The sequence below is a fragment of the Actinomadura kijaniata genome (assembly GCF_014138665.1).
Taxonomy (GTDB): Bacteria; Actinomycetota; Actinomycetes; order Streptosporangiales; family Streptosporangiaceae; genus Spirillospora; species Spirillospora kijaniata.
This window is the reverse complement of the sequence record NZ_JACJIA010000010.1, coordinates 56,733-108,772: the sequence shown is the minus strand read 5'-3', so window position 1 is coordinate 108,772 and position 52,040 is coordinate 56,733. Positions and strand designations below refer to the sequence as shown.

Annotated in this window: 52 protein-coding genes (1 of these 52 only partly in view); 23 read left to right on the top strand and 29 right to left on the bottom strand. The window is 73.6% G+C overall.

Annotation, left to right across the window (positions count from 1 at the left end):
• Positions 1-423 precede the first annotated feature (423 nt).
• Complete coding sequence (locus tag HNR61_RS32020; protein WP_182846891.1) at positions 424-1,326, bottom strand: LysR family transcriptional regulator; 903 nt, start codon at positions 1,324-1,326, stop codon at positions 424-426.
• A gap of 129 nt (positions 1,327-1,455) precedes the next feature.
• On the opposite strand from HNR61_RS32020, the gene HNR61_RS32015 reads away from it, so the two are divergent.
• Together HNR61_RS32015 and HNR61_RS32010 are read left to right on the top strand one after the other, a co-directional pair.
• Complete coding sequence (locus HNR61_RS32015) at positions 1,456-1,902, top strand: carboxymuconolactone decarboxylase family protein (RefSeq protein ID WP_067828855.1); 447 nt, start codon at positions 1,456-1,458, stop codon at positions 1,900-1,902.
• Between the two features lie 147 nt (positions 1,903-2,049).
• A complete protein-coding gene (locus tag HNR61_RS32010; protein WP_182846890.1) occupies positions 2,050-3,537 on the top strand; it encodes an MFS transporter in 1,488 nt (495 codons plus the stop codon).
• Positions 3,538-3,627: 90 nt separating this feature from the next.
• Here the strand turns inward: HNR61_RS32010 and HNR61_RS32005 are convergent, their stop codons facing one another.
• From HNR61_RS32005 to HNR61_RS31990, 4 genes are all read right to left on the bottom strand, one after another.
• Entirely contained in the window at positions 3,628-4,500 is an 873-nt protein-coding gene (locus HNR61_RS32005) for a diacylglycerol/lipid kinase family protein (protein ID WP_182846889.1), read from the bottom strand.
• 58 nt (positions 4,501-4,558) lie between these two features.
• Positions 4,559-5,767, bottom strand: coding sequence for a phospholipase D-like domain-containing protein (locus HNR61_RS32000; RefSeq protein ID WP_182846888.1), 1,209 nt, complete (start codon positions 5,765-5,767; stop codon positions 4,559-4,561).
• 186 nt (positions 5,768-5,953) lie between these two features.
• Positions 5,954-6,406: a DUF5959 family protein gene (locus tag HNR61_RS31995; RefSeq protein ID WP_182846887.1), complete on the bottom strand. Its 453-nt coding sequence runs from the start codon at positions 6,404-6,406 to the stop codon at positions 5,954-5,956.
• Positions 6,407-6,510: 104 nt separating this feature from the next.
• Positions 6,511-6,705, bottom strand: a complete 195-nt coding sequence (locus HNR61_RS31990) for a hypothetical protein (protein WP_182846886.1) — start codon at positions 6,703-6,705, stop codon at positions 6,511-6,513.
• A gap of 414 nt (positions 6,706-7,119) precedes the next feature.
• Between HNR61_RS31990 and HNR61_RS31985 the strand changes: the two genes are divergently transcribed.
• The 4 genes from HNR61_RS31985 to HNR61_RS31970 are packed head-to-tail and all read left to right on the top strand — an operon-like array spanning position 7,120 to position 10,574.
• A complete protein-coding gene (locus HNR61_RS31985; RefSeq protein ID WP_182846885.1) occupies positions 7,120-8,052 on the top strand; it encodes an ABC transporter substrate-binding protein in 933 nt (310 codons plus the stop codon).
• A 10-nt stretch (positions 8,053-8,062) separates the two neighbouring features.
• Positions 8,063-9,112, top strand: a complete 1,050-nt coding sequence (locus HNR61_RS31980; protein ID WP_182846884.1) for a FecCD family ABC transporter permease — start codon at positions 8,063-8,065, stop codon at positions 9,110-9,112.
• Positions 9,109-9,879, top strand: coding sequence for an ABC transporter ATP-binding protein (locus HNR61_RS31975; protein WP_182846883.1), 771 nt, complete (start codon positions 9,109-9,111; stop codon positions 9,877-9,879). The genes HNR61_RS31980 and HNR61_RS31975 overlap by 4 nt, the downstream gene beginning before the upstream one ends.
• Positions 9,876-10,574 (top strand): adenosylcobinamide amidohydrolase, encoded by a 699-nt coding sequence (locus tag HNR61_RS31970; RefSeq protein ID WP_312898197.1) that lies wholly within the window; start codon positions 9,876-9,878, stop codon positions 10,572-10,574. Before HNR61_RS31975 ends, HNR61_RS31970 begins: the two co-directional genes overlap by 4 nt.
• 105 nt (positions 10,575-10,679) lie before the next feature.
• Here HNR61_RS31970 and HNR61_RS31965 read toward each other — a convergent pair whose 3' ends face one another.
• A complete protein-coding gene (locus tag HNR61_RS31965) occupies positions 10,680-11,792 on the bottom strand; it encodes a coiled-coil domain-containing protein (RefSeq protein ID WP_182846882.1) in 1,113 nt (370 codons plus the stop codon).
• Between the two features lie 51 nt (positions 11,793-11,843).
• Positions 11,844-13,403 carry an AMP-binding protein gene (locus tag HNR61_RS31960; RefSeq protein ID WP_182846881.1) on the bottom strand — a complete coding sequence of 520 codons (1,560 nt, stop codon included), beginning with the start codon at positions 13,401-13,403 and terminating at the stop codon, positions 11,844-11,846.
• A 194-nt stretch (positions 13,404-13,597) separates the two neighbouring features.
• On the opposite strand from HNR61_RS31960, the gene HNR61_RS31955 reads away from it, so the two are divergent.
• Positions 13,598-15,643 (top strand): VWA domain-containing protein, encoded by a 2,046-nt coding sequence (locus HNR61_RS31955; protein WP_182846880.1) that lies wholly within the window; start codon positions 13,598-13,600, stop codon positions 15,641-15,643.
• Positions 15,640-16,992 (top strand): extracellular solute-binding protein, encoded by a 1,353-nt coding sequence (locus HNR61_RS31950; protein WP_182846879.1) that lies wholly within the window; start codon positions 15,640-15,642, stop codon positions 16,990-16,992. Before HNR61_RS31955 ends, HNR61_RS31950 begins: the two co-directional genes overlap by 4 nt.
• A gap of 39 nt (positions 16,993-17,031) precedes the next feature.
• Here the strand turns inward: HNR61_RS31950 and HNR61_RS31945 are convergent, their stop codons facing one another.
• Positions 17,032-17,598, bottom strand: coding sequence for an SACE_7040 family transcriptional regulator (locus HNR61_RS31945; RefSeq protein WP_182846878.1), 567 nt, complete (start codon positions 17,596-17,598; stop codon positions 17,032-17,034).
• A gap of 82 nt (positions 17,599-17,680) precedes the next feature.
• Here HNR61_RS31945 and HNR61_RS31940 point away from each other — a divergent pair, with 82 nt between their 5' ends.
• The 6 genes from HNR61_RS31940 (at position 17,681) to HNR61_RS31915 (ending at position 24,727) form a co-directional block, all read left to right on the top strand.
• Positions 17,681-19,285, top strand: a complete 1,605-nt coding sequence (locus HNR61_RS31940) for a carboxyl transferase domain-containing protein (protein ID WP_182846877.1) — start codon at positions 17,681-17,683, stop codon at positions 19,283-19,285.
• 8 nt (positions 19,286-19,293) lie between these two features.
• A complete protein-coding gene (locus HNR61_RS31935; protein WP_182846876.1) occupies positions 19,294-21,264 on the top strand; it encodes an acetyl/propionyl/methylcrotonyl-CoA carboxylase subunit alpha in 1,971 nt (656 codons plus the stop codon).
• A complete protein-coding gene (locus tag HNR61_RS31930) occupies positions 21,264-22,181 on the top strand; it encodes a hydroxymethylglutaryl-CoA lyase (protein ID WP_182846875.1) in 918 nt (305 codons plus the stop codon). The genes HNR61_RS31935 and HNR61_RS31930 overlap by 1 nt, the downstream gene beginning before the upstream one ends.
• Positions 22,182-22,185: 4 nt before the next feature.
• On the top strand, positions 22,186-23,334 hold the full coding sequence (locus HNR61_RS31925; protein WP_182846874.1) for an acyl-CoA dehydrogenase family protein: 1,149 nt from the start codon (positions 22,186-22,188) through the stop codon (positions 23,332-23,334).
• A 198-nt stretch (positions 23,335-23,532) separates the two neighbouring features.
• Positions 23,533-23,775, top strand: a complete 243-nt coding sequence (atpE, locus tag HNR61_RS31920; protein WP_182846873.1) for an ATP synthase F0 subunit C — start codon at positions 23,533-23,535, stop codon at positions 23,773-23,775.
• Between the two features lie 148 nt (positions 23,776-23,923).
• Positions 23,924-24,727, top strand: coding sequence for an SAM-dependent methyltransferase (locus HNR61_RS31915; RefSeq protein ID WP_182846872.1), 804 nt, complete (start codon positions 23,924-23,926; stop codon positions 24,725-24,727).
• A 199-nt stretch (positions 24,728-24,926) separates the two neighbouring features.
• On the opposite strand, the gene HNR61_RS31910 is transcribed toward HNR61_RS31915, so the two are convergent.
• Together HNR61_RS31910 and HNR61_RS31905 are read right to left on the bottom strand one after the other, a co-directional pair.
• A complete protein-coding gene (locus HNR61_RS31910) occupies positions 24,927-25,874 on the bottom strand; it encodes a hypothetical protein (protein ID WP_182846871.1) in 948 nt (315 codons plus the stop codon).
• Between the two features lie 60 nt (positions 25,875-25,934).
• Positions 25,935-26,729, bottom strand: coding sequence for an alpha/beta fold hydrolase (locus HNR61_RS31905; protein WP_182846870.1), 795 nt, complete (start codon positions 26,727-26,729; stop codon positions 25,935-25,937).
• Between the two features lie 106 nt (positions 26,730-26,835).
• Here HNR61_RS31905 and HNR61_RS31900 point away from each other — a divergent pair, with 106 nt between their 5' ends.
• The 3 genes from HNR61_RS31900 (at position 26,836) to HNR61_RS31890 (ending at position 30,453) form a co-directional block, all read left to right on the top strand.
• Positions 26,836-27,654 carry a DeoR/GlpR family DNA-binding transcription regulator gene (locus HNR61_RS31900; protein ID WP_312898196.1) on the top strand — a complete coding sequence of 273 codons (819 nt, stop codon included), beginning with the start codon at positions 26,836-26,838 and terminating at the stop codon, positions 27,652-27,654.
• On the top strand, positions 27,651-28,652 hold the full coding sequence (gene galT, locus HNR61_RS31895) for a galactose-1-phosphate uridylyltransferase (RefSeq protein ID WP_182846869.1): 1,002 nt from the start codon (positions 27,651-27,653) through the stop codon (positions 28,650-28,652). Before HNR61_RS31900 ends, galT begins: the two co-directional genes overlap by 4 nt.
• 250 nt (positions 28,653-28,902) lie before the next feature.
• A complete protein-coding gene (locus tag HNR61_RS31890; RefSeq protein WP_182846868.1) occupies positions 28,903-30,453 on the top strand; it encodes a DHA2 family efflux MFS transporter permease subunit in 1,551 nt (516 codons plus the stop codon).
• A 67-nt stretch (positions 30,454-30,520) separates the two neighbouring features.
• Here HNR61_RS31890 and HNR61_RS31885 read toward each other — a convergent pair whose 3' ends face one another.
• Positions 30,521-32,062: an acyl-CoA synthetase gene (locus HNR61_RS31885; RefSeq protein WP_182846867.1), complete on the bottom strand. Its 1,542-nt coding sequence runs from the start codon at positions 32,060-32,062 to the stop codon at positions 30,521-30,523.
• A 58-nt stretch (positions 32,063-32,120) separates the two neighbouring features.
• Entirely contained in the window at positions 32,121-32,351 is a 231-nt protein-coding gene (locus HNR61_RS31880; protein ID WP_182846866.1) for a DUF397 domain-containing protein, read from the bottom strand.
• A 140-nt stretch (positions 32,352-32,491) separates the two neighbouring features.
• Between HNR61_RS31880 and HNR61_RS31875 the strand changes: the two genes are divergently transcribed.
• A complete protein-coding gene (locus HNR61_RS31875) occupies positions 32,492-33,118 on the top strand; it encodes an ATP-binding protein (RefSeq protein ID WP_182846865.1) in 627 nt (208 codons plus the stop codon).
• 30 nt (positions 33,119-33,148) lie between these two features.
• On the opposite strand, the gene HNR61_RS31870 is transcribed toward HNR61_RS31875, so the two are convergent.
• Both HNR61_RS31870 and HNR61_RS31865 read right to left on the bottom strand, forming a co-directional pair.
• Positions 33,149-34,567, bottom strand: coding sequence for an alpha,alpha-trehalose-phosphate synthase (UDP-forming) (locus tag HNR61_RS31870; protein ID WP_312898195.1), 1,419 nt, complete (start codon positions 34,565-34,567; stop codon positions 33,149-33,151).
• A gap of 302 nt (positions 34,568-34,869) precedes the next feature.
• Positions 34,870-35,331: a DoxX family protein gene (locus tag HNR61_RS31865; protein ID WP_182846863.1), complete on the bottom strand. Its 462-nt coding sequence runs from the start codon at positions 35,329-35,331 to the stop codon at positions 34,870-34,872.
• Positions 35,332-35,418: 87 nt separating this feature from the next.
• Between HNR61_RS31865 and HNR61_RS31860 the strand changes: the two genes are divergently transcribed.
• From HNR61_RS31860 to HNR61_RS31845, 4 genes are all read left to right on the top strand, one after another.
• Positions 35,419-35,874, top strand: coding sequence for a MarR family winged helix-turn-helix transcriptional regulator (locus HNR61_RS31860; protein ID WP_067824043.1), 456 nt, complete (start codon positions 35,419-35,421; stop codon positions 35,872-35,874).
• Position 35,875: 1 nt separating this feature from the next.
• Positions 35,876-36,943, top strand: a complete 1,068-nt coding sequence (locus HNR61_RS31855) for an FAD-binding protein (protein WP_182846862.1) — start codon at positions 35,876-35,878, stop codon at positions 36,941-36,943.
• A 77-nt stretch (positions 36,944-37,020) separates the two neighbouring features.
• Complete coding sequence (locus HNR61_RS31850) at positions 37,021-37,581, top strand: ArsR/SmtB family transcription factor (RefSeq protein WP_182846861.1); 561 nt, start codon at positions 37,021-37,023, stop codon at positions 37,579-37,581.
• A complete protein-coding gene (locus tag HNR61_RS31845; protein WP_182846860.1) occupies positions 37,574-38,455 on the top strand; it encodes an SRPBCC family protein in 882 nt (293 codons plus the stop codon). The genes HNR61_RS31850 and HNR61_RS31845 overlap by 8 nt, the downstream gene beginning before the upstream one ends.
• Here HNR61_RS31845 and HNR61_RS31840 read toward each other — a convergent pair.
• The 9 genes from HNR61_RS31840 to HNR61_RS31800 all read right to left on the bottom strand — a co-directional run bounded on the left by HNR61_RS31840 (position 38,446) and on the right by HNR61_RS31800 (position 47,129).
• Entirely contained in the window at positions 38,446-39,009 is a 564-nt protein-coding gene (locus HNR61_RS31840) for an HD domain-containing protein (RefSeq protein ID WP_182846859.1), read from the bottom strand. The genes HNR61_RS31845 and HNR61_RS31840 overlap by 10 nt on opposite strands.
• Entirely contained in the window at positions 39,006-39,527 is a 522-nt protein-coding gene (locus HNR61_RS31835; RefSeq protein ID WP_182846858.1) for a YbaK/EbsC family protein, read from the bottom strand. The genes HNR61_RS31840 and HNR61_RS31835 overlap by 4 nt, the downstream gene beginning before the upstream one ends.
• A 55-nt stretch (positions 39,528-39,582) precedes the next feature.
• The gene (locus tag HNR61_RS31830; protein WP_182846857.1) at positions 39,583-42,825 is read right to left on the bottom strand and encodes a S41 family peptidase; all 3,243 of its coding nucleotides are present in this window, start codon (positions 42,823-42,825) and stop codon (positions 39,583-39,585) included.
• Between the two features lie 31 nt (positions 42,826-42,856).
• Complete coding sequence (locus HNR61_RS31825; protein WP_182846856.1) at positions 42,857-43,012, bottom strand: hypothetical protein; 156 nt, start codon at positions 43,010-43,012, stop codon at positions 42,857-42,859.
• Positions 43,013-43,131: 119 nt separating this feature from the next.
• Positions 43,132-43,776, bottom strand: a complete 645-nt coding sequence (locus HNR61_RS31820) for a response regulator (RefSeq protein WP_182846855.1) — start codon at positions 43,774-43,776, stop codon at positions 43,132-43,134.
• Positions 43,767-44,957, bottom strand: a complete 1,191-nt coding sequence (locus HNR61_RS31815; RefSeq protein WP_312898193.1) for a sensor histidine kinase — start codon at positions 44,955-44,957, stop codon at positions 43,767-43,769. The genes HNR61_RS31820 and HNR61_RS31815 overlap by 10 nt, the downstream gene beginning before the upstream one ends.
• Positions 44,938-45,654, bottom strand: coding sequence for a DedA family protein (locus HNR61_RS31810; RefSeq protein WP_182846854.1), 717 nt, complete (start codon positions 45,652-45,654; stop codon positions 44,938-44,940). The genes HNR61_RS31815 and HNR61_RS31810 overlap by 20 nt, the downstream gene beginning before the upstream one ends.
• 121 nt (positions 45,655-45,775) lie before the next feature.
• A complete protein-coding gene (locus tag HNR61_RS31805) occupies positions 45,776-46,453 on the bottom strand; it encodes a DedA family protein (RefSeq protein ID WP_246444137.1) in 678 nt (225 codons plus the stop codon).
• 109 nt (positions 46,454-46,562) lie between these two features.
• Positions 46,563-47,129 carry an AAA family ATPase gene (locus HNR61_RS31800; protein WP_182846852.1) on the bottom strand — a complete coding sequence of 189 codons (567 nt, stop codon included), beginning with the start codon at positions 47,127-47,129 and terminating at the stop codon, positions 46,563-46,565.
• Between the two features lie 216 nt (positions 47,130-47,345).
• Here HNR61_RS31800 and HNR61_RS31795 point away from each other — a divergent pair, with 216 nt between their 5' ends.
• On the top strand, positions 47,346-48,056 hold the full coding sequence (locus HNR61_RS31795; RefSeq protein WP_182847148.1) for a hypothetical protein: 711 nt from the start codon (positions 47,346-47,348) through the stop codon (positions 48,054-48,056).
• A gap of 160 nt (positions 48,057-48,216) precedes the next feature.
• On the opposite strand, the gene HNR61_RS31790 is transcribed toward HNR61_RS31795, so the two are convergent.
• The 6 genes from HNR61_RS31790 to HNR61_RS31765 form a co-directional block, all read right to left on the bottom strand.
• The gene (locus HNR61_RS31790) at positions 48,217-48,411 is read right to left on the bottom strand and encodes a hypothetical protein (RefSeq protein ID WP_182846851.1); all 195 of its coding nucleotides are present in this window, start codon (positions 48,409-48,411) and stop codon (positions 48,217-48,219) included.
• A 34-nt stretch (positions 48,412-48,445) separates the two neighbouring features.
• Positions 48,446-48,703, bottom strand: coding sequence for a hypothetical protein (locus tag HNR61_RS31785; protein WP_067824083.1), 258 nt, complete (start codon positions 48,701-48,703; stop codon positions 48,446-48,448).
• A 61-nt stretch (positions 48,704-48,764) separates the two neighbouring features.
• Positions 48,765-49,673: an isocitrate lyase/PEP mutase family protein gene (locus HNR61_RS31780; RefSeq protein ID WP_182846850.1), complete on the bottom strand. Its 909-nt coding sequence runs from the start codon at positions 49,671-49,673 to the stop codon at positions 48,765-48,767.
• A 152-nt stretch (positions 49,674-49,825) separates the two neighbouring features.
• On the bottom strand, positions 49,826-50,626 hold the full coding sequence (gene phnE / locus HNR61_RS31775; protein ID WP_182846849.1) for a phosphonate ABC transporter, permease protein PhnE: 801 nt from the start codon (positions 50,624-50,626) through the stop codon (positions 49,826-49,828).
• Positions 50,623-51,339: a phosphonate ABC transporter ATP-binding protein gene (locus HNR61_RS31770; RefSeq protein ID WP_182846848.1), complete on the bottom strand. Its 717-nt coding sequence runs from the start codon at positions 51,337-51,339 to the stop codon at positions 50,623-50,625. Before HNR61_RS31770 ends, phnE begins: the two co-directional genes overlap by 4 nt.
• Positions 51,340-51,344: 5 nt before the next feature.
• Positions 51,345-52,040: the 3' portion of a phosphate/phosphite/phosphonate ABC transporter substrate-binding protein gene (locus HNR61_RS31765; protein ID WP_182846847.1), read on the bottom strand. 210 nt of this gene lie beyond the right edge of the window; only the last 696 of its 906 coding nucleotides appear in the window; its start codon lies beyond the right edge, outside the window; the stop codon is at positions 51,345-51,347.

The window sequence follows — 52,040 nt, the reverse complement described above, 5'->3', positions numbered from 1 at the left end:
AGCGCTGTGGGCCAGCGCTGTGGGCCAGCGCTGTGGGCCAGCGCTGTGGGCCAGCGCTGTGGGCCAGCGCTGTGGGCCAGCGCTGTGGGCCAGCGCTGTGGGCCAGCGCCGTGGGCCAGCGCCGTGGGCCAGCGCCGTGGGCCAGCGCTGTGGGCCAGCGCTGTGGGCCAGGCTTGGAAATACGGTCTAACGCCCACGCCAGCGCGGTACCGGGCCACCGCCGCGGTGACGTGACTCACGTGCCGGCTTTGGTGGCGGTGATCCCGCCGCTCCGGGGCGAGCCGGGCGCACGGGCGCAAGCCGTCGGTGATGTATGTCGACCGGCGCTGTGACCACGACACGTCTCGGTGTCGGTTGTGGGTCGGCGGGATCAGGCCGCAGATCGCCCGGTGGGCGGCGTTAACGCAGGGAACCGCCCGAGTGCTAGAGCGGCCCCGATCTGGTGGCGGTGGACGCCTCCAGCGCTGTTCGGACGAACGCCAGGCCCTTCGCGGAGACGCCGGCCGTACGCCACAGCAGCGCGTACTCAAGGGGATCGGCGTCCTTGATCGGGATGTAGACCAGGTGGGGGCGGGGGTAGTAGCGGGTGCCCTGGGCGGCGGCGATGGTGACGCCCTCGCCGGCGGCGACGATCGCCAGCAACTCCTGCCAGTACCGGGTGGTCGCCAGGTGGCGGATGGGTCTGCCGCTCGGGGTCCGATCCGGGATCAGCCGGGCCTTGAAACAGTCATCCATGCCGTCGATGACCAGCACCGTCTCGTCGGTCAGGTCCTCCAGCGAGACCGCCGCGCGGTCGGCCAGGCGGTGGGTGCCGGACACCGCGAGAACGAGCGGGTCACGGACCAGGACCGGGCCGACGGTCACATCGGGCTCGTCCACGGGCACCTCGATGAGCTGGAGATCGAGTTCGCCCTTGCGCAGGAGGCCGAAACGGTCCGACAGGTGGACCTCACGGATCTGCACCTCGCACCTGGGGTGATCCTTGCGGAACGCCTCGATGATGGTCATCAGCTGCTCGCTGGCCAGCGGGCTGGAGAACCCCACGCGCAGGACGCCGCCGGTGCCGCGTGCGGTGTCGGACGCCCTGGCCAGGGCCTCGACGACGCCGTGGTGGTGCGGTTCGAGATCGTCCAGCAGTTGCCGCCCGAGCGGGGTCAGCGTCACCTGGCGGCTGGTGCGCTCGAACAGCGGGCCCCCGACGCGCCGTTCCAGCGCCTTGGTCATCTGGCTCACCCGAGCCCGCGACACGTGCAGCCGCTCGGCCGCCCGGCCGAAGTGCAGCTCCTCGGCCAGCGTCAAGAACGTCTCCAGCTCCTGCCAGTTCATCAGCACCCTTCTTCGGTAAGAGGACCTTACCGAAGGGTGAGAACTTCACTGTTGTTCCCGGTCGTCCCTCGAATTCACACTGTTCTCCGGCAGAAGACCGCAGGAGCGACGAAAAGGAGGTGAAGCCCGATGACCAGGCAGCGGATCGAACTGGCCGCCGTGTCGCCGCGCTCCGTCGGCCTGGTGTCCGAGTTGGAGGAGGTCCTCCGGCGCGAAGGGCTGACCGATGACCGGTTGAGAGAACTGGCGCGGATCCGTGTGGCCCAGCTCAACGGCTGCGCGTACTTCCTGGCCCAGCGGATCAGGGAGGCGCTGCACCTGGGTGAGAAGCAGGAGCGGCTCAACGAGCTGGCGGGCTGGCGCGACTCGGAGCGGTTCACCGAGTCGGAGCGGGCGGCGCTGGCCCTCACCGAGGTCATGACCCGGCTTCCGGCCGGCGGAGTGCCGGACGACGAGTACGGCGAGGCCGAACGGCTGCTCGGCCCCTACAACCTCGCCAATCTGATCATGGCGGTCTCCGTCGCGAACGCGCTGGACCGCATGTGCCTGGCCGCGAGGGTCCCCCCTCGGCCCTAGGCACCATCCCCTTCGGGCATCACAGCCCCCCACGACACGACCACCGCGGAACCCGCGTGGTGGCTTCGTGCTGCCCCGACGTGCCGTCGGCACCCCGCCGGACGTCGGGAACGACAGCCCGTCCAAGGAAAGGAAACGAGGACTCCCATGTCCCAGACACGCCCTGACCGGCGTACGACGCAGGAAGCCGCCCCCGACCGGCGGAGATGGCTGGCGCTCACCCTGCTGGTGGCGTCGTTCTTCATGGTCATCGTCGACTCGCAGATCGTCATGCTGGCGCTGCCCTCGATCGAGCAGGAGCTCGGCTTCGCGCCCGGCGGCGTCCAGTGGGTGATGAGCGCCTACCTGCTGAGCTTCGGCGGCCTGCTCATGTTCGGCGGCCGCACCGCCGACCTGCTCGGCGGCCGCAGGATGTTCCTGTTCGGCACCGCCCTGTTCGGCGTCGCCTCGGTGCTGTGCGGGCTGGCCTGGACCGACACCGTGCTGGTCGCGGCCCGGGTCGTGCAGGGCGTGGCCGCCGCGGTGATGACCCCGACCGCGATGGCGGTGCTGATGCACACCTTCGCCGAGGGACCCGAACGCAACAAGGCCCTGGGGATCTGGACGGGCGTCGGCGCGTTCGGCGCCACCGCCGCGCTGCTCATCGGCGGTCCGATCACCGACGGCCTCGGCTGGGAGTGGATCTTCTACATCAACGTCCCGGTCGTCGCCGTGGTGCTGCTGTTCGGCCCGCGCCTGCTCAAGCAGACCCCCGTCCGGGAGGGGCGCCGCCGGTTCGACCCCGCCGGCGCGGTGACCGTCACCGCCGCCATCGCCATGCTGGTCTACGCCGTCTCCGAGGCCCCGCTGGTCGGCTGGGGCAGCGGCCAGACGATCGGCCTGCTGGTCGCCGCCGTCGTCCTGTTCGTGGTCTTCACCGTGATCGAGCATCGGTCGCAGGCGCCGCTGGTCCCGCTGCGGATCTTCCGTTCGCCCACCGTGGTCGGCGGCAACGTCCTGATGCTGATCGTCGCGATGGCCGTGTACGGCGGGGCTCTGATCACCTCCCTCTACGCCCAGCAGGTCCTCGGCTACAGCGCCGTGAGGTTCGGGCTCAGCACCGCGGTCTACGCCGTCATGTCGATCATCGGCGCCAACGTGAGCGCCCGGCTGGTCGCCAGGGTCGGCTACAAGCCGATCGCGATCGTCGGCATGTCGCTGCTGTTCGGGGGACTGCTGCTGCTGACCCGGATCGACCCGGACGGCGGATACTGGAGCGACCTGTTCTTCGGCCTGGTGGTCTTCGGCTCCGGCATCGGCAGCACCAACGTCGCGGCCTCCATCGCGTCGCTGACGGGCGCCAAGGCCGAGGAGTCCGGCCTGGTGTCGGGCATCAACAACGCGGTCTTCCAGATCGGCGCGGCGCTCGGCATCGCGATCGCCTCCTCGGTCGCCTTCGCCTACACCACGGGCACGAGCCCCGAGGCGCTGAACGACGGCTTCCAGGCCGGGTTCGCCGCCACCGCGGTCTTCGCGCTGGCGGGCCTGGCCACGGCGCTGCTCCTGCTGCTCAACCGTGATTCCGGCCGTCCCGCCGGGCCGGCCGACCCGGCCGGCGACGAGGAGGCGGCCAAGCCCGTGCTGGTCGGCCACTGACGGCAGGCCACCAGAGGGAACGGTCCCGCCCGGCACGCCGGGCGGGACCGTTCCGCCGTCGGAGGCCGCGGTGTGGTGAGCCGGGTGGGGTCAGGGGATCAGCAGGCGCCAGGCTCTGGGGACCACGGTCCAGGTGCGGCTGGTCACCGGTTCGGAGACCTCGCCGTCGGTGTTGACGCGGAACGGCTCCCCGCTCACCGACACCTCCTTGGCGATCGTGCGCACGACGTCGTCGCGGCGCAGGTGCCGTCCGGAACGCAGGTGCAGGGCGTAGCCGACGCGGGCCAGCGGTCCGGTGGCCGCGGAGACCACCAGGTCGAGGCGGCCGTCGCTCGGGGAGGCGCCCGGCGCGAGATCGGCGTTGCCCCCGGCGATGCCGGAGGAGTTGCCGAGCGCGACCATCAGCACCGTGCCGTCGGTGACCAGGTCGCCGTCGGCCTCCACGCGCAGCCGCCAGCCGGTGTGCCGCAGCCCCGCCAGCAGGCTGCCCAGCGGGAACGCGGCCGTTTTGAACAGCGGTTTGAAGCGCGTCGCGGCCTCGGCGGCCTCGGCGCCGATACCGACGTGCGCGGCGTTCACCACGACGCCGCCGGCGTCGTCCACGAAGAGGTCGAGGGCGCGTGGCCGCCCCTCCCCGGCGACCAGCCGGGCGGCGGCCGTCGCCTCCAGCGGGATGCCCAGGTTGCGGGCCAGGTCGTTGCCGGTGCCCAGGGGCAGCAGCCCGACCACCCGGCCCTCCAGCTCCCCGCGCCGGTGCAGGGCCTGGACCAGGGTGTGGATGGAGCCGTCGCCGCCGGCCGCCACGACCGTCCCGTCGTCGTGCCGGGCCAGCGCGCGGTCCAGGTCCTCCGGTTCCGAGCAGGCGATACGGGTGACCGGGCCCGCCTCGCGCAGGATCGCCTCGGCCCGGCCGATCGTCTCGGCGTCGGAGGTCCCGGCCCTGGCGTTGGTGATGAGCAGCATCCGCTCGCCTCCTCGCGTCCGGAGCGGTTGTAGCCGCGAATCGGGGCGTGAAACCCCGCTACAGGAAGCGGCGCAGCGGAGTGATCGACATCTCCTTGGCCCGCTGGGCCAGGGACCGCCGCGCCCAGCGCGCGTGGTCGACCCGTTCGCTGCGGCCCAGGTCCTCGTCGAAGTGGGCGTCCAGCGTGGCGGTCAGGTCGTCGTCGATGACGGCGAGCATGACCTCCTCGTCGTGGTCGAGCGAGCGGCGGTTGAAGTTGGTCGAGCCCACCAGCGAGACCATCCGGTCCATCGTGATGATCTTGGCGTGCAGCATCGACGGCTGGAACTGGTGGATGCGGACCCCGCACTCCAGCAGCGTCTCGTAGTGCCGCTGGCTCGCCAGGCGGCTGACCCGCTTGTCGGCGTGCGGGCCCGGCAGCAGGATCTCCACCTCGACGCCGCGGCGGGCGGTCGCGCACAGCAGCTCGGTGAAGTAGTCGTCGGGGGCGAAGTACGCCGAGGCCAGCCGGATCCGGTCGGTCGCGGACTCCAGCACCACGCGGATCAGGGTCTGCATGTCCTGCCAGCCGAAGCTGGCCGAGCCCCGCACCACCTGCACCACCGCGTCGCCGGCCGCCGGCTGGGCGGTGAAGCGGTCCCGGTCGTCGTACAGCTCGTCGTGGCACTCGGCCCAGCTCTGCGCGAACGCGGCGGCGATCCCGTCCACCGCGGGTCCCCGGACCCGTACGTGGGTGTCGCGCCACTCCCGCTCGTCGCGGGCGTCGCCGCACCATTCCTCGGCGATGCCGACGCCCCCGGTGTACGCGGTGTGCTCGTCGACCACCAGGACCTTGCGGTGGCAGCGGTGGTTCTGCTTGAGCGGCGACAGATGGTGCGGCTTGCGGAACCAGGCCACGGTCACCCCGGACTCGCTCATCCGGTTCAGCAGGCGCCCCTCGATCTGCCAGCTGCCGATGGCGTCCAGCAGCAGCCGCACCCGGAGGCCCGCGCTGGCCCGCTCGCACAGCGCCTCGGCGAACTCCTCGGCGATGGCGCCGCGCCAGTAGACGTACGTCATCATGTCGACCGTCTGCCGCGCGGACCGGATCGACTCCAGCATCGCCGGGAAGATCTCGTCTCCGTTGCGCAGCGCCACCAGCTCGTTGCCCTCGGTCGCCGCGATCCCGATCAGCCGCTCCAGGCGGCGGCGGATCTGGTGGCGCCGGTCCCCCCGCTCCTCATCGGGGCCGGACTCCTGGGAGGACGGGATCGAACGCGTGCTCACCGAGGACGCTCCTTCCGACGGGGACGACGACGCGGGGACATACCCAAAAATCCGGTGATCCCTAGAAGTCTCCGCAAAATGCGCTCGTAGCGTGATGTTCGTGGTGCGTCGGGGGTGGTGTGGGGACGGTGCGCAAGGGCGGGCGACCTTAAGGCCTCGGATCCGGGATGAGGTGACGGCAGCGCCTCAGCGCCGCCACTCGTAGACGCCCGGCGATGATCTGAGGACCTCACTCGGCCACTTCTCCCTCACCTGCGCGAGCAATCTCCGTTGCGCGTCGATCCAGCCCTCCGGGAGATCCAGGGGAAGCACCACCCGGACGCATGAGGCACCCGGATCCTCCACATGGACGACGGGCGTCCCGTGCTCCTCGTCGTGCGGCCGGATCCTGATCTCAGGGCTGTGGTCGTCGTCCCTCCAGCAGGCGTCCCGGCCGGCGGCCAGCAGATCCAGGGCACGCGACCAGCTCTCCAGGTCGGCCGGCCACAGGGACATGGCCAGCCGGCCGCTGACGAAGCCGCTCGTGACCAGGACCTCCGCGTCGAGCACGTCGTGAAGGGACGGCACGCCGGGCGACCGGCGCCCGAGCACGCGCACCCGGAAGCCGTTGTCGCCGTCCGAAAGGTTGATCAGTTCCACTGTGCGCCCTCTGCTCGCAGGCCGATCCGCGTCTCGGGCGCAACCATAGTGGCGAGCCTCGGCCGTCGGATTCCAGCCGTTCCCGGTCCGGGGGCGGCGGGTTCTCAAGGCCGGCGGATGAGGCGGGCGGCGGCCCAGACCGTGAGCGCGGCGGGAAGCAGCAGGCAGAGGACGCCCGCCCGGGTCTCCCCCGCCAGCAGCAGCACCGCGGCGGGCACTCCGGACCACAGGGCGATGAGCAGGTGGCCCAGCAGGGCGGATCCGAACGTCGCGGAGGCGGTGTGTTCCGTGTTGTCCATGAGGCGGCTCCAGGGTCGGTCGCTCCGACCTTTGGGCCGGACCCGGGAAACGGACAAGGCCCGCCAGATGAACGGTTCGCGTCCTCGCCCCGGGGACGCGTTTTCCGGCGGTCCCACCCGGTGCGGCCGGACCATCCCGCGGGTCCCGTGATCAGCGGGTTCGCGGCGCCGGGCCGCGGTGGGACGGGCCCGCACCGGGCCGCACCGAACCTGCTGGTAACGTTGCAGGTCAAGCGCGTCACGGAGCGAAGTCCGGTGCGAATCCGGCGCTGTCCCGCAACTGTGATGCCGTCCCCTCCCCGGTGACGGACGTAGCCAGGTCGCCTCCCGCGCGCCGACGACTCTCGACCTCGCGGAAGGCCGAACCCGTCACCGGCGGGCCGCGCGCCTTCCCGGCAGCCTTGGAGGCTTCTCGTGCGACCCCTTCGCGCCCTCGGCGCGGCCCTGACGGGCGGCGCCCTGACGCTGGCGGCGGCCTGCGGCGGCGGCTCCGCCGACAGGGACACCTCCGCCCCGGCCCGGACGGTGACCGTCGAGGCCGCCAACGGCGCGGTGGCCATCCCCGCGACGCCCAGGCGCATCGTGTCGCTGTCCCCCACCCACACCGAGACGCTGTTCGCGATCGGCGCGGGCTCGCAGGTCGTCGCGGTCGACGACCAGTCCGACCACCCCGCGCAGGCGCCCCGGACCAAGCTGTCGGGCTTCAAGCCGAACGCCGAGGCGATCATCGGCTACAAGCCGGACCTGGTGGTGCTGTCCAACGACCAGGACGGCATCGTCGCGGCGTTGCAGAAGGTGAAGGTGCCGGTGCTGGTGGAGCCCGCCGCCACCAAGCTCGACGAGGCCTACGACCAGATCCTCGACCTGGGCAGGGCCACCGGGCGGGACGCCGACGCCAAGCGCGTCACCGACGACATGCGCAACCGCATCCAGCAGGAGGTCGCGGCGGCGAAGCCTCCCAGGAGCGGGCGGCTGAGCTACTACCACGAGCTGGACCAGCAGTTCCACACGGTGACGTCCAAGACGTTCATCGGGCAGCTGTACGGGCTGTTCGGGCTGCGCAACATCGCCGACGACGCCGACAAGCAGGGCAGCGGCTACCCGCAGCTGTCCCGGGAGTCGCTGCTCCAGGACGACCCGGACCTGGTCTTCCTGGCCGACACCCAGTGCTGCCAGCAGTCGCCGGAGACGGTCGCGAAGCGGCCGGGCTGGAAGGACCTGAAGGCCGTCCGGAACGAGAACGTCGTCGCGCTCGACGACGACGTCGCCTCCCGCTGGGGCCCGCGCCTGCCCGAGTTCGTCAAGGCGATCGGCGGCGCGGTCCGCGAGGCGTCGGAAGGTAAGTGACCCGCACAGCGTGAAGACACAGGTGAGGGCGGCGGCGCGGCTGCGCCCGGCGCAGCTGGCCGTCGCGTCCGCCGTGCTCGCCGCCGCGCTGCTGGCGGGGCTGCTGTCGGGCGCGGCGGACCTGCCGGTCGGCGGGGTGCTGAAGGCCCTGGCCGACCGGCTGCCGCTGGTCGAGGTGGACTCGGGGCTGAGCGCCGTCGAGTGGAACGTGCTGTTCGAGCTGCGCCTGCCCCGGGTCCTGATGGCGGCGCTGGTCGGCGGGCTGCTGGCCGTCGCCGGGGCCGGGTACCAGGGGGTGTTCCGCAACCCGCTCGCCGACCCCTACCTGCTGGGCGCGGCCTCCGGGGCGGGCCTCGGCGCGACGCTCACGATCGCGCTGCTGCCCGGCGACCCCGGGCTGACGGTGCCGCTGGCCGCGTTCGTCGGGGCGCTCGGCGGGGTGGCGCTGGCCTACCTGCTGGGCAACGCCGCCGGGCAGGGCGCGTCGCACTCGGCCACGCTGATGCTGGCCGGGATCGCGGTGTCGTCGTTCCTCGGCGCGATGCAGACGTTCGTGTTGCAGTACCGGTCGGAGGAGCTGCAGCGGATCTACGCGTGGGTGCTGGGCGGCGTCGGGTCGGCCGACTGGCACCAGCTCGCGGTCGTCGCGCCGTACGCGCTGGTGTCCAGCGTGGTCCTGGTCCTGCACGGGCGGCTGCTGGACGTGCTGGCCGTCGGCGACGAGGAGGCCACCGCGCTCGGCCTGTCGGCGGCGCGGATCCGGCTGCTGGTGCTGGCGGCGGCGTCGCTGGCGACCGCGTGCGCGGTGGCGATGAGCGGGCTGATCGGGTTCGTCGGGATCGTGGTGCCGCACGTGGTGCGGCGGCTGGCGGGCGGCTCCTACCGGATCGTGCTGCCGCTGTCGCTGCTGGCCGGCGCGGCGTTCCTGGAGCTGGTCGACCTGGTGGCGCGCCTGGCCGTCGCGCCGGGCGAGCTGCCGCTGGGCGTGGTGACCGCGTTCGTCGGCGGCCCGTTCTTCGTGGTCGTGCTGCGCGCGGCCCGCAGGCAGGTGAGCACGTGACGATCGAGGTCCGCGACCTGGACGTCGCGCTCGACGGCCGCCCGGTGCTGGCGGGCGTGTCGCTGACGGTCCCCGCCGGGTCGTGGACGGCGGTGATCGGCCCCAACGGCGCGGGCAAGTCGACGCTGCTGCGCGCGGTCCTCGGGCTGCTCCCCTGCCGGGGCGGGATCACCGTCGGGGGCGTCGACCCGCGCGCGCTCAAGCCCCGGCACCGCGCCCGCCTGGTCGCCTACGCCCCGCAGGCCCCGAACCTGCCCGCCGGGATGACGGTGTTCGACTACACCCTGCTGGGCCGCTCCCCCTACATCCCCCACCTGGGCCGCGAGAGCGCCCGCGACCGGGCGGTGGTCGCCGAGGTCCTGGAACGCCTCGACCTGGCCGGGCTGGCCGACCGCGAGCTGGACCACCTGTCGGGCGGGGAACGCCAGCGCGTCGTCCTCGCCCGCGCCCTGGCCCAGCAGACCTCGGCGCTGCTGCTCGACGAGCCCACCACCGCCCTGGACATCGGCCACCAGCAGCAGGTGATGGAGCTGATCGACCGGCTGCGCCGGGACGACGGGCTGACGGTCGTCACCACCATCCACGACCTGACGCTGGCCGGGCAGTACGCCGACGACCTGGTGCTGGTCTCCGGCGGCCGGGTCGCGGCGGCGGGCCCGCCGCGGCGGGTCCTCACCCGGGAGACGGTCGCCGAGCACTTCGACGCCCGCGTCCACGTCACCTCCGGTCCGGGCGGCCGCCCGATCCTGTCCCTGGAGCGCCCGTGAACCTGGAGACGGCGCGGCGCGAGGAGGACGGCGCCGTCCTGACCACCACCGTGTGGCGCGCCGGCCCCGGCATGCGGGCGGTCTCGTCGGCGCTGCTCGGCGGCGGCATCGGCCCCGTCGCCTGGGTGATGAACGCGCAGGTCCCCGGCGCGTACTCGCGGACCGACCCGGTCGAGCACCTGCGGGAGATGGCCGCCGGCCTCGGCCTGGCCGGGCCCGGCGTCGGGATGCTGACGGCCGCGTCGGTGGACCGCACCGTCCGCCGCGAGGACGGCGGCGTCGCCGTCGCCGCGACCGTCGGCCTGCGCGTCCCGACCTGGGCCGCCGCCCCCGAGGGCGCCGCCGACCCCGAGCTCGCCCCGATCCGCCTGGACGGCGCGCCGCGTCCCGGAACGGTCAACATCACCGTGCGCGTCCCCGCCGCCCTCACCGACGCGGCCCTGGTCAACGCCGTCGTCACCGCCACCGAGGCCAAGACGCAGGCGCTGCTGGAGGCCGGCTACCCCTGCACCGGGACCGCCTCCGACGCGATCTGCGTGGTCGCGCCCGAGGGCGGGGAGCCCGAGCCGTTCGCCGGTCCGCGTTCGCGGTGGGGCGCGCGGATCGCCCGCGCGGTGCACGCGGCCGTGCACGCGGGGGCGCTGGACTACACCGCCGTGCTGCGCGCCCGCGCCGGGAACGGCCCCGGACGCTGAGCGCCGGCCGCCCGCGGACCCCGGAACGCACCGCGGGCGGCCGGCACGGGCCAGTGCTGTGTGGGGCCTGGCGCACCTCCCTTCCCCGCCCGTTCGGAGGGCGGCTCAGCCGGCGTGCGGAAGCCGGAAGTCGTTGACGGAGTGCAGGCCGGTCGGCGGTTCGAGATCGACGTCGGGGCGCGGGGCGTTCGCCGGGACGCTCCGGGTGAGCAGGTCGACGCTGCGGCGGGCGCGTTCGGCCTCGGCGCGGGCGGCGTCGCGTTCGGCGGTGAGGGCGGCCAGGGCGCCGCGCAGCTCGTCGTTGGCGCGGCCGAGCTGCCAGTTGAGCTGCTCGGCCTCCTGGAGCCGGGCGTGGGTCTGGTCGCGTTCGGCGACCGCGCGGCCCCGCTCGGCCTCGGCCCCCCGCACGGTGGCGCGCAGGTCCTCGGCGGACTGGCGGGCGGCGGCGGCCTCGATGCGCTGCCCCTCGGCGATCGTCTCGCTCTCCGACAGCCGGGCGTGCAGGGTGACCAGTTCGGAGCGGGCGGCCTCCAGCGCGGCCAGCAGCTCGTTCTCGCGTTCGCCGATCCGGTCGCGTTCGGCCTCGGCGGCCATCCGCGCGGCGGTGGCCTGCTCGGCGGCGTCGCGGGCCTCCCGGCGCTCGGCGCGCGCGGTGTCCCGCTCGGCGGCGGCCTCCTCCGCGGCCGCGCGGGCCTCGGCGGCCTCCTGGGCCGCGGCGTCGGCGCGGGCGCGGGCGGCGGCGACCTCCCGCCAGGCGGCCTCGGCCTGCCGCTGGGAGGCGTCGCGCTCCTGCTGGGCGACCGCGACCTCGGCGCTGAGCTCGGCGCGCAGGTCGGCCAGGCGGCGCTCCACCCCGGCGACGCTGAGGTCGGTGGCCAGCGAGGTCGCCAGCCGGTCGGCGACCTCCTCCAGCCGCTCCACCATCTCCCAGGTCAGGGCGACCTGCCCGGTCAGGCCGGGCGCCTGGCGCCCCTGCTCGCGGCGGGCGCGCGCCGCCTGCTCGCAGATCCCTCCGCCGTCCTGGCAGTACCGCACGGTCCGCGCGCCGCGCACCGGCTGGGGGACCGGGCGCCCGCACCCCGCGCACGGCCACATCGCCACCGGATCGCCCGCGCGGGCCGGGTCACCGGCCCGGACCTCCCCCGCCCCCGCCGGATCCGCCGTGGTCACGCCGCGGGGGACGACCCGCCCTTCCTCGTCGACTGGAGCGACCTTCACATCCGCCTGGTCCGTCATGTGCGGTGGTACGCACCGCGCCGCCCGGCCCGTTCAACGCCCCGGCGGCCGATTCCGCCCGCGCAGGTACTCCTCGCGGACCCGGCCGCGGCTGAGCTTGCCCGACGGGGTGCGCGGCAGGGCGTCGCGGAACTCCACCCGCTCGGGGTGCTTCAGCTTCGCCAGCCGGGGCGCGCAGTGCTCCAGCAGGTCGGCGGCGAGCCGGGGGCCGGGGGCGGCCCCGGCGGCGGGCTCGACCAGCGCCACCGGGCGCTGCCCCCACTCGGCGTCGGGAACGCCGATCACCACGACGTCCCCCACGGCCGGGTGCTGGAGCAGCACCGACTCGATCTCGGCCGGGTAGACGTTCACCCCGCCCGAGATGATCAGGTCGGTGCGGCGGTCGCTGAGGTAGAGCCATCCGTCCTCGTCGAGGTATCCCAGGTCGCCGGGGGTGTAGAGGGCGCCGTGCCGGGAGGCGGCGGTCTTGTCGGGGTCGCCGTGGTACGCGAACCCGGCGTGCCCGCCGACGTAGATCAGGCCGGTCTCGCCCGGCGGCAGCTCCCGCCCCTCGGGGTCCAGGATCCTGATCTCGGCGCCGTCCACGGCCCGCCCGACGGTGCCGGGCCGCTCCAGCCACTCGCGCGGCCGGGCGACCACGACCGCGCCGGACTCGGTCGAGCCGTAGTACTCGTAGAGGACCGGGCCCCACCAGTCCATCATCCGCTTCTTGGTCTCGACCGGGATCGGCGCGGCGCTGTGGAACACCTGCCGCAGCGACGACACGTCGTGGCGTCCGCGGACGGCCTCGGGCAGCGCCAGCATCCGGTGGAACATCGTCGGCACCATGAACGTGTTGGTCACCCGGTGCCGCTGGATCAGCGCGAGGGTCTCCTCCGGCTCGAAGCGGGGGCTCACCACCACCGCGTGCCCCAGGTTGAGCGCCGTCATCGCGTGGACGCAGGGCGCGGAGTGGTACAGCGGCCCGACCGCCAGGTGCACCTCGTCGCCGGGCTCCAGCTCCAGGTGCCGGACGAGGGTGGCGCGCAGGACGGCGAACACGACCTCCGGCGGGACCTCCAGGAGGGGGCGCTCGACGCCCTTGGGCCGCCCGGTGGTGCCGGAGGTGTAGAGCATGATCGAGCCCATGCGGCGGTCCGGCGGCGGCGCGTCGTCGGCGCCGTCGCACAGGTCCGCCAGCGCGGTGAACCCCTCGGCCCGGTCGACCGCGATCCGGGCTTCGGTCCCGATCCCCGCCTCGTCGGCGGCGGCCGTCACCGCCCCGGCGAACGCGGCCTCGCCCACCACCGCGCGGGCCCCGGAGTCGGCCAGGACGTAGGCGATCTCGGGGACGGTCAGGTGGCGGTTGACCGGCACCAGGTACAGGCCGGTCTGCATCGCGGCGAACAGCACGGTCAGGAACTCGCGCCGGTTGCCGAGCACGGTCGCGACCGCGTCGCCCTCGCGCAGCCCGAGCGAGCGCAGCGCGGACGACAGCCGGTTCGCCTCGGCGTGCAGTTCCCCGAACGTCACCGTCCCGCCGGGGTCGAGCACCGCCGGACGGGCGGGATCGTTCCGTGCGATCTCGTAGAAACCGTTGCCCTCGACGCCCACGCGCTGCTCCTCGCACCCGGCGGTTCCCTCTCCCCATGGGACATGCCCCGCGACGCACCGGCAACCCGTCGCGCGGGCCGGAAACCGTCCGGCCCCGGACAGGGGAACGCCCTGCCCGAAACACGGCTGATACGTATGATGAACCTTGATCCGGGGGGATGGGCGGGACGACCTGTAGCGGCGATAGGGCGTGCATGACCGGTCCGGACGAGGACGGATCCGAGAGACGGCGGCGGGAGCCGGGCCCCCGGCCCGGTCCCGTCCGGCAGTGGGCCGAGCGGTTCGCCCTGCTGCTGTTCATCGAGATCTCCGTCGCCGTGGTCGTCACGGTGCTGGGCCGGCTGATCGACCGGCCGTTCCTGCGGCACATCGCGCTGCCGCTGCTGGGCGTCGTGCTGGTCTCCGGCGCGCTGGTGGCGGCGTACGTGCTGCTGCGGCGCCGGCACGAGCTGCCCGACCGGGTCGCGGCGGCGCTGCGCTGGGCCGGTGACGCGCTGGCGTGGGTGTTCGGTGGCGCGGCGGTGACGGGCCTGGTCCTGCTGCTGGTGCTGGGCGGGCGGATCGTGTACGCGACGTTCCGGCCCTGCGATCCGGCGCTGGGGCTGCGCGTGACGACCACGCCCGAGCTGCTGGCGGCGGTGCGGGACGCGGCCGACGCGTTCTCCGCCGACCGTCGCGACAACGGCTGCCGCCGCCACACCTTCAGCGTCACCGCCGAGCCCGGCGTGGTGCCGCTGGCCGAGGGGTTCCGGCAGGGGTGGCGGCGGACCGCGCCGACCGGCGCGGCCGGCGGCGACGTCAGCGAACGCCTCCTCGGCCCGCAGCCCGACGTCTGGATCCCCTCCTCCACCGCCGAGCTCGCCTACGTGCGGGGGCAGCAGACCGGGAGCGTGCGGCTGGAGGACACCGGCTCGGTCGGCCGCACCCCCATGGTGCTGGGCCTGTTCGCCCGGGAGCGCCAGGCCGCCGCCACCCCCGCCGGCCCGGTGTACGAGCGGACCTCCGACCTGCTGCGGACGCTGGAGCGCAACGGGCTGCCGCTGCGCGGCGTCGTGCGCCCCGTCCCCGAGACCTCCGCCGCCGCCCTGGCCGTCACGCCCGCGCTGCACGCCGCCGACCCGACCGAGTACGACGAGACCGACGGGCTGCTGGCCGCCGTGCCGGACGGGCTGCTGGCCACCGACGCGGTGTCGCTGCTGTGCCGGTTCCGGATGATGGCCGACCCGCGCAGGACCCCGCCCGAGGGCGTCGCCGTCGCGGTGCCCGAACAGGCCCTCGCCGACTACGGCACCGGCCGTCCGCTCGGCGAGGGCTGCTCCGGCGGCCCCCTGCCGGAGAACTGGCGGCTCTACCCGCACTACGCGGCCGACCTGCCGATGCTGGACCACCCGTTCGTGCACGTGCGGTGGCCCGGCGAGGACACCCTCGCGCGGTCCGAGGCGGTCACCGACTTCCGCGCGTGGCTGCGCGACCACCCGCTGGCGCTGCGGGGGCTGCGCGACGGCGGCGGTACGGCGCCGCCCGCCGACGCCGCGCACCCGCTGTCGGAGCTGCGGCGCGCGCTGGGCGGCGCGGTGCCGGTCCACGCCCGGGGCACGCCGGTCAGCGAGGTGACGACGGCGCTGCAGCTGGTCGGGGCGACGCGGGTGAAGGTGTCGGTGTCGCTGCTGGTGGACGTGTCGGGGTCGATGGGCGGTGGCACCGGCGGGAGCGGCGGCGGGTCGCGGCTGGCACGCGCCGGGGCGTTCGCGCAGGCGCTGGTGGCGCAGCTGCACCGGACCGACAGCGTGGGGCTCCAGGTGTTCTCCCGGCCCGCGCCGGCCACGCCGCGCGTCCCGTCGCAGCTGGCCGAGGACCCGCACCGGAACCTGGTGACCGGGCGCGTCCAGGCGCTGGCCGTCGAGGGCGGCGACCTGCCGCTGGCCGACGCGCTCGGCCAGGCCGAGGTCGCGCCCGCGCGCACCGACATCGTCCTGGTCACCGACGGTCAGAACCCCGGCGGCAACCCCGGCGCGGGCGACCGGGCCGAGCGGGTCGCCGCGCGGTTCCGCGACGCCCGCGGCACCGCGCGCCTGACCGTGGCGCTGACCGGCCCGGTCCGCTGCGGCGACGCCCCGGTGCGGGAGGTCGTGGCGGCGTTCGGCGACGCCGGCTCGTGCGTGGAGGTGACCGGCGCGCCCGTGCAGGACCAGGCCGCCGCCGTGCTGTCGGCGCTGCGCAAGGCGAGGGGGCCGCGATGACCGGGCATGATCCGAGGCACCCGCGCCGCCGGCCGAACCGCCGGCTGTGCGCGGCGGTCGGCGCGGTGCTGATGCTCGTCGCGGCCGGCGCGGTGATCTACTACCCGCGGTACTCCTACGAGGAGCTGCCCGGCCGGTGCGACCGGAACACCCTGGTCGTGGCGGGCGGCACCGACGTCAGCCTCAACAACCAGCGCCGCGCGCTGATCCGCCGGTGGAACGCCGACAATCCGCGCACCCCGGCCGTCCTCCAGGAGATCGACCCGTCCACCGACCTCCAGCACAGCCAGCTCAAGGCGGTCGGGGACTCCGGGAGCTGCGCCTACGACGTGCTGATCCTGGACAACCCCCGCACCGCCGAGTTCGCCGAGAACGACCGGCTGCTCCCCCTGGAGCCGCCCGACGCCGGGGACTTCTTCCCCGCCGCGCTGCGCACCGGCCGCCACGGCGGCGTCCAGTACGCGCTGCCGTTCAACCTGGACGTCGGGCTGCTCTACCACCGCCGCGACCGGCCCCCGCCCGCCACCTGGGCCGACCTGTACCGGACCGGGTTCACCACGCAGCTGCGCGGGGACTACGAGGGCCTGACGGTCAACGCGCTGGAGGCGGTCTGGAACGACGGCGCGGCCGACCGGCTCACCGGCGGCGACCGGCCCGACCGCCGCCGGCTGCGCGACCAGGTCTTCCCGGCGCTGCTCCGGCTCTCCGGGCGCGTCGCCGCCAGCGAGCCCCTGCGGCGGTCGCGGGGCTTCGACGAGCAGGCGAGCATCGCCGCGTTCGCCTCCGGCGGCGTGCCCATGCGCAACTGGCCCTACGCCTACCCGACGCTCGCCACCGAGCCGAGGATGCGCGAGGGCGGCCGCCTCACCTACACGGTGACGGCCCTGCCCGGCCGCACCGTGCTGGGCGGGCAGAACCTCGCGGTCTCGGCGCGGTCGCCGCACCCGGGCGAGGCGACCCGGCTGGTGCACTTCCTGACCTCCCGCGACAGCCAGCGGCTGCTGTTCTCCTGCGGCGGTTTCGCGCCGGTCCGCCACTCGGCGCTGGGGCTGCCGCCCGGCCGCAACGACCCGGCGGCGGTGGCGGTGCCGCCGTGCTCGCGGCTGCCGGGCACCAGCGCCGTCCGCGGCGAACCGGACATCCCCGACCGCGCCCAGCTCGCCGAGCTGGGCCGCGCGGTGCTGGGGGCGCTGGCGCGGGCCCAGCCGCGCCCGCACACGCCGCACTACACGACGTTCACCGAGACGTTCCGGGGCTGCGTCAACGCGATCATGCGGGGGCGGGGCGACGCGGACCGGTTCGCGACCGCCGTCGCCGAGTCCCTGGACGGCCGCGCCGCCTCCTGCTGAACCGCCTCCCGCTGAGCCGCCCCGCGCGGGACCGCCCGGTCAGGCCATGAGGGCGGCGCGGGCCATCGTGTGCAGCAGGTCGGCCATGGCGTCGCGGTCCAGGGCGGCGGCGCTGTGCGGGGTGGAGTTGAGCAGGCCGAAGCAGGCGTGCACGGCGGCGCGCAGCCGGGCCTCGGGGCGGTCGGGGTGCAGCCGGCGCAGCACGCCGACCCACTCCTCGACGTAGGCGCGCTGGAGGCGGCGGATCCGGTGGCGCTGCGGCTCGGGGACGTTGTCGAGCTCGCGCTCGTGCACGGTGATCAGCGCCGGGTCGGCCAGGGCGAACGCGATGTGCCCGCGCAGCAGGGCGTCCAGGGCCCGCAGCGGGTCGGGGTCGGCGGCCCGCCGCTCCCCCGCCGCCCGCAGCCGCTCGCTGATGTCGAGCAGCATCTCCGCCAGGACCGCCTCCTTGCCGCGGAAGTGGCGGTACAGGGCGGGCCCGGTGAGGCCGACGGCCCGGCCGAGGTCGCCGATCGAGGTGCCGTGGAACCCGCGGCGCGCGAACAGCTCGGCCGCCGCGCCGAGGATCTCGGTCCGGCGGGGGTTGACGACGGTCTCCTCGGTCATGGGGCAGAGTGTAGACGTACGTTGTTAATGATGGTTAACATCGGCTTTGTTAACGAGCATTAACTGTCGACGAGGACGGGTGATGAGCGGACCTGAGCTGGGCACGCGCGCCGACCCGGCGAGCGAGGCGTTCAAGGCCAACGCCGCGCACAACGAGGCGCTGGCCGCCGAACTGCGCGACCGCGTGGACCGGGCGGGCCGGGGCGGGCCCGAACGCGCCCGGGAGCGGCACCTGGCGCGCGGCAAGCTGCTGCCCCGCGACCGCGTGGACACCCTGCTGGACCCCGGCTCGCCGTTCCTGGAGCTGTCGCCGCTGGCCGCCGAGGGCATGTACGGCGACGAGGCCCCGGGCGCGGGGATCATCACGGGCGTCGGGCGGGTCTCCGGGCGCGAGTGCGTGGTCGTCGCCAACGACGCCACCGTCAAGGGCGGCACCTACTACCCGATGACGGTCAAGAAGCACCTGCGCGCCCAGGAGGTGGCCCTGCACAACCGGCTGCCGTGCGTGTACCTGGTGGACTCCGGCGGCGCGTTCCTGCCGAGGCAGGACGAGGTGTTCCCCGACCGCGAGCACTTCGGCCGGATCTTCTACAACCAGGCGACCATGTCGGCGCGCGGCATCCCGCAGATCGCCGCCGTGCTCGGCTCCTGCACCGCGGGCGGCGCCTACGTCCCGGCGATGAGCGACGAGGCCGTGATCGTCCGCAACCAGGGAACGATCTTCCTGGGCGGCCCGCCGCTGGTGAAGGCCGCGACCGGCGAGGTCGTCACCGCCGAGGAGCTGGGCGGCGGCGAGCTGCACTCGCGGACCTCCGGCGTCACCGACCACCTGGCCGACAGCGACGAGCACGCGCTGTCGATCGTCCGTGAGATCGTCGCGACGTTCGGCCCGCGCGAGCCCCGCCCCTGGGAGAGCGCCGCGCCCGAGGAGCCCGCGCTGGACCCGCGCGAGCTGTACGGCGTCGTCCCGCCCGACCCGCGCACCCCCTACGACGTGCGCGAGGTCATCGCGCGGATCGTGGACGGCTCGCGGTTCCAGGAGTTCAAGAAGGAGTACGGGACCACGCTGGTCACCGGCTTCGCCCGCATCCACGGCCACCCGGTCGGGATCATCGCCAACAACGGCATCCTGTTCGCCGAGTCGGCGCAGAAGGGCGCGCACTTCATCGAGCTGTGCGACCGGCGCAGCGTCCCGCTGGTGTTCCTGCAGAACATCACCGGGTTCATGGTCGGCCGCGAGTACGAGGCCGGCGGCATCGCCAAGCACGGCGCGAAGATGGTCACCGCCGTGTCGTGCGCCCGCGTCCCGAAGTTCACGGTCGTGATCGGCGGGTCGTTCGGCGCGGGCAACTACGCCATGTGCGGCCGCGCCTACTCGCCCCGCTTCCTGTGGATGTGGCCGAACGCCCGCATCTCGGTGATGGGCGGCGAGCAGGCCGCCAGCGTGCTGGCGACCGTGCGCCGCGACCAGCTCGGCGACTCCTGGTCGGCCGAGGACGAGGAGGCGTTCAAGGACCCGATCCGCGAGCAGTACGAGGCGCAGGGCAACCCGTACTACTCCACGGCCCGGCTGTGGGACGACGGCGTGATCGACCCGGTCGACACCCGCCGCGTGCTGGGCCTCGGCCTGTCGGTGGCCGCCAACGCGCCGCTGGAGCCGGTCGGCTACGGCGTCTTCCGGATGTGAGGGGCGAGATGTTCGAGAGCGTTCTGGTCGCCAACCGCGGTGAGATCGCGGTCCGGGTGTTCCGCACGCTGCGGCGCCTCGGGATCCGGTCGGTCGCGGTGCACAGCGACGCCGACGCGGGCGCGCGGCACGTCCGCGAGGCCGACGAGGCGGTCCGGGTGCCGTCGTACCTGGACATCGACGCGGTGGTGGAGGCCGCGCGGAGCACCGGCGCGCAGGCGGTGCACCCCGGCTACGGGTTCCTGGCGGAGAACACCGCGTTCGCGCGGGCCTGCGCCGAGGCCGGGATCGTGTTCGTCGGCCCGCCCGCCGAGGCGATCGAGGCGATGGGCGACAAGATCCGCGCCAAGCGGACCGTGGCCGCCGCCGGGGTGCCGGTGGTGCCCGGCCGCGACGAGCCGGGCCTGTCGGACGAGGAGCTGGCGGCCGCCGCGCTGGAGGTCGGCCTGCCGGTGCTGCTGAAGCCGTCGGCGGGCGGCGGCGGCAAGGGCATGCGGCTGGTCCGCGACGCCGCCGACCTGCCCGAGGCGATCGCCTCGGCGCGCCGGGAGGCGCGCGGCTCGTTCGGCGACGACACGCTGCTGGCCGAGCGGTTCGTGGCGAACCCCCGGCACATCGAGATCCAGGTGTTCGCCGACGCCCACGGCAACGCCGTCCACCTCGGCGAGCGCGAGTGCAGCCTGCAACGCCGCCACCAGAAGATCGTCGAGGAGGCGCCGTCCCCGCTGCTGGACGAGGAGACCCGGGCGCGGATGGGCGCGAGCGCGGTCGCCGCGGCCAGGGCGGTCGGGTACGTCGGCGCGGGCACCGTGGAGTACATCGTGTCGGCCGACCGGCCGGGCGAGTACTTCTTCATGGAGATGAACACCCGCCTCCAGGTGGAGCACCCGGTCACCGAGAGGGCGGTCACCATCGACGGCCGCCCCGACCCCGACCTGGTGGAGCTGCAACTGCGCGCCGCCGCCGGGGAGCCGCTGCCGTTCACCCAGGAGCAGGTCGCCTTCCGCGGCCACGCCGTCGAGGCCCGCGTCTACGCCGAGGACCCGGCGCGCGGCTTCCTGCCGACCGGCGGCACGGTCCTGTCGCTGACCGAGCCGGACGGCGAGCACGTGCGCGTCGACTCCGGCCTGGACGAGGGCACCGAGGTCGGCGGCTCCTACGACCCGATGCTCGCCAAGGTCATCGTGTGGGGGCCGGACCGGGCGCAGGCGCTGCGCCGCCTCGACCGGGCCCTGGCCGGCTACCGGCTGCTGGGCGTGGCGACGAACGTGGCGTTCCTGCGCTCGCTGACCCGCCACCCGGAGGTGGCCGCCGGGCGGCTGGACACCGGCCTGGTCGAACGCGTCCTGGACGACCTCACCGCCGGGACCGGCACCCCGCCGGAGGTCCTGGCCGCCGCCGCGCTGGAACGCGTGCTGGCGCTGGAGACCCCCGCCCCCGACCCGTGGGAGATCCCCGACGGCTGGCGCCCCGGCGCGCCCGCCTGGACCCCGTGGATCATCACCCCGGCGGGCGGCGACCCCGTCGAGGTGCGGGTCCAGGGGCGCGCCCACGACGCGACCGTCGCGATCGGCGACACGCGGGCGCGGGCGTCGCTGCGGCGCGACGGCGACACGCTGACGCTGGTCCACGAGGGCCGCACGCTGACGTTCGCCGCCGCCCGCGACGGCCACACCCTGTGGCTGGGCCGCGACGGGCACGCCTGGTCGCTGACCGAGCACGTCCGCGCCGAGACCGGCGGCGCGACCGCCGCGACCGGCGACGGCGTGCTGCGCAGCCCGATGCCCGGCACCGTCCTGGCCGTCAAGGTCGCCGAGGGCGAGGCCGTGGCCGAGGGCCAGCCGGTCGTCGTGGTCGAGGCGATGAAGATGGAGCACACCGTCACCGCGCCGGTCGCGGGCGTGGTCAAGCGGCTTCCGGTGCGCGCGGGGGCCCAGGTCGCCCTGGACGCCGTGCTCGCCGTGATCGAGGAGGAGTGATGCGGGTCCCGCTGCCCGGTCTGCCGGACCGGGTCACGATCTACGAGGTCGGGCCGCGCGACGGCCTGCAGAACGAGAAGACGGTCGTCCCCGTCGAGGTGAAGGCCGAGTTCGTGGCCCGGCTCGCCGACGCGGGCCTGACCACGATCGAGACCACCAGCTTCGTGCACCCCAAGTGGGTGCCGCAGCTCGCCGACGCCGAGGAGCTGCTCGGGGCGCTGCCCGCCACGGGCGACCCCCGGCCGGTGCTGGTCCCCAACGAACGCGGCCTGGACCGCGCCCTCGCGCTCGGCGTCCGGGAGATCGCGATCTTCGGGAGCGCCACCGAGACGTTCGCGCGCCGCAACCTCAACCGCACCGTCGACGAGTCCCTGACGATGTTCGCGCCGGTCGTGGAGCGCGCCCGCGCCGAGGGGCTGTGGGTGCGCGCCTACGTGTCGATGGTGTGCGGCGACCCGTGGGAGGGCGACGTGCCGATCCCGCAGGTCGTGTCGGTCGCCAAGCGGATGATGGACATGGGCTGCCAGCAGCTCAGCCTCGGCGACACCATCGGCGTCGGCACGCCCGGCCAGGTCACCGCCCTCATCGGGGCGCTGGGCGAGGCGGGCATCGGGGCCGACCGGCTCGCCGTCCACTTCCACGACACCTACGGGCAGGCGCTGTCGAACACCCTGGCCGCGCTGCGGGCGGGCGTCACCACCGTGGACGCCTCCACCGGCGGCATCGGCGGCTGCCCGTACGCCGAGTCCGCCACCGGCAACCTCGCCACCGAGGACCTGGTGTGGATGCTGGACGGCCTCGGCGTCGACACCGGCGTGGACCTCGGCAAGCTCGTCTCCACCAGCCGCTGGATGGCCGGCCGGCTCGGCCGCCCCTCCCCGTCCCGCGTCGTCCAGGCACTGTCTCCGAAGGAGTGACCCAATGATCGACTTCACGCTCACCGACGAGCAGGAGGAGCTGCGGAGCACGGTCGAGCGGTTCGCCCGCGAGACCGTCGCCCCGGTGATCGGCGACCTGTACGAGCGCGGCGAGTTCCCGTACGACATCGTCGCGGCGATGGGCAAGATGGGGCTGTTCGGCCTGCCGTTCCCCGAGGAGCACGGCGGCATGGGCGGCGACTACTTCACGCTGTGCCTGGCGCTGGAGGAGCTGGCCCGCGTGGACTCCTCGGTCGCCATCACCCTGGAGGCGGGCGTCTCCCTGGGCGCGATGCCGATCTACCGCTTCGGCTCCGACGCCCAGAAGGAGAAGTGGCTGCCGGTCCTGACCTCCGGCGAGAGGCTGGCGGCGTTCGGCCTGACCGAGCCCGGCGGCGGCTCCGACGTGCCCGGCGGGATGCGCACCACCGCCCGGCTCGACGGCGACCAGTGGGTGATCAACGGGTCGAAGGCGTTCATCACCAACTCCGGCACCGACATCACCGCGTTCGTGACGGTCACCGCGTTCACCGGCGACAACGAGATCTCCACGATCATCGTCCCGAACGGCACGCCCGGCTTCACCGTCGGCAGGAAGTACTCCAAGGTCGGCTGGTCGGCGTCCGACACCCGCGAGCTGTCGTTCGACGACGTGCGGGTGCCCGCCGAGAACCTGGTCGGCGAGCGCGGCCGGGGCTACGCCCAGTTCCTGCGGATCCTCGACGAGGGCCGCATCGCCATCGCCGCCCTGTCGGTCGGCCTGGCGCAGGGCTGCGTGGACGAGTGCCTGCGGTACGTGCGCGAGCGCGAGGCGTTCGGCCGGGAGATCGGCCGCTACCAGGCCATCCAGTTCAAGGTCGCCGACATGGAGGTCCGCGCGCACACCGCCCGCCTGGCCTACTACGCGGCGGCGGCGAGGATGCTGGCGGGCGAGCCGTTCAAGAAGGAGGCCGCCATCGCCAAGCTGGTCGCCTCCAACGCCGCGATGGACAACGCCCGCGACGCCACGCAGATCTTCGGCGGCTACGGCTTCATGAACGAGTACGCCGTCGGCCGCTTCTACCGCGACGCCAAGATCCTGGAGGTCGGCGAGGGCACCTCCGAGGTGCAGCGGATGCTGATCGCCCGCGCGCTGGGAATACCCACGCACTGAGCCGCCCCGTCCCGCTTGCGGCCCCTGTCATTCTTTCCGGGAATGGCAGGGGCCAAACCTTTTTCAGCCGGTAGCGGAAGCCGCCACAAAATACCAGGTCACAGCGGCGTGAGAATGAAGGGGCATTGACTGCCGTCCATTTTCAGGAAAGCATGTGAATGCAGTCACAAGGATTTCCGAAAACAGGAAGGGAGACGAATGTCCGCCATTCTCGCCGCCTCCGACCTCGCCGCCGTGAAGGGCAACGTCGGGTCCGTCGCCTACGGCCTGGCCGCCATCGGCCCCGGCATCGGCGTCGGCGTCATCTTCGGCCAGGGCGTGCAGGCGATCGCCCGCCAGCCCGAGCTGACCAACACCATCCGCCAGAACATGCTCCTCGGTTTCGCCCTCACCGAGGCCCTCGCGCTCATCGGCTTCGTGGTGCCGTTCGTGCACCGCTGAACTCTTCGCGACCGTCCGCCAGGCCGTCCGGCAAAGCCGGACGGCCTTTCCCGTCATCCCCGCTGTCAACTTCCGGCCAGCCCTTGTTCTCATGATCGCTCAGCGGCCATTCTGGGAACGCCACCCGCGACCCCCAGGGAGCCCCCTCATGAGCACGCCGTCACACGAAGTCGACTCGTCGGTGCCGCACTCGGCCCGGGTCTGGGACTACTGGCTGGGCGGCAAGGAGAACTACCCGGCCGACCGCGAGATGGGCGACCAGATCGCGCAGGTGATGCCCAGCATCATCGACATGGCCCGGCACGACCGCGGGTTCCTGCGCCGCACCGTGGGCCACATGGTGGAGAAGGAGGGCGTCCGGCAGTTCCTCGACATCGGCACCGGCCTGCCCACCCAGGACAACACCCACGAGGTCGCCCAGCGCGTCGCCCCCGAGTGCAAGGTCGTCTACGTCGACAACGACCCCCTCGTCCTCGCCCACGCGCACGCGCTGCTGACCGGAAGCCCCGAGGGCGTCACCAACTACCTGCACGCCGACCTGAACGATCCCGAGGGCATCCTCGACGGCGCCCGCCGGACCCTCGACCTCACCCGGCCGGTCGCGGTGATGCTGCTGGGCATCGTCCACTTCATCGCCGACCTCGACGAGGCCCGCGCCATCATCGGCACGCTGATGGACGCGTGCCCGCCCGGCAGCTTCCTGGCCGTCTCCCACGCCACCGACGCCGCCGACGGCGAACCGATGCGCAGGGCCGTCGAGGACTGGAACGCGGGCGGCGCCAAGCCCCCGCTGACCCTGCGCTCCCCCGAGCAGATCGCCACCCTCTTCGAGGGCCTGGAGGTCCTGGAGCCGGGTGTGGTCTCCACCTCCCGCTGGCGGCCCGACCCGGACCCGTTCGGCGAGGCCCCGCTCGTCGGCCACTGGTGCGCCCTGGCCCGCAAGCCCTCCTGAGGTCCGCCACCCGTTTCCGCGACGGAGACGGGGGCGTCGTGGCGGTTGAGGCGGCTGCGCCATCGTCGGCCTGCCGCCGGGAACCGACGTGTCCCCGCTCGCCCGCAACCCCAAGCTCACCGCCGTCTACATCGCACCAGGGCAGGAGGTCAGGGGCGCGGAGAGGCTGGGGCGTCGCCTGAGGGTGGAGTGATCCGCGTCAGTCGGGGACGCCGTCCGGGGCCACGTCGCTGGTGCTCGCCGTGCCTCCGACCACCGGCTGGAGGGTGATCTTCCAGGTGCTCCAGCGGATCTGCGTCGCCGTCCGTTCGGTCTTGAAGGCCATCTCGTCGTCGAAGCGCCGGAACGCGCAGTCGCCGCCGAACGCGCGGACCTTCCGGTCCCAGTCGCCGCCGGTCGTGTAGTAGATCGAGTACCTGCCGTCCGGCACGCCCCGCACGGTGAAGTCGTCGCCCTCGCGCACGTACACCGAGGTCGCCGCGCGGCCGCTCCTGGCCAGGGTGATGACCGCGTCGTGGGAGCCGCCGTTGTCGATCGTCAGCGTGCCGCGCCCGCCGCGGTCGCCGGAGCGGATGAACGTGCCGTTGGCGGGCCGGTCGTTCGGCCTGCGGCCCGACGGAAGGCCGAGCGCGGCGTCCCAGCCCGGGACCTTGGGTTCCAGCGCCGCCACGGCCCGGCGCAGCTCCGTCGCGCCGCTCGCCCCGCCGACCTCGGCGCGGGCCACCGATCCCGTGCACACCTTCCGGTCCTCGACCTGGCCCCGGACGCCGCCCAGGTTCCGCTGGAATACCTGGAGCGCCGCCACGAGCCTGCCGTGCTCGGCCGACACCTCCTGCGGCGCGGCCAGCCCGCGCAGCTTCACCACGCCCTGCTCCGCGGCGCGTTCCGCCGCCCGGACCCGGCCCGCCAGCCCCCTGTAGCCCCCGGCCCCGTTCAGTCCCCTGAGCGCCGTGTCCAGCGGGCCGATCGCGCCCGCCAGGGCGGACCCGTACTCCTGGACCGACATCGCCACGACACTCGGGCGTCCGACCTTCTCGGCTTTCGGCGACGCCCCGCCGCCCGGCGACCCCCCGTCGCACCCCGCCAGCACACCGGCGCCGAACATCATCACCGCGGCGCCCGGCGCCGCCCTCCGCCACCCCGCCATGCCCCAAGGATCAGAGCGGGTCGAAGGCGGGTCAACGCGTAATTTTCAACAGAACGCGGATCACTCCCCCTCGGCCAGGAACGCGCGGACGTCGTCGGCGAACCTCTTGTGCATGAGCGTCCCCACGTGGCCCGTCCCCGGGTACACGATGAGCCGCCCGTCCGCCACGCCCTCCGCGGTCCGCCGGAAGTACCCGACGGGGTAGGCGACGTCCCGGTCCCCGCCGACCACCAGCGTGGGCGCGGTGATCTCCGGTAGCCGGTCGCCCAGGTCGAACGCGTCCTCCGCGTGCACGAACGCCACGAAGTCGCCCGGCACCTCCGGCCGGGTGAACGGGTCCATCAGCCACATCACCGGTGTCAGCAGCGCCCGCACCACGGGCGAGGGGCTGGCCAGCCGCGCGTTGACGTGCAGTCCGCGCCGCCCCCGCTCCACGGCGGACGCCCAGTCCAGTTGCGCCTGTTTGGCCACCGGCCCGAGCTTGTACCCGGAGGCCGCGACGACCAGGCGGCGCACGGACCGCGGATGGTCGGCCGCCATCTGCAAGGCCACCGACCCGCCCGACGAGACGCCGAGCACGTCCACCGGTCCGCCGAACCGGTCGGCCAGGGCCTCGGCGTGCTGGGCGGCGATGTCGGCCATCGTCGTGCCCTTCGCCATGCCGGGGCCGCGCCCCACCGCGTACACCCGGAAGCGCGCGGCGAGCGGCCGCACCACCCTCAGTTCCATCGACCGTTCGAACCCGGCCGGGTTCGCGTGGGTCGTCTGCAAGCCCCGCAGCACCACCAGCGTCCGCCCGGCCCCCAGGGCGAAGTACGGCAGGCCGTGCTTCAGCGCGCCCTCCTCGACGTCCATGTACCGATCCTGGCCCGCCCCGCCGCCCAGTGGAAGCCCCCGCAGGACAGTCACTATCGATCACTAACGATCGAAACTGGTAAAATAGCGCTCGAAAGGAGGGAGCGTGTCCGACGGATCCACCCGTTTCGCCGCCGAGCGGCACGAGCGCATCCTCCGGCTGCTGCGCGAGCGCGGCGCGATGTCGCTGCGCGACCTGGCCGGGGCGCTCGACGCGTCGGAGGTGACCGTCCGCCGCGACCTGCGCGTCCTGGAGGAGCGCGGCCTGCTGGAACGCAGCCGGGGCGGGGCCGCGCCGCTCGGCGGACCGGCCCGCGAGCCCAGCCACCGGGACAAGAGCGGCGTCGCGGTCGCCGAGAAGGAGGCCATCGCGGACCTGGCGGCCACGCTGGTCGGCCCCGACGACGCGATCGTGCTCGGCCCCGGCACGACCACGCAGCGGCTCGCGCGGCGGCTGGCCGGCGTTCCCGGCCTCACCGTCGTCACCAACTCGCTGCTGGTGGCCGCCGCGCTCGCCGACGGGCGGGAGGTGGAGGTCGTGCTGACCGGCGGCGGCCTGCGCGGCGCGACCCACGCGCTGACCGGCGGGATCACCGAACGCTTCCTGGCGGACGTCCGCGTGCGCCGGGCGTTCCTGTCCGGCAACGGCCTCACCGGCGCGCACGGCCTGTCCACCCCGAGCCTGGCGGCGGCCGGGACCGACCGGGCGCTGGCCGCCACCGCCGCCGAGGTGGTGGTGCTGGCCGACCACACCAAGTTCGGCGTGGACGCGCCGTTCCGGACCGTGCCGCCCGAACGCATCGCCCACCTGGTCACCGATCCCCGCGCGCCGCGCGCCGACCTCGACGCCCTGGCCGCGGCGGGCGCGACCCTCCACCTCACACCTTCCCCGACCGCCCCTTCCCCGACCACGGAGCACCCATGAACCGCACCTCCGTCCGGCTGGCCGACGGCCGAGAGCTGATCTACTTCGACGACGCTCCCGGCCTGGACCGGTCCGCGCCCGACAAGCGCGACCTGCCGCCCCACCGGCCCCGTCCCGAGGTGCGGCACGACCCGCTGCTGGACGAGTGGGTCGCCGTCGCCGCGCACCGGCAGACCCGCACGTTCCTGCCCGCCGCCGACGCCTGCCCGCTGTGCCCGGGCGGCCCCGACAGCGAGATCCCCGCCCCCGGCTACCACGTCGCGGTGTTCGAGAACCGCTTCCCCTCCCTGGGCGGTCCCGCCGGGGGCCGGTGCGAGGTGGTGTGCTTCACCGACGACCACGACTCCACGTTCGCCGCGCTGCCCGGGGAGCGTCTCGCCACCGTCGCCGCCGCCTTCGCCGACCGGACCCGCGAGCTCGGCGCGCTGCCCGGTGTCGAGGAGGTCTTCGTCTTCGAGAACCGGGGCACCGAGATCGGCGCGACCCTCCAGCACCCGCACGGCCAGATCTACGCGTTCCCCTACGTCACGCCCCGCACGCGGCGGGTCCTCGACGTCGCGCGCGACGGCTGCGTGCTGTGCCCGGCGGTCGCGCGGGAGGAGCGGGGGGAACGCCTCGTCGCCGCGACCGAGAACTTCGTGGCCTACGTCCCCCACGCCGCCCGCTGGCCCGTCCAGGCGATCATCGCGCCCCGCGCGCACGTCCCCGACCTGCCCGCGCTCGGCGAGGACCGCGCGGTGGAGCTGATGCGCCTGTACGCCGACGTGCTGCGCCGGTTCGACGGGCTGTTCCCCGGCCCGGTGCCGTACATGGCGTGCTGGCACCAGGCCCCCGTCGCCGCCGACCGCGACCGCGCCCACCTGTGGGTGGAGGTCTTCACGCCGCGCCGCACCGCCGACAAGCTCAAGTACCTGGCCTCGGCCGAGTCCGGGGCGGGCGCGTTCATCACCGACGTGCTCCCCGAGGACGCCGCCGCCCGCCTGCGCGCCCACGGCTGACCGGGTCCGGCGCGCGGGGTGTCGGATACGTCACACTCCCGTCGGCGCAGCTCAGGGGGACCCCCGGTTCACCAGGCCCGGAGCCGATCTTCACGGAAATGTCGGACCCCGCTGGAATACTCCTGGAGTGATCGCAGTTTAATCGTTCGCGAAAATGTCAGTCGCTGAAGTATTTTGCGGCGGTACCCCCTAGAACCTCCATCTCCGGCCTCGCACGCCCGCGTGGGCCCTGAACGATTGGACCACTCAGTTGACCGCTCCCGCGTCTCCCAAGGCGACGGACGGCCCACCACCGGCGGCGGACGGCGGCGGACTCGACCGCGGCGTCCTCGCGGTCGCCGCGGTCGTCGTCCTCGGCGCGATCATGTCCATCCTTGACGTGACCGTCGTCAACGTCGCGCTGAAGCACCTCGTCGAGGACTTCAACACGCCGCTCTCGACCATCCAGTGGGTGGCGACGGGCTACACCCTGGCGCTGGCCACGGTCATCCCGGTGACCGGATGGGCCTGCGCCCGGTTCGGCACCAAGCGCCTCTACATGATCTCCATCGGGCTGTTCGTCGCCGGGTCGGCGCTGGCGGGCATGGCCTGGAACGCCGAGTCGCTGATCGCCTTCCGGGTGCTGCAGGGCCTGGGCGGCGGCATGATCATGCCCGCGGGCATGACGATCCTGACCCAGGCGGCCGGCGCCCAGCGGGTCGGCCAGGTGATGAGCATCGTCGGCATCCCGATGCTGCTCGGCCCGATCGCGGGCCCGATCCTGGGCGGCTGGCTGGTCGACGACGTCTCCTGGGAGTGGATCTTCTACATCAACGTGCCGATCGGCGCGGTGGCGCTGGTCCTCGCCGCGCGGATCCTCAAGAAGGACGAGCCGCAGCCCGGCGAGAAGCTGGACTTCCTCGGCCTGGTGCTGCTGTCGCCCGGCCTGGCCGCGCTGATCTACGGTCTGGCCACCGGCGCGGAGAAGAGCGACTTCGGCCGCACCGACGTGCTGCTGGCCACGGTCGGCGGCGCGGTCCTGACCGTGCTGTTCGTCTGGCACGCGCTGCGCCGGGGCAACGAGAACCCGCTGATCGACCTGCGGCTGTTCAAGCGCCGGTCGGTGGCGGCGGCCTCCGGCACGATGGTGCTGTTCGCCTGCGCCTTCTTCGGCGCGATGCTGATCGTGCCGTTCTACTACCAGACGGTGCGCGGCGAGTCGGCGTTCGCCTCGGGCCTGCTGCTGGCCCCGCAGGGCCTCGGCGCGATGCTGACCATGCCGATCGGCGGCAAGCTCACCGACAAGCTCGGTCCGGGCAAGGTCGTGCTGGTCGGCCTGGCCACCGTGGTGCTGGGCGTGGCGGGCTTCGCCACGCTGATCACCCCGGACTCGTCCTACTGGCTGCACGCCGCCGCGCTGTTCGTGATGGGCATGGGCATGGGCATGACCATGATGCCGACCATGTCGGCGGCCATGCAGACGCTCGTGCACGACGAGGTGCCGCGGGCCAGCACCGCGCTGAACATCATCCAGCAGATCGCCGGGTCGATCGGCACCGCGTTCATCACCGTGCTGCTGGCCGCCCAGATGAGGGACCGGGGCCTGCCGGGCACCAACGAGCTCAGCGGTGGCGAGGCCGGGGCCAACGCGCCCCAGCCGCCCCCCGAGGTGCTCGCGGCGATGATGCAGAAGCTGTCGGACTCGTTCCAGACCACCTACTGGTGGTCGCTGGCGCTGCTGGCGTTCGCGTTCCTGCCGGCGCTGCTGCTGCCGCGCCGCAAGCCGGACACCACCGTCGACGCGCCGATGCCGATGCACTGACGCGTTCCGCTCGCACCGGACGCCCCGGCCCGGACCCACGACGGTCCCGGACCGGGGCGTCCGGCGTTCAGGCGCCCTGGAGTCCCTTCCGGTACTCGTCCCTCAGCAGCCGCTTGTAGAGCTTGCCGGTGGGATGGCGGGGCAGTTCGGCGCGGAAGTCCACCGAGCGCGGGCACTTGTAGTGCGCCAGCCGGTCCCGGCAGTAGGCGATCAGCTCGGCCTCCAGCTCCGGCCCGGCCTCGTCCGCCGACAGCGGCTCCACGACCGCCCTGACGGCCTCGCCCATCTCCGCGTCCGGCACGCCGAACACCGCGACGTCGGCGACCTTGGGATGCACGGCGAGCAGGTTCTCGATCTCCTGCGGGTAGATGTTCACCCCGCCGCTGATGATCATGTAGGAGCGGCGGTCGGTGAGGTGGACGAAGCCGTCGGCGTCCACGTAGCCGATGTCGCCGAGGGTGCTCCAGCCGCGTCCCCACGGGTCGCGGGACTCGGCGGTCCTGGCCTCGTCGCCGTGGTACTCGAACGTCGGCCCGTTCCCGAAGTACAGCGTCCCCGGACGGCCGGGCGGCAGTTCGTCGCCCTCCTCGTCGCACACGTGCACCTCGCCGAGCAGCGGCCGTCCGACGGTGCCCTTGTGCGCCAGCCAGTCCTTGGAGTCGGTGTAGACGAAGCAGTTGCCCTCGGTGCCCGCGTAGTACTCCGACAGCACCGGCCCCCACCACTCGATCATCTGTTCCTTGACGGGGACCGGGCAGGGCGCGGCGGCGTGCACGGCGTGCCGGAGGCTGGACACGTCGTGGCGGGCGCGGACCTCCTCGGGCAGCTTGAGCATCCGGATGAACATCGTCGGCACCCACTGGCTGTGCGTCACCCGGTACTTCTCGATCAGCGCGAGAGCCTGCTCGGCGTCGAACCTCTCCATCACCACCACGGTCGCGCCGAACCGCTGGAACGTCAGGCAGTACCGCAGCGGCGCGGCGTGGTACAGCGGGGCCGGGGACAGGTACACCGAGTCGCCGTCGGGCTGGAACAGGAACGCGATGAGGCCGTGGAGCGGGCCCGGCGTCCCCATCTCGGTCAGGGGCAGCGGCGGCTTGACGCCCTTGGGGCGGCCGGTGGTGCCGGAGGAGTAGAGCATGTCCGCGCCCTCGCGCTCCCCGGCGATGGGCGTGGGCGGATGGGCGGCGACGCGTTCCTCGTAGGACTCGAAGCCGGGGGCGGTGCCGTCCAGCATCAGGCGCAGCGACACCCGCGGGGCGCGTTCGGCGACGGCGGCGGCCGTGTCCCGCAGCGCGGCGCTGCTGATGAACACCCGGGCCTCGCAGTTGTCGACGATGTAGGCGAGTTCGCCGGCCTGGAGCCGTGAGCTGATGGCGGTGTAGTAGAGACCCGCCCGCTGCGCCGCCCAGGCGATGGCCAGGTACAGCGGGTGGTTCTCCAGCATGAACGCGATGTGGTCCCCGGCGCGCAGCCCCTCGGCGTGGAGGAGTTGCGCGAGCCGGTTCGACTCCTCGTTCAGTTCCCGGTAGGTGATGACGCGGCCCGTGCCCGCCATGATCACGGCGGGCTTGTCGGGCGTCTCCTCGGCGATCTGCCCCAGGTGCATGCGCCGCACGCTACCTCGCGGGCCGCCGAAATGGAACGGTATTCGGTTTACTGGCGGATCAGACCAGCATGTGGTCGAAGTCGCCGTCCTTGGCCCCGCCGACGAAGGCCTCCACCTCCGCCCGCGTGTAGACGAGGATCGGCCCGTCCGGATAGCGGGAGTTGCGTACCGCGATCTCTCCGGTGGGCAGTTCGGCCAGCTCCACGCAGTTGCCGCTCGGGTTGCTGCGTCGGCTCTTCTGCCATATCAGGCCCTGCCGGACGGGTCCTGGCAGCGCTTGGACGTCCATCGGAGACCCCCTTCTCCACCCCATGATGACACGTGATGCACGTGCATTTGTTCGTGCGAACGGTCTTGCATCTGCACGTTGTGGGGAGCAAGATAGCGAACGCCCGCCCCTGCCCACCCGCTCGCCTTGGGGTTCTGACAATGATCGTTGACCTGGCAGACGCCGCGACCCACGCCCGGGGCCCCCGGCGGACGGCCCCCGAGCACCCGCACCGGCAACCCGACCCCGGCCCCGCGCCCGCCCGCCCGGACGCGCGCCGGGATCCCGGCGCCGGCGCGCCGACCGTCGCCTCCGGCCTGCGCGGCTTCTGGCCGGTCCCGCACACCGGAACGCCCCGCACGGCACGCCGCGTGCTGCGCGCCGACCCCACCTGCGCGCGCGAGGCCCGCGGCTTCACCACCGCGACGCTCGCCGACTGGGGGCTCACCACCGGGGAGCGCGCCGACGACGTGGTCCTCGCGGTGTCGGAGCTGGTCTCCAACGCGCTGCGGCACGGCATGCGCGACCTGTCCCCCGGCTCCGCCCACCCCGTTCAGCTGGTCCTGCTCGGCCACCCCCGGCGGCTGGTCGCGGTGGTCACCGACCCGGGCGAGGACACGCCCGAGCCGACCGCCCACGGCGCCGAGTGGTTCGGCGAGGACGGCCGCGGCCTGCTGGTGGTCGCCGGGGTCAGCGACGCCTGGGGCTGGGCCCCGCTCAGCACCGGCGGCAAGGCGGTCTGGGCGTCGTTCGACCTGCCCCGGCCGCACACGGAAACGGCCGCCTGACACGCAGGCGGCCGCGGGGTCGTTCCGGGATCAGGCAGGCTGCTCCTCGGGCAGCGGGTCCTGCGGTCGTTCCAGCTCGTCCAGGAACGACCGCGCCCAGCGGTCCACGTCGTGCTCCAGCACGCGCTTGCGCATCACGCGCATCCGGCGCGCCTGCTCGGCGGGCGTGGAGCGGATCGCCGCCAGCAGCGCCTCCTTCAGCCCGTCGATGTCGTAGGGGTTGACCTGGAACGCGCCGCGCTTCAGCTCGGCGGCGGCCCCGGCGAACTCGCTCAGCACCAGCGCGCCCCGCAGGTCCTCCCGGCACGCCACGTACTCCTTGGCGACCAGGTTCATGCCGTCCCGCAGCGGCGTCACCACCATGACGTCGGCGGCCAGGTACAGCGCGGCCAGCTCCTGGCGGTCGTACGAGGTGTGCAGGTAGTGGATGACGGTGGTGCCGAGCTCGCTGTGCTCGCCGTTGATGTGGCCGACCTGCTGCTCGATCTGGTCGCGCAGCAGCTGGTACTGCTCGACGCGCTCCCGGCTCGGCGTGGCGATCTGCGCGAACACCGCCTCGCCCGGCTTCAGGTCGCCGTCGCTGAGCAGCTCCCCGAACGCCTGGAGCCGCTGGGCGATGCCCTTGGTGTAGTCGAGCCGGTCCACGCCCAGCAGCACGGTGCCGCCGCCGAGGTCGGCGCGGATCTCCTCGGCGCGCTCCCGCACCGCGGGCTGCGAGATCAGGTCGTGCAGCTCCTCCACGTCCACCGAGATCGGGAACGCGCGGGCGCGCACCACCCGGTCGTCCCAGTGGACGTCCTGCTTGGTGTTGCGGGCGCCGAGCAGCCGCGCGCACAGCCGCACGAAGTTGGCCGCCGCGCCGGGCAGCTGGAACCCGACCAGGTCCGCGCCCAGCAGCCCCTCCAGGATCTGGCGGCGCCAGGGCATCTGCCAGAACAGCTCCAGCGGCGGGAAGGGGATGTGCAGGAAGAACCCGATCCGCAGGTCCGGGCGCAGCTTGCGGAGCATCGCCGGGACCAGCTGGAGCTGGTAGTCCTGCACCCAGACGACCGAGCCCTCCGCCGCGACCGCCGCGGCGACCTCGGCGAACCGCTCGTTGACCCGGACGTAGGCGTCCCACATGGCGCGGTCGTACACCGGCGGCGCGACGACGTCGTGGTAGAGCGGCCACAGGGTGGCGTTGGAGAAGCCCTCGTAGTAGAGCTCGACGTCCTCCGACGACTGGAAGACCGGCACCAGCCTCATGCCGTCCTCCTCGAACGGCTCCAGCCGCTCGTCGGGCGAGCCCGCCCATCCGATCCACGTGCCGTGCCGGCGCCGCATCAGCGGGGCGATCGCGCTGACCAGTCCGCCCGGGCTGCGGCGCCACGACGGGGACCCGTCCGCTCCGACGACACGATCCACCGGAAGCCGGTTGGCCACCACCACGAACTCGCTACCGTCCGTCACTGACGACCTGCCTTCCCGTAACCTGTTGTGACCGCCGAAGGACGGGGACCCGACCGTTCGACGTGTGTGGATCATTCTGCCCTGATCACCCGGCGCCCGAAGGGCAGGTCGCCGACCAGTGATCGTTCGTTCGTCCTACCCAGCGAATCGGACACCACGCACGTCAGAGGCGATCAGTTCGCCACAATTCACTGATTTGTCAGATGGAACGGTCAAATCCCACACCCGGCGCAGAGCGCGCGAAGGCCGCCGCACCGGACATCGGTGCGGCGGCCTTCGCCGGCGGGAGGGCCGCCGGAGGGTCAGACTCCGGCCGGCTCGCGTTCGGCCGCCCTGCGCCCGCCCCCGAACACGAGGGCGTCCAGGGAGAAGCGGCCCGCGCCGGTGCAGGCCAGCAGCACGGCCGTCGCGCCGAGGACGAGCACGAACTCGTAACCGCCCTCGGCGGCGAACAGACCCTTGTCGAGGTGCACGTACCACAGCGCGCCCAGCATGTTCAGGGCCAGCAGCACGCCCGCGACCGGGACGAGCAGGCCCACGATCAGGGCCACGCCGCCCAGCAGCTCCACCCAGGTGGCGAACAGGGCGGCGACCGAGGGCATCGGGATGCCGAGCCCCTTGAACATCGCGGTGACGCCGGAGTGGCCGGTGTCGGTGAGCTTCTGCCAGCCGTGCGCGATGAAGATCACGCCGAGCGCGAGCCGGCCGACCAGCAGCCCGGCGTCGGGGAAGCGAGGGAACAGGGAGCCGCGCGTGGAAGTCATGGGCGGGAGTCCTCCGAGGCTTGTTGTTCAAATCTGAACTAACGCTACCAGGGTTTAGTTCAAAATCGAACCAACTAGAATCGGGGCATGACCCACAGCGACGCCCTCGACCCCCGGGAGCTGCGCGCCTGGATCGCGTTCCTGGCCGCGTCGCACCTGCTGGAGAACCGGATCGAACAGCAGCTCAAGCACGATGGCGGCCTGACCCACCCCGAGTTCGAGGTGCTGGTCAAGCTGGCGATGTCCGACGGGCGGCGGCTGCGCATGTCGGACCTGGCGCGGGAGGTGATGGTCTCCAAGAGCCGCCTCACCTACCAGGTCACCCAGTTGGAACGTGACGGACTGGTGCGGCGCACCGCGTGCGACTCCGACCGCCGCGCGGTGTGGGCCGAGCTGACCGACAGGGGCCGCGAGGCGCTGGAGAAGGTCCGCCCCGGCCACCGCAGGGTCGTCCGGGAGAACCTGATCGACCTGCTGACCCCCGAGGAGCTCGAGGTGCTGGGCGAGGCGTTCACGCGGGTGGCCCAGCGCCTGAGCGGCTGAGATGCGCGACTTCGGCGGCCTGGTGGAGCGCGCGCCGCGCCGGGTCGTGCGGCCCCGGTCGGCCCGCGACGTCGCCGCGGCGATGCCGGGCGCCGTGCCGCGCGGGTGCGGGCACTCCGACGACGGCCGCTCCCTCACCGCCGGGACGCTGCTCGACATGCGCGCGATGGCCGCCGTCGGCGAGGTGCGGCCCGGCCGGGTGGCCGTGGAGGCGGGCGCGACCTGGCGGGAGGTGCTGGACGCGACGCTGCCGCACGGCCTGGCCCCGCCCGTCCTCACCGACCACCTGGACCTGACGGTCGGCGGCACGCTGTCGGCGGGCGGGATCGGCGGCTCCTCCCACCGCCACGGCACGCAGGCCGACAACGTCCTGGACCTGGAGGTCGTCACCCCCGACGGCGCGGTCACGCCCTGCTCCCCCGCCACGCGCCCGGAGCTGTTCGACGCGGTCCGCGCCGGGGCCGGACGCCACGGGGTGATCACCCGCGCGACGCTGCGGCTGGTCGCCGTCCCCGCGCGCGTCGTCTCCTGCAAGATCCCCTGCCCCGGCGCCGCCGCCCTGCTGGACCGGCAGCGCGCCGTGGACGCCCCGCACGTCTTCGGCCAGGCCAAACCCCAGGACGGCCCCGGCTGGCGCTACGAGTTCAAGGCGGTGCTGCCCGCCGGGTCACCCCTGCCCGAGGGCGCCGTCGAGGCCGAGGAACTCCCGTTCCCCGCCTTCGCCGACCGGATGCGCCCCGACGTCGAGCGGCTCGTCGCGCTCGGCGAGTGGCGGCGGCCCCACCCCTGGCAGGTCGTGCTGCTGCCCGCCGCCCGCGCCGCCGGCGTCATCGAACGGACCCTGGCGGAGACGGCGCCCGCCGACATCGGACTCAGCGGGGTCGTGCTCGTCAAGCGGCTGGTGGTCCGGCGCGTCCCGAACCTGCGCGCCCCCGCCGACCCGGTGCTGTTCGGCCTGCTGCGCACCGCCTCCCCCGGAGGCACACCGCCCGACCGGATGCTGGCCGCCAACCGCGCGCTGCTCGAACGCGCCCGCGCGGTCGGCGGTGTCCCCTACCCACCGGCCTGACCTGGCCTTTTTCGCGCTGACCGCATCCGGTCGCCCCATTGAAAAAATCTTCTTTTACATAAAAGAATGTTTTTGCGATGAGAGACATCCTGTACCTGGAGACCGTCGAGCAGGCCGAGGCCCTGCTCAAGCCGCAGCGCATCGAGGTGCTGCGGCAGCTGGCCGAGCCCCGCTCGTGCGGCGAGGTCGCCGACCGCCTCGCCCAGACCCAGCAGCGCGTCTACTACCACGTCAAACGCCTGGCGGACGCGGGCCTGGTCCACCAGGTCGCGCAGCGCCGGGTGCGCGGGATCAACGAGGGCGTCTACCAGGCGGCGGCCCGTTCCTACTGGATGTCGCCGCGGCTGGTCGGCCGGATCGGCGGGCCGCGGCGCGCCCGCGACGAGATGAGCCTCGGGCACCTGCTCGACCTCATGGAGGAGGTCCAGGCCGACGTCGCCGCGCTCGACCGGTCCGCGCCCGAACTGCCGTCGATCGGCGTGTCCGGGGACATCCGCGTGCGGCCGGAACGGCGGCAGGAGTTCCTGGACGACCTCCGCCGCACGCTCCAGGACCTGTTCACCCGCTACGGCGGCGCCGAGGGCGACGCCTTCAAGCTCGCCGTGGCCTGCTACCCCAAGGAGGACGACCGTGAGTGACCCGATGAAGCTCAGCCTTCGCGTGAAGGCGCCCCTGAAGAACGTCCACCACGCCCTGACCGACCCCGCCGAGCTGCGCGTCTGGCTCGCCGAGCACGCCGAGGCCGACCTGCCGGACCGGTTCGGGTTCTGGGGGCGGCACACACCCGAGGGCGACCGGCCCCGGCAGCGCCTCCTGCACGCCGACGAGCACGTCCTGCGCTTCGTGTGGCGGCTCGACGACGAGGACACCACCGTCGAGCTCGCCCTGGAGGAGGAGGCCCCGGGCGCCACGATCGTCCGCTACACCCAGACCAACGTGCCCGGCTGGCAGGCGGCCGTCACGGAGGAGAACAACCGCGCGCTGATGCACACGTTCTGGGCGCTGGCGCTGGCCAACCTCGCCGACCACCTGGAGGGCCGCCCGCTCACCGGGTTCTGCGACTTCACCTCGCCCGAGATGCGCAACCAGGTCCACATCGACGCGCCGCCGCAGGCGGTCTACGACTCCCTCATGAAGCCCGAGGAGTTCCGCCGCTGGTTCGGCGCGAACGTCGACATCGAGCCGCGCGTCGGCGGCCGGTTCGCGATGGGCGGCTTCGACCTGGACCCCCACCCCGCCACGATCGTCGACCTGGAGCCCGGCCGCCGCTGCTCGCTCCGGTGGGCCGACGACATGACCTCCTCCTGGGAGCTGGAGGGCAGCGACGGCGGGACCCGGCTGACGTTCGTGCAGAGCGGGTTCGACGAGGGCAACCCGTCCTACGGCGCCTGGATGGGCTGGCTCAGCGGCGTCGCCGAGCTGCGCCGCTACCACGAGATCCCCGACTGGCGCCCGCTGTGGCTGGAGGTGCACCTGGAGGGCGTCCCGGAGGGGATGCTCAGCTACGAGTAGACCGGGTGCGCGTTCTGGAACGCCAGCCGCTCGTCGGCACCGGCGGCGATCCGGTCGAGGAGGTCGTCCAGCTCCATGAACACCTCCCAGCGTTCCCGGCCGGACGCCGCCGCCAGCCGGTCCACGACGCGGTCCTCCAGGCCGGGGACGCGCTTGGCCTTCCACACCTTGTCGGCCAGGCTGACCAGCAGGTCGTCCAGGCCGGCCCCCGGCGCGTCCCAGTCGGCGTGGGTCCGGGCGAAGCGCGCCAGGCGCTCCTCCACGCCGCGCGACCGCAGCAGCGCGTACCCCGCCTCCTCATGCGCGGACCCCGGGCCGGACAGCTCGGCGGGGTGCAGCGCCTTGCCGATGTCGTGGGTGGCCGCGCCGAACAGCACCGCCTCGGCGTCCACCCCGGCGGCCGGGTGGTGCTCGGCCGTCCAGGCGACCAGGGCGCGCGCCACGTCGTGGACGAGCCGCAGGTGGGCGCGGAGCCGGGGCGGGGCGCCGGTGTCGGCCAGCAGCCGGGCGGCCCGGTCCGGGAGCGGGGCGGGCCCGGGCGTCGCCCCGGTCACCGCTGGGCGAGCGCGACGGTCGCGGCGTTCGGCAGGTCCGCCAGGGCCTTGCCGGGGACCAGCAGCTTGGCGGCGCGCAGCCCGCTGCCGATGACGACCTGCGGGGCGGCGGCGACGGCCTCGTCCACCAGGACCGGCCAGTCGGCGGGCAGCCCGACCGGGGTGATGCCGCCGTACTCCATCGCGGTCAGCCTCGTCGCGTCGTCCATCGGCGCGAACGACGCCTTCCGCGCGCCCAGGTGCCTGCGGACCACGCCGTTGACGTCGGCGCGGTCGGTCGCCAGCACCATGCAGGCCGCGTAGGCGACCTCGCCGCCGCGCTTGGCCGCGACGATCACGCAGTTGGCGCTGGCCTCCAGGGGCACCGCGTAGTGCTCGCAGAACGCCGCCGTGTCCGCCAGCGCGGGGTCGATCGCGGCGGCGAGCGCGTCCGGCACCGCGCCGACCGCCGCCGCGACGGGGGCGGCGAGCAGGTCCGGGTGCCCGCCCGCGGGCCGCCAGTCCAGGTTCCCGACCAACGTGTGCTCCTTCCGGTCCGGAAAGGCCCACTCTGCCAGACCGGACGGCGGGCCTTCAGGAGCGCGGGGGCAGGCGGGGAACGCCGAGCCTCGGCCGGTCGCCGGGGTCGGGGGTGTGGGCGGGGTGCCGCCCGAGCTCGTCCAGGGCGGCCTGGACGGCGCGTTCCAGCTGGGCGTCGACGCCGCGCGCGTAGTCCTGCGGCGTGATGTCGACCTCGATGTCGGGGTCGGTGCCGTAGTTCTCGATCCGCCAGCCGACGTCGTCGAACGCGAACGAGAACTCCGGCTGCGTGGTGACGGTCCCGTCGGCCAGCTCGTGCCGGGGCGAGATGCCGATCACCCCGCCCCAGGTCCGCTTGCCGACCAGCGGGCCGAGCCCGCGCAGCTTGAACGCGTGGCAGAACACGTCCCCGTCCGACCCGGCCAGCTCGTTGGTCAGCGCCACGATCGGCCCGCGCGGCGACTCGGGCGGGTACGGCTCGGGCACGCCCCAGCGCGGGAAGTCGTAGCCGACGCGCTTGCGGGCCAGCTTCTCCAGCAGCAGCGCCGACACGTGGCCGCCGCCGTTGAACCGCACGTCCACGATCAGCGCCTCGCGGTCGTACTCGGTGAGGAACCCCCGGTGGAACTCGGCGTACCCCTCCGGCCCCATGTCGGGGACGTGCAGGTAGCCGACGCGGCCGCCGGTGCGTTCGTGGACGAGGGCGCGGTTGCGCCGCACCCAGTCGCGGTAGCGGACCGGGCGCTCGTCACCGAGCGCCCGCACCACCACGGTGAACGGCTCCCCGCCGTCGCGCACCAGGGTCAGCTGCACCTCCTGCCCGGCCTGGTTGACCAGGCGCTGGTTGGGGGTGGCCCGCGCGCCGACCGGCTGCCCGTTGACCGCCACCAGCACGTCGCCGGGCCGCACGTCCGTGCCGGGCCGGTTGAGCGGCGAGGTGGCGCGGTCGTCCCAGCGGTCGCCGTCGGCGATCCGGGCGATGCGGTAGGTCCCGCCGGAGACGTCCCAGTCCACGCCCAGCTTGCCCTGCCAGTAGTGCGGGCGGTAGCGGTACTCGCCGCCGCTCTCGTAGGCGTGGGAGGTGCCGAGCTCGCCCTGCAGCTCCCACAGCAGGTCGGAGAACTCGGCGCGGGTGGAGACCCGGTCGATCAGCGGCAGGTAGCGGCGGTACACCTCGTCCCAGTCCAGGCCCGACATGTCCTTGGCCCAGAAGTGCTCGCGCTGGAGCCGCCACGCCTCGCGGAACATCTGCCGCCACTCGGCCTCGGGCAGCACCGACACCTTGACGCGGTCCAGGTCGATCCAGCCGGTCGCGCGGCCCGGATCGCGGTCGTCGGCGGGCGTCTCGCCCGCCTCGACCAGCCGCAGCCGGTCGCCGGACCGGTACAGCAGCGTCCTGCCGTCGCGGCCCAGCCGGAAGTCGTCGACCTCGGCGACCAGCTCCTCGGCCTGCTGCTTGTCGAGGTCGTAGCAGTGCAGCGTGCCCGACACCTCCTCGGCGTACCGGTCGCCGAGGCTCCCCTCGACCGGGAACGTCGTGTAGAGCACCTTGCCCTTGATCCCGGCGATCCGGTCGTAGCGCGCCTCGGGCACCGGGAACGCGATGACCCGTTCCTCCAGCCCGTCGGTGTCGATGGCCAGGGGCCCGTCCTTCTCCCTGTCCTCCTTGCCCTCTTTCTCGTCCCTGTCGTCCTTGTCGTCCTTGTCGTCCTTGCGGTCGGCGTCGCCCTGCTCGGCCAGCGGCCGGGGCTCGGGCACGAACGGCGACCCCACGTCCCGCCGCAGCGCGATCGCGTAGGGCCGCGTGCCGAGCGGGAACCCCAGGTCGAAGTGCAGCGAGTCGTAGACGGGGTTGAAGACGCGCTCGCCGATGAAGTACAGGTACCGGCCCTCGGGGTCGAACGCCGGGCGGTAGTCGCGCACGACCGGCCGCGTCGCGGCGAACGTCTCCCCCGTCTCGGCGCGGCACAGCCTCACCGCGGTGGTGCGGGCGGTGTCGGGGCAGGCGTAGGCCAGCCACGCCCCGTCGAACGACCAGGCCAGGTCCGCGATCGTCCCGAACCGGCTCGTCTCGACCACGGTGACCCGCGGCGCGGGTCGGTCCGCGGACGGGAGGTCGACGAGCAGCAGCTCGTTGCGGTGGTTGGCGACGGCGACGCGGTCGGCGGCGGGCGAGACCTCCAGCTCGACGGCGCGGCCGACGTCGGCCACGACGCGCAGCGGCGGCGTGGTGCCGTCGGCGGTGAGCACCACCAGCGTCTCCCGGTCGCCCTCGTCGCTGGCCGCCGCGACCAGCCGCCGATGGTCGTTCAGCCAGGTCAGCAGCCGATAGCGGACGCCGTCGGGTTCCCCGTGCTGGCGCACCGGGCCCTCCCACCCGGCGAAGGTGAACGCCTTGCCGCGCGTCGTGATCGCCAGTCCGCTGCCGTCCGGGCCGGGCCGCGCGCCGTCGAGGTACTCGGCGGCGTCGACGAACCGGCGGTCGCGCTGCGGCCGGGAGCTGCCGAGCCGGACGCCGAGGCGGTGCGACCGGTCCGCGGCCGGGTCGAGCAGGTACAGGTCGGCGTGGCAGTGGTAGACGAGGCGGCGGCCGTCGCTGGACAGGTTGCGGGCGTAGTAGTCGGCGTGGTCGGTGTGGCGGCGCAGGCCGGCGCCCTCGGGGGTGCAGGAGTAGACGTTGCCGACGCCCTCGTGGTCGGACAGGAAGAACACGCGCCCGCCCACCCAGCAGGGGGAGGCGAGGTTGCCGGGCAGCGTGACGAGGCGCCGGAAGCGCCCCGTGCCGAGCGGGTCGACCCACAGGTCCCCGGCGGTGCCGCCCCGGTAGCGTTTCCAGCGGGCGGGGTCGGCGGTGTTGCGGCCCAGCACCACGCCGCCGGACGGGCCGTGGGAGATGGTCTTGGCGGGTCCGTGGGGCAGGCGCCGCGACGGCCCTCCCTCGGGGCTGACGCGGTAGAGCCAGGTGTGGCCGTAGAACGGCTGCCCCGCGTCGCTGGCGTAGACGATAGACCCGTCGGGGGTCCAGCCGGTGACGGTGCAGTGCGCGCCGTGGAAGGTCAGCCGCCGCGCCGTGCCGCCGTCGGCGGGCATGACGTAGACCTCCTCGGGCCCCTCCTCGCGGCCGACGAACGCCAGCAGCGAGCCGTCCGGGGACAGCCGCGGACAGGTGACGGCGGCGACGCCCGCGGTGAGCCGGAACGCCCGTCCGCCCACCGCGGGCACCATCCACAGATCGTCCTCGGAGACGAAGACGATCACGTCATGAAAGATCGTTGGGAAGCGCAGGTATCCCGGCACGATCCTCCGTCCGCCTCGGAGACCCCGCGGGTCACCGCTCCTGCGGCCGCGGCTCGGACGGCTGCTGTTGCGGCGGCGCGGCGACCGGCCGCTGAGTCGACTGTCTCTTCGCCTGCTTGGCGGCGCGGTTGGCCTTGATGGCCTCCCGCTTGGCCTTGCCCGACTTCGGAGCCTTTCCCTGGCTCATGTTCCCCCCTATGGAACCGTGCACTCCGGAAGTCGCATCGCCCTCGGCACTACCAACAATCCCCCGATCACCGGAAATGTAATCCCAGCTCGGAAGGGGTGCCGGAAATTCGGCGACCGTCACGAACCCAGGTAGCGCAGCACGGCCAGGACACGCCGGCTGTAACCGGACGCGTGGGACAGGTCGAGCTTGTCGAAGATGGCGTTGGCGTGCTTCTCGACCGCGCTCTGCGACACGTGGAGCTGCGCGGCGATCGCGGCGTTGGTGCGGCCCTGCGCCATGTGCTCCAGCACGTCGCGCTCGCGGGGGGTGAGCCGGGTCAGCGGGTCGGTGTGGGTGCTGCGGGTCAGCAGCTGCCGCACCACCTCCGGGTCGAACGCCGCGCCGCCCGCGCCGACCCGCTCCAGCGCGTCCAGGAACTCGTCCACCTGCGCGACCCGGTCCTTGAGCAGGTAGCCGACGCCGGTGGTGTCGGTGGTGATCAGCTCGGTGGCGTAGCGCTTCTCGACGTACTGCGACAGCACCAGCACCGCCACGCCCGGCCACCGCCGCCGGATCTCCAGCGCGGCGCGCAGGCCCTCGTCGGTGTGGGTGGGCGGCATCCGCACGTCCACCACCACGATGTCGGGCCGCTCCCGCGCGACCTCCGCCAGCAGCGCGTCGCCGTCGCCGACCGCCGCCAGGACCCGGTGCCCCTCCTCGGCCAGCAGCCGCGCCAGGCCCTCGCGCAGCAGCGTGGAGTCCTCGGCCAGCATCACCCGCACGGCAGCTCCGCGACGATCACGGTCGGCCCGCCGGGCGGGCTGTCCACGGTGAAGGCGCCGTCCAGCGCCGCGACGCGGCGGGCCAGCCCCGCCAGGCCGCTGCCGCGCGGGTCGGCCCCGCCGGTCCCGTCGTCCTCGATGCGCACACCGATCATCTTGCCGTCTCCGGCGACCCGCACCGACACCCCGGCGGCGCCCGAGTGCTTGGCGGCGTTGGTGACGGCCTCGCAGACGACGAAGTAGGCGGCGGTCTCGACGGCGTGCGGGGGGCGTTCGGACACGTCGAAGTCGATGGTCACCGGGACGGCGGACCGTTCGGCGACCGTCTCCAGCGCGGCGCGCAGCCCCTCGTGGTCCAGCGCCGCCGGGTACACGCGCCAGGCGACCTCCCGCAGGTCCTGCAACGCGCGCTGCGACTCCTCGTGCGCCTGCCGGAGCAGTTCCCGGGCGCGTTCCCCGTCCCCGGCGCGGCGCGCCCGTCCGATCAGCATGCCGAGGGCGACCAGGCGCTGCTGGACGCCGTCGTGCAGGTCGCGTTCGATGCGGCGGCGCTCGTCGTCGACGGCGTCGACCACCTCGGCGCGGGTCACCGACAGCTGGGCGATGCGCCGCTCGTACTCCTCCAGGGGGCTCGGGCCGAGGCCGCGGCGGGCCACCTTGCGTTCCAGCGCCACCACGCCGACCAGCCCCTGGACCGCCAGGAACAGCAGCACCGTCCCGGCGATCGCGATGTAGGTGACGATCATGGGGGTGGCGGGGATGCCGTCCAGCGGCTTGCCGGGCCCCCACCAGCCCCAGGCGAGCCGGACGGCGGAGAGGGCCCCGTACCCGATCAGCGCCAGGATCACGCCGCCCAGCAGCCCGACCGGCACCCGCAGCACCAGGTAGGCCAGCGCCCGCAGCGTCCCGAACTCGATGCGCTGGGCGTGCCCGAAGCAGATCGCCAGCCGCCGCAGCTCCCACCGGCTGACCGCGACCGCCCCCGACGCCACCACCTTCGGCACCGAGCGCCGGCCGCGCGAGAACGCCAGCGCGTAGGCCATCAGCACCGCCGACACGGCCAGCAGCGCCGCCTCCACGACGGCGGAGGCGGCGCCGAGGCCGAGCCCCAGCGCCGCCCGCGCGGGTCGCGGCCACCGCCGCACGTCGGGAACCGGCAGTTCAGTGGTTGACGCGGTCACGTTCGAATTCTCGCCGATACACGGGCCGGTCGACGTTCGGGCGGGCGCCCGGGGACGGCTGCGGCGCGCGGCGGTTCCGCACGACGCGGACGGCCAGGAACACCACGGCCGCGAGCGCGACCACCCCGAGCACGGCCTTGGAGTAGACGCCGACGTACTGCTCGACGACGTGCCAGTTGTCGCCCAGCAGGTAGCCGGCCAGCACGAACGCGGTGTTCCACAGGGCGCTGCCGAGGGTCGTGTAGAGCAGGAACGTCGTCATCGGCATCCGCTCGACCCCGGCCGGAACGGAGATCAGGCTCCGGAAGATCGGGATCATGCGGCCGAAGAACACCGCCTTGGCGCCGTGCCGGGCGAACCACGCCTCGGTGCGGTCCAGGTCCTCCAGCTTGACCAGCGGCAGCCGCGCCACCAGCGCGCGGATCCGGTCCCGGCCGATCGCCGCGCCGATCCAGTAGAGGGCGAGCGCGCCCAGCACCGACCCGAGCGTGGTCCACAGCAGGGCGCCGGCCAGGCTCATCCCGCCCTGCGCGGCGGTGAACCCGGCCAGGGGGAGGATCACTTCGCTGGGCAGCGGGGGGAACAGGTTCTCCAGGGCGATCGCCAGTCCCGCGCCGGGCGCGCCCAGCTTCTCCATCAGGTCGGTCGCCCAGCCGGCGATGCCACCGAGGGGTTCGGGGTTCGTCGCAGTGATCATGTCTACGACGTTAGGGAGCGGGCGGGGCCGTCACCATGGGATACGCCCTCCACCCGACCTGACAGGATCCGCAGCGCCACCCTGCGGAAAACCACACCCCTGGTGAGCTCAGGCGGCGGGCTCAGGCGGCGGTCTCGCGCTCCCGGCGGTTCTGCCGGACGCGCACCGCGACGAACGCGGCCACCGCGAGGACCGCCACCGCCAGCACGATCTTGGAGTACATGCCGACGTAGCCCTCGACCGACTGCCAGTTGTCGCCGAGCAGGTAGCCGGCCATGACGAAGGCGGCGTTCCACAGCCCGCTGCCCAGGGTGGTGTAGGTCACGAACTTCACCGGCCGCATGCCCGCCACCCCCGCCGGGATGGAGATCAGGCTGCGGAACACCGGGATCATGCGGCCGAAGAACACCGCCTTGGAGCCGTGCCGCTCGAACCACGCCTCGCTCCTGTCGAGGTCCTCCACCTTGACCAGGGGGATCCTGCCCACGAGGCGCCGCATCCGGTCCCGGCCGATGAGCGCGCCGAGCCCGTAGAGCACCAGCGCGCCCAGCACCGACCCGAGCGTGGTGCACACCAGCGCCGCGACCAGGTTCATGTCGCCCTGGGCGGAGGCGAACCCGGCCAGGGGCAGCACCACCTCGCTGGGGATCGGGGGGAACAGGTTCTCCAGGGCGATCGCCAGTCCCGCGCCGAGCGCGCCCAGCTTCTCCATCAGGTCGGTCGCCCAGCCCGCGAAACCGCCCTGGGGCTCGGACTGCTGGGCCGCGTACACGTGGACCACGTGTGGGAAAGCGCTCATCATGCTGTGCCGCCGGGAGCCGCCCGGCCTCAGGCCACCACCTCCGCGCCGACCCGATACCCACCGGGTCGCGTTCGGCACATGACGAACGTCACACCGGCCGCCCGGTTCAGCGGGTGTTCCGGGGTGACCTGCGGCTCTGCGGGAGGCGGTCCACGAAACGGCCGAGGCGTTCGGCGGTGCCCTGGAGGGGGCTGACGGTCGCGTTCAGCTGCTCGATGGCGCCCTGCATCTGGGCGATGGTCCCGGCCAGCGGGCTGAGCTCCTCCACCGTGTGGTGGAGCGGGCCGACGGCCGAGCCGAGCTCTTCGAGGGCGGGCACCACCCGCGGCAGCTCGCGCAGTTCGCCGATCGTCTCGGCGAGCTCCTCCAGGGCGGGGGCGACGGCGGCGAGGCGTTCCAGGTCACCGGCCACGTGCGGCAGTGCCTCGGCGGCGTCGGCCAGGCGGCCGAGCTCCCCGGCGACCTCCCCGAGGCGGTCCAGCGAGGGCACCGCGTCCGACAGCGACTCCAGGCTGGCGGCGGCGCGGGCGAGCCGTTCCAGGGAGTCGGCCAGCCTCGGCAGCGCGGCGACGGCCTCGGCCAGCGCGGCGGTCGCGGCGAGCGCCGCCGCGGATCCGGCCGCCACGGCCCGCACGCCGTGCGCGGCGAGCCTGAGCGGCGAGGGCACGCCCATGACACCTCCCTGTCCCTGGACCGGTGCCCCGATTGTGCCGCCTCCCCGGTTTCCGGACCAAGAGCGAGCCGGTTTCGGCCACCGTCTCCGGACGAGCGAGAGGAAGATTCTTTTCTGATCGACTTTTCCGAAAACTGACCTTCCTATAGGTTCACAACGTTTTGTGAAGCGCATTCATGATCAGACCCCGCCTTAGATCATGAAAGGATCCCCGCGATGACCACGGCGACCGGCATGGTCGCGGTCGTGCTGACGAGCCTGTCCCTGCTGGCGCTGCTGGCCGCCGCACGAGGCCGCACGACACGAACCGCTCCCACCGACGGGGCCCCGGCCCCGGACCCTTCGACACCCGACGAGACGGCCCGCTTCCGCAGACCCGCGCCCGGGACGGTCCAGCATGTCACCCCGTCCCCCGAGCCGGCGCATCCCACGCCGTCCCGGCCCGAACCCGCCTGGCCCGAGCCCGAGCCGGCCGAGCCCGAACGGCTCCAGGCCGAACGGGTCCACGCCGACCGGGCGCAGCCCACGGCGGCGGGCCCCGAGGAGTACCCGGAGTCGATGACGGCCGTGCTGGAGCCCGACGCCGAGGAGTACCTGGCCTGGCTGGCGGACTACCACTGGCCCTGCGACGAGTACCTCGACCTGGAACTGCGCTGGCGGCACGAGCTGGACCCGTTCGGCACGCCGGACCCGGCCGAGACGCCGCAGTGCCCGCAGTGCCTGCTGCGCCTGGAGGACGTGTGGCCGTGCCACCAGTGCGGGCGGCTGCTGCACTCCTCCTGCGGCCACGGGATGCGCCGCCGCGAGGTGGAGCACCCCTACCGTTCGCACGCCGCCGGATTCGAGGCCGTGATCGCCGAATGGATCTGCACGGGCTGCACTTCGGTGGTGGGCCTGGACGTCGGGGACGATGACCTTCCGCGTTGATCGACAAACCTTGCCAAAGGTAAATCTTTTGCCAGCTATCCGCTTTTCGGTCATGTAAGTACGCACGTACTAATCTTCCGAAACTCATCACGCAGCGCGACGAGTCCCTGACGAACAGCTCCCCTCCCGCCGTTCCGATCGGCCGTCGAGGGCCGCGGGCTCAGGAGCCGGTGAGGTCCTCGCGGGTCACACCCCGTTCGGCCATCTTGTCCTCCAGCTCGGCGCCCAGCGACGGGCGGGTGTCCGGCTCGGACCCGGATTCCTGGTCGGCCCGGCGGTCCGGGTCGCCTCCCGGACGCATCACGACCTGGTCGGTGTCGCCGGTCTTCGGTCGGTTCTCCTCGGGCGTGGTCATCGTGTTCCCCCTCGTGTATGGGCCGGTCTCGGTGTCACGGGATGTCGGAGGCGTCGTTGTCGGGCACGGGCCGACCCTCGGTGCGGCCGTACCCGGCGCCTCCCGCCGGCTGGCCGCCGCCCGTCGTGCCGGTGCCGCCGATCACTCCGGCGGAGTCGGCGTCGGCCTCCTCGGGCGAGACGCGCCGGGTCGCGCGGACGCCGGGACGCCGGTTCCGAAAGCGCGGGTCGTCCTCGGCGTGGCTCGCCAGCTCCTCGGCCAGCTCCCGGGGATCTTTCTCGTTTCGGTCCATGACCTGCGCCTACCCGTTGGATCAAGGAATACGCGGAACCGCGGGGCCGATGAGAGGACCGTCACCCTCCCGGGCGGACCCGCCGGTCGGACCGGGAGGCCGGGCCCTGGGCGGGCACCGGGTAGCGGGGCTTGGCGTGGTGCCTGCTGATGTTGCGCTCCAGCAGCTCGGTGGTCTCGCGGACCCCGGCGGTGGCCCCGTCGGCGGCGGGCAGCCGCCCCTCGTCGCGCTTGAGCCGCACCAGCGCCGCCTCGATGGCGTCGTGCGCGGCGAACAGGCACGGGGTGCTGTAGATCGCGACGTCCACGCCCAGCTCGGCCAGCTCCGGCAGCGACAGCCGGGGGGACCGGCCGCCCGCGATCTGGTTGAACAGCAGCGGCTTGTCGCCGGTCACCGTCCGGATCCGCCGGATCCACTCCACGCTGCGCACGCCGTCCACCAGCACGACGTCGGCGTCGGTGGCGGCCAGCGCCTCGGCGCGCCGCAGGATCTCCTCGTCGGTGTCGGCGTCGGTGCGGGCGACCACCACCAGGTCCCGCCGGGTGCGCAGCACCAGGTCGAGCTTGGCCAGGTACTCCTCCAGCGGCAGCAGCAGCTTGCCGTCCGCGTGCCCGCACCGGCGGGGGCGCCGCTGGTCCTCCAGGATCACCCCGGAGGCGCCGATCCGCTCCAGATGCTCCACCACGTGGCAGGCGACCTCGGGGTCCACGTACCCGTCGTCGATGTCCACCAGCAGGTGCTGCCGGGGGAAGGCCAGGCGGAGGCGCTGCACGAACGCCACCATGTCGGGCCAGGCGATGAACCCGATGTCGGGCAGGCCGTAGTGGGAGGCCGCGAAGCCGAAGCCGGAGACGAACATGCCGTCGTAGTGCCGCGCCGCCAGGGAGGCCGAGAACATGTCGTACACCCCGACGAGCGGGGTGACCCCTTCGGCCAGGATCTCGCGACGCAGCGCTTCTCCGTAGTGCACGACTGCTCCTGGGATCGTGTCGACCGGACGGCGCCGGATCCGCCGGGGCGTCCGCGTGCGTTACGCGAACATTCACTCATGTGCACCGCGAAGAGAGCATCAACACGGTTTCAGCCCCGCTCAAAATGACCTTTGACAAGGCCGCGGGCCGGTCAGGCGAGGCGGCGCCGGACCCGGTCCGAGACCTGGTCCACGGCGACGACCAGGACCAGGACGACCAGGATGTGGGTGGCCATCTGGTCGAAGCGGAACAGCTTGATGGACTGGTTGATGAGGAAGCCGATGCCGCCCGCGCCGACCAGGCCGAGGACCAGGGACGAGCGGACGTTGACGTCCAGGCGGTAGAGCAGCAGGCCGACCAGTTGCGGGAAGACGGTGGGCAGGACGGCGTGCGCGACGGTCTGGACGCGGGAGGCGCCGAGGACGCGCAGGGCGTCGCGGGGGCCCGGGTCGCTCTCCTCCATCGCCTCGGCCCACAGCTTGCCCATGACGCCGATGTTGTGGAGGACGAGGGCCAGGACCCCGGCGAAGGGGCCCAGGCCGACGGCGGTGACGAAGATGAGCGCGAAGACCACGTCGGGGACCGAGCGGAGGAAGGACAGGACCGAGCGCGACACCTGGTAGGCGGCGGGGCCGTAGGTGGTGGTGCGGGACGCGAGGACCGCCAGGGCCAGGGCGAAGGGCACCGACAGGCTCGTGCCCAGCAGGCCGATGGCGAAGGTGACGCCGGCGGCGCGGAGGCTGGGGCCGAGGACGGTGTCCCAGTCCAGGTCGGGCGGGAGGGCGTCGCCGAGGAAGTCGGCCATGCCCCGCCAGCCGGTGGCCAGGGCGGCGGGGGACATGTCGGTGCCGCGCCAGGCCAGCACGTGGGCCACGACGACCAGCGCGGTGACCGACCACGCGGCCGGGGAGGGGCCGCGGCGGCGCGGCGGGGCCGGAGCGGTGGTGGTCATCGGGCGGGCTCCCTGATCGTCATGGGGGCGTAGAGGGTGGTCAGGTCGGCGTCGGTGAGGGCCGCGGGGGGCGCGTCGAACGCCACCCGGCCGCCCGCGAGGCCGACCACGCGGTCGGCGTGGCGGCGGGCCAGGTCCGGCTGGTGCAGGACGGCGGCGACGGCCAGGCCGCCGGCGGCCAGGTCCTTCAGGAGCGCGACGACCTGCTCGGCGGCGCTGGGGTCCAGCGCGGAGACCGGCTCGTCGGCCAGGACCACGGTGGCCTGCTGGCAGAGCGCCCGGGCGATGGCCACCCGCTGCTGCTGGCCGCCGGACAGGCGGCCGGCCCGTTCCGCGGCGCGGTCGGCGAGGCCCACCCGGTCCAGGCAGGCCATCGCCTCCTCGCGGAGCGTCCGGGGGAACAGCAGGGGCGACAGCGACCGGCCCAGGGGCAGCCGCCCGAGGGCGCCCGCGCAGACGTTGTCCAGCGCGGTGCGGCGGCCGACCAGGTGGATCCGCTGGAAGACCATGGCCGCGCGGCCGGTGCCGCCGACGGAGATCTCGCCGGCGTCCGGGCGGTCCAGGCCGACGACGCAGCGCAGGGCGGTCGACTTGCCCGAGCCGTTGGCGCCGAGCACGGCGACGAACTCGCCCGGCACCACCTCCAGGTCGACGCCGTCGAGCACGGTGCGCCCGTCGAACGCCTTGCGCAGCCCGCGGATGTGCAGCGACATGCGGATCAGACGTCCTTCTCGGTCAGCCCCATGGTGGAGGCCAGGTCGAACAGCGGCTTGTAGGTGTCCCTGGTGACCGCGACCATCGGGCCGGGCGGGTGCACGTCCAGGAACGCCCCGACCTTGGCCACGTCGGCGGCGCCGAGTCCCAGCAGCGCCTTGGCCACGCGGTCCCGGAACGCCGGGTCGAGCTTGTCGCTGATGGTGATGGGGTCGTTGGGGATCGGCGCCGAGGTCCAGATCCGGCGGTGGCGAGCCGGATCGAACTGCCCGGCGGCCTTGGCGGTGGCGAGCTGCTGGCTGTTGATCTCGGCGGCGTCGACCTTGCCCTTGGTCAGCGCGAGCAGGGCCTCGGGGTGGCCGCCGGCGTACTGGATCCGCACGTCCCGGTCGGGCACCCCGGCCTGCCTGAGGGCGTAGCGGGGCAGCGCGTCGCCGGAGGTCGAGCCGGTGGCGCCCAGCGCGAGCGACCTGCCCCTCAGGTCGGCGACCGTCCTGACCGGCGAGTCGGCGGGAACCCAGATCCCGGCCGTGTAGGTGGTCAGCCTGCCGCCGCCGTCGGCGAACGACGCCAGCGGCACCGCCCCGGCCCGCTGGCTGGCGAACACGAACCCGAGCGGGCCGAACTGGGCGATCTCCAGCCGGCCGTTGCGCATCGCCAGCACCTCGGCCGAGTAGTCCTCGACGACCTGGAGCTCGAC

What these genes read in the sequence shown, in the direction of transcription:
- HNR61_RS32020 (WP_182846891.1), bottom strand. Translation starts at nt 1,326, where the DNA reads ATGAACTGGCAGGAGCTGGAGACGTTCTTGACGCTGGCCGAGGAGCTG.
- HNR61_RS32015 (WP_067828855.1), top strand. Translation starts at nt 1,456, where the DNA reads ATGACCAGGCAGCGGATCGAACTGGCCGCCGTGTCGCCGCGCTCCGTC.
- HNR61_RS32010 (WP_182846890.1), top strand. Translation starts at nt 2,050, where the DNA reads ATGTCCCAGACACGCCCTGACCGGCGTACGACGCAGGAAGCCGCCCCC.
- HNR61_RS32005 (WP_182846889.1), bottom strand. Translation starts at nt 4,500, where the DNA reads ATGCTGCTCATCACCAACGCCAGGGCCGGGACCTCCGACGCCGAGACG.
- HNR61_RS31990 (WP_182846886.1), bottom strand. Translation starts at nt 6,705, where the DNA reads ATGGACAACACGGAACACACCGCCTCCGCGACGTTCGGATCCGCCCTG.
- HNR61_RS31955 (WP_182846880.1), top strand. Translation starts at nt 13,598, where the DNA reads ATGACCGGTCCGGACGAGGACGGATCCGAGAGACGGCGGCGGGAGCCG.
- HNR61_RS31950 (WP_182846879.1), top strand. Translation starts at nt 15,640, where the DNA reads ATGACCGGGCATGATCCGAGGCACCCGCGCCGCCGGCCGAACCGCCGG.
- HNR61_RS31945 (WP_182846878.1), bottom strand. Translation starts at nt 17,598, where the DNA reads ATGACCGAGGAGACCGTCGTCAACCCCCGCCGGACCGAGATCCTCGGC.
- HNR61_RS31940 (WP_182846877.1), top strand. Translation starts at nt 17,681, where the DNA reads ATGAGCGGACCTGAGCTGGGCACGCGCGCCGACCCGGCGAGCGAGGCG.
- HNR61_RS31935 (WP_182846876.1), top strand. Translation starts at nt 19,294, where the DNA reads ATGTTCGAGAGCGTTCTGGTCGCCAACCGCGGTGAGATCGCGGTCCGG.
- HNR61_RS31930 (WP_182846875.1), top strand. Translation starts at nt 21,264, where the DNA reads ATGCGGGTCCCGCTGCCCGGTCTGCCGGACCGGGTCACGATCTACGAG.
- HNR61_RS31925 (WP_182846874.1), top strand. Translation starts at nt 22,186, where the DNA reads ATGATCGACTTCACGCTCACCGACGAGCAGGAGGAGCTGCGGAGCACG.
- atpE (WP_182846873.1), top strand. Translation starts at nt 23,533, where the DNA reads ATGTCCGCCATTCTCGCCGCCTCCGACCTCGCCGCCGTGAAGGGCAAC.
- HNR61_RS31915 (WP_182846872.1), top strand. Translation starts at nt 23,924, where the DNA reads ATGAGCACGCCGTCACACGAAGTCGACTCGTCGGTGCCGCACTCGGCC.
- HNR61_RS31910 (WP_182846871.1), bottom strand. Translation starts at nt 25,874, where the DNA reads ATGGCGGGGTGGCGGAGGGCGGCGCCGGGCGCCGCGGTGATGATGTTC.
- HNR61_RS31905 (WP_182846870.1), bottom strand. Translation starts at nt 26,729, where the DNA reads ATGGACGTCGAGGAGGGCGCGCTGAAGCACGGCCTGCCGTACTTCGCC.
- galT (WP_182846869.1), top strand. Translation starts at nt 27,651, where the DNA reads ATGAACCGCACCTCCGTCCGGCTGGCCGACGGCCGAGAGCTGATCTAC.
- HNR61_RS31885 (WP_182846867.1), bottom strand. Translation starts at nt 32,062, where the DNA reads ATGCACCTGGGGCAGATCGCCGAGGAGACGCCCGACAAGCCCGCCGTG.
- HNR61_RS31880 (WP_182846866.1), bottom strand. Translation starts at nt 32,351, where the DNA reads ATGGACGTCCAAGCGCTGCCAGGACCCGTCCGGCAGGGCCTGATATGG.
- HNR61_RS31875 (WP_182846865.1), top strand. Translation starts at nt 32,492, where the DNA reads ATGATCGTTGACCTGGCAGACGCCGCGACCCACGCCCGGGGCCCCCGG.
- HNR61_RS31865 (WP_182846863.1), bottom strand. Translation starts at nt 35,331, where the DNA reads ATGACTTCCACGCGCGGCTCCCTGTTCCCTCGCTTCCCCGACGCCGGG.
- HNR61_RS31860 (WP_067824043.1), top strand. Translation starts at nt 35,419, where the DNA reads ATGACCCACAGCGACGCCCTCGACCCCCGGGAGCTGCGCGCCTGGATC.
- HNR61_RS31855 (WP_182846862.1), top strand. Translation starts at nt 35,876, where the DNA reads ATGCGCGACTTCGGCGGCCTGGTGGAGCGCGCGCCGCGCCGGGTCGTG.
- HNR61_RS31850 (WP_182846861.1), top strand. Translation starts at nt 37,021, where the DNA reads ATGAGAGACATCCTGTACCTGGAGACCGTCGAGCAGGCCGAGGCCCTG.
- HNR61_RS31825 (WP_182846856.1), bottom strand. Translation starts at nt 43,012, where the DNA reads ATGAGCCAGGGAAAGGCTCCGAAGTCGGGCAAGGCCAAGCGGGAGGCC.
- HNR61_RS31810 (WP_182846854.1), bottom strand. Translation starts at nt 45,654, where the DNA reads ATGATCACTGCGACGAACCCCGAACCCCTCGGTGGCATCGCCGGCTGG.
- HNR61_RS31805 (WP_246444137.1), bottom strand. Translation starts at nt 46,453, where the DNA reads ATGAGCGCTTTCCCACACGTGGTCCACGTGTACGCGGCCCAGCAGTCC.
- HNR61_RS31800 (WP_182846852.1), bottom strand. Translation starts at nt 47,129, where the DNA reads ATGGGCGTGCCCTCGCCGCTCAGGCTCGCCGCGCACGGCGTGCGGGCC.
- HNR61_RS31795 (WP_182847148.1), top strand. Translation starts at nt 47,346, where the DNA reads ATGACCACGGCGACCGGCATGGTCGCGGTCGTGCTGACGAGCCTGTCC.
- HNR61_RS31790 (WP_182846851.1), bottom strand. Translation starts at nt 48,411, where the DNA reads ATGACCACGCCCGAGGAGAACCGACCGAAGACCGGCGACACCGACCAG.
- HNR61_RS31785 (WP_067824083.1), bottom strand. Translation starts at nt 48,703, where the DNA reads ATGGACCGAAACGAGAAAGATCCCCGGGAGCTGGCCGAGGAGCTGGCG.
- phnE (WP_182846849.1), bottom strand. Translation starts at nt 50,626, where the DNA reads ATGACCACCACCGCTCCGGCCCCGCCGCGCCGCCGCGGCCCCTCCCCG.
- HNR61_RS31770 (WP_182846848.1), bottom strand. Translation starts at nt 51,339, where the DNA reads ATGTCGCTGCACATCCGCGGGCTGCGCAAGGCGTTCGACGGGCGCACC.